The following is a 46,516-nucleotide window of genomic DNA, read 5'->3' as shown; positions in this document are numbered from 1 at the left end:
AAATCATCAAATAATTAAGATTGTTTGATAAAGCGAAAAGCTAAATAAAAACTAGAAAGAGGCATATCGAAAGGTATGCCTCTTTTACTTTTATGTTGATTAAGCTAGCCATATCATTTCATTTGCAAAAATCGGTGAAAAAAGACCGCTTGTAGGCAAGCCCATTGACAAGCGGTCAGATTTTAGGGATTTTTTACAAAACTGTTTATTTGCGAATGAGTTTCTTCTCGACAGTTTCTTGATAGAACGCTACAATAACCGTCTATTTGTATATCTTTTTTATATCCCTAAACCGAGGTTTAAGAATGTCATTTTCAATTGAAACATTAGAAGGCTTAAAACGCCGTGTTACTATTAACGTACCAGCTGATAAAATCGAAGCAGCATACAAAGAACAATTAAAAGGCTATGCGAAAAATGCTCGTGTAGATGGCTTCCGTAAAGGTAAAGTGCCACACTCAATTATCGAACAACGTTTTGGTATTGCAGCCCGTCAAGATGTGTTATCTGATGAAATGCAACGTGCATTCTTTGAAGCCGTCATTGCTGAAAAAATCAACTTGGCAGGTCGCCCTACTTTCACGCCAAACAACTACCAACCAGGTCAAGACTTCAGCTTTACTGCGGAATTTGAAGTATTCCCAGAAGTGGAATTAAAAGGTTTAGAGAATATCGAAGTAGAAAAACCGGTTGTTGAAATCGCAGACGCTGATTTAGACAAAATGGTAGATGTATTACGCAAACAACAAGCGACTTGGTCAGAAAGCCAAGAGGCTGCAAAAGCCGAATCTCGTGTAACTATTGATTTCGTTGGTTCAGTAGATGGTGAAGAATTCGAAGGCGGTAAAGCATCAGACTTCGTGTTATTTATGGGGCAAGGTCGTATGATTCCGGGGTTTGAAGACGGAATCGTAGGTCGTAAAGCGGGTGAGCAATTCGACATTGATGTGACTTTCCCAGAAGAATACCACGCTGAAAACTTAAAAGGCAAAGCAGCGAAATTTGCAATTACCTTGAAAAAAGTAGAAGAGATGGTATTACCGGAATTAACCGAAGAGTTTGTGAAAAAATTCGGTAATGCAAAATCAGTGGAAGAATTACGCGCAGAAATTAAGAAAAATATGCAACGTGAACTTAAAAATGCAGTCACTTCACGTGTGAAAACTCAAGTAATCAACGGCTTAATTGCTCAAAATGATGTTGAAGTGCCGGCTGCTGCGGTTGAAGAAGAAATCAACGTATTACGCCAACAAGCGGTGCAACGTTTTGGTGGTAAGCCTGAAATGGCAGCTCAATTACCGGCTGAATTATTTGAAGCAGAAGCTAAACGCCGTGTTCAAGTGGGCTTATTATTATCTTCAATCATCGGTTCTAACGAATTAAAAGTAGATGAAAAACGTGTTGAAGAGATGATCGCAGATATCGCTTCAGCTTACGAACAACCGGCTGAAGTGGTTGCTCACTATGCGAAAAACCGTCAATTAACTGAAAATATCCGCAATGTGGTATTAGAAGAGCAAGCGGTTGATGCAGTGCTAGCGAAAGCGAAAGTGACTGAAAAAACAATGTCATTTGACGAAGTAATGTCACAACAAGCTCAATAATTTCCTTATAAGGTGGGCTTTTGCTCACCTTTTATTACTTTTACAAGCGGTTAAATTTAGTGATAAATTTGCATCAAAACGACCGCTTATTTTTTGATGTTAAGGAAATTGAATTATGGAACAACTAACTTTTGCTCAACAATTAGAGCAATTTTTTGCCAATCATACCTTGATGGTGTTTGCTTGGGTTGCATTATTGATTGCGGTAATTTTTAGCTTTTATAAAAGTGCAACGCAAAAATATAAAATTGTCGATAACGCACAGGCTACACAGCTGATTAATAAAGAAGAGGCAGTAGTGGTTGATTTACGTTCTGATGAAGAGTTCCGTGCCGGTCATATTATTGATAGCATTCACGTGTTACCGTCAGACATTAAAGCAGCTAAAATCAATCAGATTGATAAATACAAAGCTCGCCCGGTAATTGTAGTAGATACTAATGGCTTCACTTCAGGTGGTGTTGCGGCAGATCTTGCTAAACAAGGCTTTAGCAGAGTTTATGTATTAAAAGAAGGGATTGGCGGCTGGCGTGCAGCAAGCCTACCAACTATTAAAAAACATAAATAATCTATTATTAAGGAAATTTTATGTCAGAAGAAAATCAAGTTGCATCAACAGAAGAAGCTACACAAACCCCTTTTGAGCTTCAAATTCAACGCATTTATGTAAAAGATGTTTCATTTGAAGCACCAAATTTACCGACTATTTTCCAACAAGAGTGGAAACCACAATTAGGCTTTGAGTTAGATACTGAAACCAAAGAAATTGGTGAAGATTTATACGAAGTTACCTTACACATTACGGTGCAAACTACGTTAGAAGACAGCAATGATGTCGCTTTCATTTGTGAAGTAAAACAAGCAGGTGTGTTTACTATTAAAGGTTTAGAAGGCATTCAACTTGCTCACTGCTTAGCTTCACAATGTCCGAATGTGCTTTATCCTTATGCTCGTGAGCTAATCTCAAGCCTTGTGAATCGTGGTACATTCCCGGCATTAAATCTCTCACCGGTAAACTTTGATGCGTTATTTATGGATTATCTCCAACGCCAAGAAGAAAGTGCAGAAGAGCCGGCTTTAGCGAACTAAGCATTTTAGATAGAAAATAGGTATGCAAGGCATACCTATTTTTTTACAAGCGGTTATTTTTTCTACTATTTTTTGCAATTTTCTAAATAAGCCGAACAGAGGAAATATGAGTGAAATCTATTCTGCCCCAATCACGGTATTAGGTGCAGGTTCTTATGGAACAGCTTTAGCCATTGCCCTTTCTCGAAATGGTCACAAAACCTATTTATGGGGGCATAATCCCGACAAAATGGCCGTTTTGGCATCAGAGCGAATGAACCAAGATTTTCTGCCTGATATTGTATTCCCGGAAGCCTTAGAAATTGTCGCAGATCTTGCTACAGCGGTACAAAAATCGAAAGATCTGCTGATTGTGGTGCCAAGTCATGTATTCTCTGAAGTATTGGCTCAAATCAAGCCTTTTTTGTCCCAAGATCACCGTATAATGTGGGCAACCAAAGGGCTGGAGCGAGATACCGGGCGTTTGTTGCAAACGGTAGCTAAGGAAATTTTGGGGGAAATTTACCCGCTTGCGGTGCTTTCCGGTCCGACTTTTGCCAAAGAACTGGCGGCAGGCTTGCCAACAGCGATTTCGCTTGCCTCAACTGATCCTGTTTTTGCCGATCAAATGCAAAAACGGATTCACTGTTCCAAAGCGTTCCGAGTTTACCTCAACAATGATATTATCGGTGTGCAACTCGGTGGGGCTATTAAAAATGTGATTGCAATTGGTGCCGGTATTTCAGACGGAATGGGATTCGGGGCGAATGCTCGTACCGCCTTGATTACTCGAGGGCTGGCGGAGATTAGCCGTTTGGGTGTTTCGCTCGGGGCTGATCCGAAAACCTTTACCGGAATGGCGGGGCTTGGAGATTTAGTGCTGACGTGTACCGATAACCAATCCCGAAACCGCCGATTTGGTTTGGCGTTAGGGCAAGGAAAATCGGCAGAAGTCGCGATAGCGGAAATCGGTCAAGTGGTAGAAGGATTTTATAATACCAAAGAAGCCTATTTGCTCGCTCAAACACAGGGCGTTGAAATGCCGATTGTAGAACAAATTTACCAAATGTTATTTTGTGGCAAACAGGCTTCGGATGTGGTGAAAACCTTGTTGGGGCGTGAACGAAAAGGCGAATAAAGAAAGGAGAATAAAATGCAGCAGAGTGAAATTAATCAGATTTGGCAAGCAATTCGAGATGAAGCCAAAGAGCTGGCGAATTGTGAACCTATGTTAGCAAGTTTTTTCCACGCTACCATTTTAAAACACCATAATCTAGGCGATGCGTTAAGTTATATTTTGGCGAATAAGTTAGAAAACCCGATTATGCCGGCAATCGCCTTAAAAGAAATTATTGAGGAAGCTTATCGAGCAGAGCCACAAATTATTGCTAGTGCAGCTTGTGATATTAATGCGGTCAGAACTAGAGATCCTGCGGTGGACAAATGGAGTACACCTCTGCTGTACTTAAAAGGCTTCCACGCTTTACAAAGCTATCGGGTGACGCATTATCTTTGGAATCAAGGCAGGAAAGCATTAGCGGTTTATTTACAAAATGAAATTTCTGTTGCCTTTGATGTGGATATTCATCCTGCGGCAAAGGTCGGTTGCGGAATTATGTTTGACCACGCCACCGGTATTGTGGTGGGTGAAACCTCTGTGATCGAAAATGATGTCTCGATTTTACAAGGTGTAACACTAGGCGGTACAGGGAAAGAAAATGGCGACCGCCACCCGAAAATCCGTGAAGGCGTGATGATTGGAGCCGGTGCAAAAATTCTCGGTAATATTGAAATCGGACGCTATTCTAAAATCGGGGCAAATTCAGTGGTGCTACAACCTGTGCCTGATCACGCCACAGCAGCAGGTGTACCGGCTCGCATTATCGGCAAATCCTCTGAACAAAAACCGGCTTTTGATATGAATCAATACTTTGAAGATGAGCAAGGTTTGTTTGGTGATGGGATTTAGGTAAGAGTTATTCCTTTAATTTATGATTTAGACATTGCTAAGTACAAGTTGCAATTAACCTTTATTCAAATGTTTTGCCCGCTCTTAAGCGGGCTTACTATTTTCACTATTTGCTATGTATTTCCTATCGTTGTAATTGAATGCTTATTTTGTCATCAATTAATGCTAGAATTCGCCAAATTCTATTTTTTGGATGATAAATATATGAAACCAGCCTCTTTTAAACTCTCTTTAATTTCTGCATTCGTAGGGCTGTCATTGGCACAGCTTAGTTATAGTTCTACGGTTCGTGGTGATATAGATTACCAATATTTCCGAGATCTTGCGGAAAATAAAGGAAAATTTTATGTCGGAGCGAAAAATGTTGAAATATTTAATAAGCAAGGTGACAAGATAGGTATTGCTTTAGAAAATATTCCAATGATTGACTTCTCTGTGATTACACGAGGAGGAGGTTATGCAACCCTGACTAAACCACAATATATTGTGAGTGTAGAGCACAACAGAGGCTATCGAACAGTGCAGTTTGGTGATTCTGGTAGTGAAAACCCAGATAATCACCATTTTAATTATCAATTGGTTTCACGCAATGATTATGATCCAAAAGGGAGTAAAGCCATTCAGGGATTTACGCATAATGACTATCAAACGCCTCGTTTGCATAAACTAGTAACAGAAACAGCACCAGCAGAGCAATCCCAAGAGAAAAATTATGATCTGTATCGTGATGCAAGTATTTTTCCAATGTTTATTCGTGCAGGTTCAGGTACACAATACATTTTAGCTGAAAAGAATGCTGTAAAGGAAAAACTTGCGGATCCGTATGCTTACCTAATTGGTGGAACCACATTAAAGTTAACGAGCAATAATGCTAATACCTTTGTTTTTAAAGGCAATGTATTTGATGATAGTTACAGCCCTCTTAGCTCTCATCCACAGCAAGGTGATAGTGGAAAGACTTTCACTTGGACTGCACTTGGAAATAGTAGCAGGATTACGGGGGCCACGGCTGAATTAGTAGTTGATTTAGCTGATACCTCATTGCCTGACCCAACAACAGGTAAGCCACATAAGCCATCTTTACACCATGGGAAAACGCTTAAAATTTCCGGAGATGGCAATACCCTTAATTTAGCTAATAATATTAATCAGGGAGCCGGAGCGCTATATTTTTCAGGTAATGCGGTTGTAACCGGTGCTAATGAAATGACAACGTGGCTTGGGGCTGGGATATCTGTAGATAAAAATAAGAATGTAGAATGGCAAGTTCATAATCCGGTGGGAGATAGATTATCTAAAATTGGAGAAGGAACGCTAACTGTTTCTGGTAAAGGCAAGAATTTAGGATCAATTAGTGTTGGAGATGGCACAGTGATTCTTAACCAACAAGCGGGCGAAAATGGTGAAAAATCGGCATTTAGTGAAGTTGGGATCGTTAGTGGACGACCAACAGTAATCTTAAATAGCGCTGATCAAGTAGATCCTAACAGTATTTATTTTGGTTATCGTGGCGGTCGTTTAGATTTAAACGGTAACAGCTTAACATTTAATCGGATCCAGAATGTCGATGATGGAGCGAGAATTGTTAATAATAATGCAGGTACTGCTGCGAATATTTCCTTAGTAGGCCAAGTATTTACAGCTAATGATGTTCGTACAATTAATTTTGGAGAAGGCTATAATGCTGATCTGTTTCGTAGCCAAGGCGCCTATTTTGTGCTTGAGAACAATGCGTGGAAGTTTATAAGTTGGAATCATGATGATGCTAAAAAGTATGTCGTTGAAAAGAAAAATAAAGCACTAGAAAATCAACTTTATGCTTACAATGGCTATTTTGGCGAATCTGACTCAAGCAGAGAGAACGGAAAGTTAAACATTCACTTCAAGCCTATTAATGCAGGGGGGAAGCTCCTTTTAACTGGAGGTACCACACTAGATGGGATTTTGTCAGCAGAGAATGATGCTGAAATTATTTTATCCGGTCGCCCGATTCCATATGCACGCCAAGTTCTTGATGAAAATAAAAAAACAATTAATAAGGAAATTATAAAAGAAGGTGAATGGATTAATCGAACCTTTAGCGCAACAACCTTTCAAGCTAAGGATAATGGGAAAATTGAAGTTAGCCGTAATGTAGTTGAAGTAAACGGTAATTTTAATTTGAGTGACAATGCAACAGCTCAAGTTGGTTTCACACAGGGGAAATCTCAATCATGTGTTCGTTAGGATCGTACCGGCATAGCAAGTTGTAATTTATCTGTGTTATCTGATAAGGATTTACATAGTTGGCAACGCACTACAGTCAATAGTGATATTAAATTAACTCAGAATGCACGTTTTGAATTAGGTAGTAAGGCTGATCTTATTGGGACAATTGAAAGCAATGGCGATAGCCAAATAAACTTGCGAAATGGTTCTAGCTGGGTAATGACAGGAAACAGCAATGTCAATAAATTGAATGTAGATAATGCGACAATCACCTTAGACAATAATGTGGGTGAGCCAAATACTTTAAATATTAATAGCCTTAGCGGAAGTGGGGTTATTAACTTTATCACTTACTTTGCTCAAACAATAAGTGATTTGATAAATGTAGAGCATGCAAGCGGTGCTTTTAAGGCAAAAATTTCCCAAATTGGCACACCCACTACGCAAAGGGGCGTTTTATGATCTTCTATAAATACATTAATTTGAAGAAGGCTAGCCACCTCAATTTTAAGGTGGCTAAATATATTGATGAACAAGGGAAATCAAGAAAGATGTATTTAATGACCCAAGACGGCTTTACGCTTTTAGTGATGGGCTTTACCCACAAATGAACCGCACTTTTGCCCTAAATAAAATCGCCGTTGAGCGGTGTAAGCAGGATTTCCCCGACTGCTACCACTTTAAAAAGCTGATGGCGGAGGAATGCACCGAACTCGCCGACCGTTTGAAAATGGGGCTTGTACTGATGGCGGAATTAAAAACAACAAGCACCCTAACAAGCGACCAAAACCGCCATTTTAAAGCGTTCAGAAATGGGGCTAAGTATTTAATCAAACAGCTTGAATAAACGGCTATACACGTTGCCAACGTGGACAAGGGCGAATTTGAGCCGACACCATATAACCCGATTAAACAAGCGGAGGGAAATCCGCCCACACTTGGAGCAGTTTAAAACGTTGCTCTAGGCGTTCGCCTCTATCATAGGCGGCTTTGATTCGGTCGCTGTTTAAATGCGATAAGGCAACCTCGATTAAATCGCTATTGTAGCCTTTCTCATTAAGATAAGTGGAGGCGATGGCCCGCAAGCCGTGAGCCACTAATTTGCCCTTGTAGCCCATTCGTTTGATCGCACCGTTGGCGGTTTGAGTATTGACGTGCGTTTGTGGGTTCTTCACGCTAGGGAATAAATACGTTTTACCGCCACTTAGCTTTTTAATCTCTCGCAAAAGTGCGATTGCTTGGCGTGAGAGTGTGATTTTATGCTCAATGCCTCGCTTCATATTTTCCGCCGGTATCGTCCACAGTTTGGCTTTTTCGTCTATATCCGCCCATTTTGCCTTAGCCGCTTCATTCGGGCGGGTCATTGTGAGTAACTGCCACAGAATTAAATAGCGTGTCTGTAAATGAATTTGGGCGTTTTGTAAGGTGTATAAAAACTCGCCTAAATCTTCCGGCTTAATGGTTTTGAAATGTTCAACCGTTGGGCTATCAAACTCTTTCGCAATATTGGCGGTAGGGTTAAACGGTATCATTTCACGGTGTACGGCAAACATCATAATTTCATTATGTTTTTGAATTGCCCGTTTTAACTTCTCTAGTTTGCCCTCGTCTTGGTATTGCTTGAATGCCTTGATTGCCATTGGTGCGGTTATTTGTGTGATAGGCATTCTTCCAAAGTGCGGCAAGAGGTTATTTTTAATTAAGGCGATTACATCTTTTTGGTAGTTGTCTGAAAAATTCTTCTTGGTCTTGCGGTGTTCCAGCCACGCCCACGCTACATTTTCATAAGTGTTGCTGATTTCGTTGGCCTTTGCCTGTTCCTGTTGTTGGCGGTGGGTTTGAGGGTCGATATTTTGAGCCAATAATGCCCTATATTCTTCTCTAATTTCTCTCGCTTGTGCTAAAGAAATATCAGGGTAAGCCCCAATGCTTAAATCATTCCGCTTTTTTGTGAACGGTCTTTCATACCTAAACCGCCACAATTTAGAATTTGAGGTAATAACAAGTAGTAAGCCGTTACCGTCTCTTAATGGGCTGTCTTCCGGTTTCGCTTTTCTTATTTGGGTATCGTTTAACGGTGTGATTTTTCTAGCCATAGTAAACCTTTAGGAGTATAAAGCCTAAATCTTAGGAGTACGAATTTTTGGGGGTATTTCGGCGTACTCCTAAATATACTCCTAAAATCTTCGGATTTGATTGTATCGTATAGGTACGCAACGGACAATAAAAAAGCCTTGAAACATTGATTTTCAAGGCTTTTTAGGTATCGGTTGAACCGTATAGGATTATAATTTGGTGGAGCTGGGGGGATTTGAACCCCCGTCCGAAATTTCTCTACCTTCAGTACTACATGTTTAGTCTAGTCTTTAATTTCGCTTATTCACAGCGGACAGACACGCAATGAATAAACTAGCTTTATTTAATTTAGTGTTTCGATCCTAAAGCGGCGGCGTCCACACGATCTCGTTTTGGGTGACTTATCTTTGCCCTCGTCTTACGAGCGGAAGCTGAGGAGATAAGGCTTTAAAGCAGGTTATTAAGCTGCTAAAGCGTATTGTTCGTCGTTTGCGACTATTATTTTGCGGTTTGTTTACGAGGCCTACCGCACCTCGACATGCACCTTGGGCTTCGCCAATCCCGTCGAATCCAAAATCAGCCCCAAAAGTAGCGGTATTCTAAAGGAAAGCGGTCGAATTTGCAAAAAGTTTTGCAAGTGGCGGAACTTAGCGGTATTGAATAGCTCGAAATAAAATCATACAAATCCCACACCAGATAGATTTAACGATGTTATAATGTAAACCTTGCTGAGAGTGAAGAGAAATAGAATGAAAAAATTTAACGAGAACGAGATTGAAGATGCTGAAATTATAGATGCCGAGCCGATTGATGTTGATGAGATAGACGAAGAAGAAACATCGGTAGAAGCAATGCATCCGGCTTTGGTTTCCGGCTCAATGCCTGTGCCGCAGGGCAATTTGGATAGCTACATCCGAATGGCAAATCAGTATCCGATTCTCACCGCCGAGCAAGAAAAAGAACTGGCGGAGCGTTATTATTATGATGAAGACGTTGAGGCGGCAAAACAGCTGATCCTTTCCCATATGCGGTTTGTGATCCATATTGCTCGTGGCTATTTGGGCTATGGTTTACCGCTGGCAGATCTGATCCAAGAGGGTAATATCGGCTTGATGAAAGCGGTAAAACGGTTTGACCCGAATGTCGGCGTGCGGTTGGTTTCTTTTGCGGTTCATTGGGTGAAAGCGGAAATTCACGAATATGTGCTGAAAAACTGGCGAATTGTGAAAGTGGCAACCACCAAAGCTCAACGTAAATTATTCTTTAATTTACGCAAAAATAAAAACCGCTTGGCGTGGTTTAATGAAGAAGAGATCAAAAAAGTTGCCGATGATTTAGGGGTTTCAGTGGAAGAAGTACGAGAAATGGAATCTCGAATGACCGGACAAGATTTAGGTTTTGATCTGCCTGCCGGTGATGACGATGAAGACAGCTACGCTCCTTCTATGTATATTGAAGATAGCAGCTCCAATTTCGCCGATGACTTGGAAGACGAACAACATAATGGGCAGGCAACCGCTCAACTTGCCTATGCGTTAGCCACCCTTGATGAACGTAGCCAAGACATCATCAAAACCCGCTGGTTAGATGACAATAAAGCCACACTGCAAGATTTAGCCGATAAATATAACATCTCGGCAGAGCGGGTAAGACAGCTTGAAAATGCCGCATTGAAGAAAATCAAGGAAGCGATTTCATTAGACGGCTAGAAATGCCTACAAGCGGTGATTTTTTTACTCGCTACGCTCGCACTTCGTGCCGTCGGCAGAGCCAACGTTCAAACGCAAGCGTTTGTGCAAAATTTTACGCAAAAAGCACCGCTTGTATTTTGACTAAAAATGAGGATACTATGATTAACATTACCGATAAACAAATTGACCCAACTTTCTACCAGCGAGCAGACGGCTTTATTAACGTTGCCAACGCTCATTTAAAAAACATTGCCCCAAACCAAGTCAGCAATGCGATGTTGTTTGGTTGTGCCAGATTTAACGCCTATGTTGCGGCAAGCAAGGCGGAATATAAACAGCAGTTGGCCGATTCCAGAGAAGAAGTTATTCAATATTTTGTGGAGCAATACAAAGAAATGCTCACTGCAAATTTAGATGAATATATCCAAAACTTCGAGCGATATATTGAAGGGAAAAAGGCGGATTAACCGCCTTTGTTTTGTGGTCAAACTTGTTTTACAAAATCACTTAAAACTTGATTAATTCTACTTTGCCAACCTTTACCTGAAGCTCTAAAGGCTTCAAGAACGCTTTTATCAAGACGTAACGAAACCAATTCTTTCTTTGAACCAGCTGGTCTGCCACGTTTTTTCATTGCAATTGAAAACTCTGATGGCGTAACCGGGCGTTCATCGTCATCTTTTCCGTCCCAAATAAAATCTTGGCTTGCCGGAATAGCTTGAATAGCCATAAGTAGCTGTTTTTTCTCTAAATTTTTATTATTCAAAGTATTGTTGTAAGTATTCATAATATGCCTCTCTTTCTGCTTTAGATGCTCGCCGAAAGCTAATTACTCTGATGTAATCTTCCCTTTCTGTATATGCAAGTGATAATACGAGTAAACGTCCAAATGAATATGCAAAAGATTGTATTCTAAATTCATTGTTACGAATAACTTCAACATCAAATCGATAGGGCGATGAGAGAACTTCATCTGCATCGGCAAAATCTAATCCGTGCTTGGCTAAATTGATTTTGCGTTTAGTTTCGTCCCAAGTATAAATTTTCATAATTATTGTATATACATAAAATAAATCTAACAAGAACTAAATTTAATTTAGCAAACAGTAATTTGAAAATCAGATTAGAAATACATTTTTTCGATGCAGATCGCAAAAATAAAATGAAATTTAACTGCTTGAAGAGTCTACTGAGCCATTTTCCCCGCTACCGTAAAAAAACCATCTGCGGTTTTAAAAATTTCACCGAATCCTTGAGCCTCCAAAATTTGGTCGGAGACTTCACGAAACGCCCCTTCACCACCGGCTTTTTGCAATACCCAATCTGCTTTTTCTTTGATGTAATCGAGGGCGTTACGGGTTGCAATCGCAATGCCACACACTTCAAAAGCCGGTAAATCTAAGGTGTCATCACCAATGTAAGCCGTTTGCTCAGGGGTAACACCGGCTTGCTGCATTAGCTCAAAGCAGGCGGAGCGTTTTTCCATTTTGCCTAACAAAGCGAGATCAATTTTCAGCACCTCTAACCGTTTGCGGAGCAAAGCCGTATCGCCGCCCGAGAGTACTGCCACTTTAATGCCACAACTTTGTAACATCTTAACGCCTAAACCATCGTGAACGTGGAAACGTTTCATTACTTCGCCTTGGTCGGTGTAGTACATTCCGCCATCGGTTAGCACGCCGTCCACATCGGTAATCACTAATTTAATCTTGGTGAGATCTAACATTTTTTTGCCTCAAATATGGTATGATTTTGCCATTATAGCTTTTTTACCTCCGTTTACCAAAGGAACCGAAATGTCGATTGCCGAGAATTTATCGCAAATCCATCAACAAATTCAGCAAATTTCCCAACAACACCAACGTGATGACGTACGGCTACTTGCCGTCTCGAAAACCAAGCCGGTAGAAGCCATTCAAGAGGCGATAGAGGGCGGTCAGCGTGCATTTGGTGAGAATTATGTGCAGGAAGCGATCGAAAAAATCGAATGTTTTGCAAATCGTTCAGACTTGGAATGGCACTTTATTGGTCCGTTACAATCGAATAAAACCAAGTTAGTTGCAGCTCATTTTGATTGGATTCAAACGGTGGATAGGCTCAAAATTGCCGAGCGTTTAAGCGAACAACGCCCGATAGGAAAAGCACCGCTTAATGTATTGATTCAAATTAATATCAGCGATGAAGCCTCAAAATCAGGCATTGAGCCGGACGAAATGTTATCTTTAGCCCAAGCGATTTCTCAATTACCGAATTTGAAATTACGTGGTTTAATGGCAATCCCAAAACCGGAAAGTGAGCCGGAGCAACAAAAAATCGCTTTTTGCAAAATGCAGCAACTTTTTCACCGCTTGCAAGCAGAATTTGAGGGCATTGACACCCTTTCAATGGGAATGTCTGACGATATGCAAGCCGCCATTGAATGTGGTTCTACAATGGTGAGAATAGGCACGGCGATTTTTGGGGCGAGGGATTATCGCTAAAATTTATCGGCATAACAAAGGAATGAATCTGGCAAGTAGTCTTAAATTGTAAAATTTTTGCAAATTTAGACCGCTTGTTTTGTAGCCAAATTCTGAAAAACTCTGTATAATTCGACCTCCAATTTCTAGACTCTCGCCGGTTTTGATGGGCGAGAGTTTTTATTTTCACTCAATAAAAAAAGATATTCCAATGCAAAATGTAGATATTAATAAATTGCGTAACATTGCAATTATTGCTCACGTTGACCACGGTAAAACAACGCTGGTTGATAAACTTTTACAACAATCCGGCACCTTTGGTGACACCCGAGGCGACGTGGACGAGCGTGTGATGGACTCCAACGATTTGGAAAAAGAGCGTGGTATTACCATTCTTGCAAAAAATACGGCAATTAACTGGAATGGTTATCACATCAATATCGTAGATACCCCAGGGCACGCTGACTTCGGTGGTGAGGTTGAGCGTGTACTTTCAATGGTAGATTCGGTGCTTTTAGTGGTAGATGCCTTTGACGGCCCGATGCCACAAACCCGTTTCGTTACCCAAAAAGCCTTTGCTCACGGCTTAAAGCCAATCGTAGTTATTAACAAAGTGGACCGCCCTGGCGCTCGTCCTGACTGGGTGGTTGATCAAGTGTTCGATCTCTTCGTAAATTTAGGTGCAACAGACGAGCAATTAGATTTCCCTATCATTTACGCTTCTGCGTTAAACGGCGTGGCTGGTTTAGAACACGAAGAGTTGGCAGAAGATATGACCCCGCTTTATGAAGCGATTGTGAAGCACGTTCAGCCGCCACAAGTGGAATTAGAGGCTCCGTTCCAAATGCAAATCTCGCAATTAGACTATAACAACTATGTAGGCGTTATCGGTATCGGTCGTATCAAACGTGGTTCGGTAAAACCTAACCAAGCGGTAACGGTAGTAGGCAGCGATGGCAAAACCCGCCAAGGTCGTATCGGTCAAGTATTAGGGCATTTAGGTTTACAACGCTTTGAAGCAACTGAAGCCTTCGCAGGCGATATCGTGGCAATTACAGGTTTAGGTGAATTAAATATTTCAGATACGATTTGTGATATTAATGCGGTGGAAGCGTTACCTGCATTAAGCGTAGATGAGCCAACGGTAACCATGTTCTTCTGTGTAAACACCTCGCCATTCTGTGGTCAAGAAGGTAAATTTGTAACTTCTCGCCAAATTCTTGAGCGTTTAAACAAAGAATTAGTCCACAACGTAGCACTTCGTGTGGAAGAAACACCCAACCCAGACGAATTCCGTGTGTCAGGTCGTGGCGAATTACACTTATCGGTATTAATCGAAAATATGCGTCGTGAAGGTTACGAGTTAGCAGTGTCTCGCCCGAAAGTAATCTACCGTGAAGAAGACGGCAAAAAACAAGAGCCGTTTGAGCAAGTGACGATTGATATCGAAGAGCAACACCAAGGTTCAGTGATGGAAGCACTTGGTATCCGTAAAGGTGAAGTGCGTGATATGATTCCGGACGGCAAAGGACGCACTCGCTTAGAATATGTGATTCCAAGCCGTGGCTTAATCGGCTTCCGTAACGAATTTATGACGATGACCTCAGGTACAGGTTTACTTTACTCAACATTCAGTCATTATGATGACGTAAAACCGGGCGAAATCGGCCAGCGTAAAAACGGTGTGTTAATTTCTAACGCAACGGGTAAGGCATTAGCATACGCATTATTTGGCTTACAAGAGCGTGGAAAATTAATGATCGACCACGGTGTTGATGTATATGAAGGGCAAATTATCGGGATTCACAGCCGTTCAAACGATTTAACCGTAAACTGCTTACAGGGTAAGAAATTAACCAATATGCGTGCATCAGGTAAAGACGATGCCATCGTTTTAACCACACCGGTGCGTTTCACTCTAGAACAAGCGTTAGAGTTTATTGACGATGACGAATTAGTGGAAGTAACACCACAATCAGTGCGTATTCGTAAACGTTTATTAACTGAAAACGACCGGAAACGTGCAAGCCGTACTACAACCAGTACCAGCACGCACTAACTGATAAAAAAGAGCGACTGAGGTCGCTCTTTTGGTTTTAAATTCTCCCTACAAATATAACGCCATTACCACCGCATTTTCTTTGCTACCGTTTGGCGTGGGGTAATAGTTTTTGCGGGTGGTAACTTCATTAAAACCGAGTGAATCGTAGAGTTTTCTGGCAGAATGGTTGGATTCTCGCACTTCCAACCACAGGGTGGTGAGTTTCCGTTGTTGCAGTTGCAAAATTAATTCGGAAAGTAACCGCTTGCCAATGCCTTTGCCTTGAAAATCAGGAGCAACTGCAATGTTAAATAAGGTTGCTTCATCTAGCACGATATGACTAATGGCAAAAGCCACAATTTTGTTTTGCTCTACCACTTTTAAATTCAGGTATTTTTCACCCTGATTATTTAATAACGTCCCCTTTGACCACGGCACTAAATGGGCTTGTTGCTCAATTTCAAATAACTGCTCGAAATCTTCCGCTTGAATTTGCTCAATCACGCTGTTCTCCAAATTGTGCCGAAAAAGTATCAATTTGTTGCCAAAGTTGGCGTTTGGTCGTAGATTTGGCTAAATCTTGCCAAGACTCGTTTTTCCAAGCGGTCTGATTAGTAAAACTTTTTGCCATTTTGACCGCTTGTTCTTCCGCTTGAATCAGCCAAAAGATCGGCGAATGCTCAAACACCAAACGTTGTGATTGTTCGCCAGTCAGCCATTGATATTCGCTGTTTTTTAACTTTAAAGCACGCAGAATATCGGCAAAGAGCCGGCTGTGTTGGTGATCTTCCTCACACACTACCACCAATTTTACCGCATTGTTTAGGCGGATTTGAGCATCGCCTTTTAGCACTTGGGGATTGGTTAGCACCCATTGCGAAATACCCATTTCCTGTAACAGTAAATCACGACGATTCATTTAAAACCTCATCAAATTTTGCAAATAGTATCAAAACTCCGCTTGAACAGAAACTTTTTTCAAAAAATTCAAGATTTCTGTACTTAAATTCGGTATATTCACGCTAATTTTTTAGATAAGGTAAGAAAATGCTCTCTTTAGAAAGCGAAGTACTTGAACGCCATTTGGCGTTATTTGAAAACAAGTCGGTGTTATTATTTGGCGATGTGCGAGATGATTTTGCCCGCCAGCTGCAATCTCGTGCGGAAAAGGTTGCGGTATTCAGTAGCTATTTTGATTACGCACGCCACCATAGTGAGGTTGAATTTGGCTTAGAATGTGGTTTGAGTGCCGAGTTAGCGGTGTTTTATTGGACGAAGAACAAGCAGGAATGCCAATTCCAACTGCTACAATGGCTGTCGCAATGCCAAGCAGGGCAAGAAATGTTGATTATCGGCGAAAACCGAGCTGGTGTTCGTTCGGTAGAAAAATTGCTCGAACCGTTCGGCAGTATTGCCAAAATCGACTCTGCACGCCGTTGTGGTTTATACCATTTTGAGCTACAGACCGTGCCGACATTCGATTGCAAAAAATTCTGGAAATCCTACCGCTTGCAAGACTTAGATGTGTTCGCTCTACCAGCGGTTTTTAGCTCGGCGGAGCTGGATAACGGCACCAAATTATTGCTTTCAACCTTCGACAAAGCAGACAGGCTAAAAGGCAAAGTGTTAGATTTAGGCTGTGGGGCTGGCGTGATTGGGGCAACGCTCAAACAACAATTTCCGAAAATCAAACTGACGATGAGCGATATTCACGCAATGGCGTTGGAATCCGGCAGACGTACTTTGGCGGAAAATCAGTTAGAGGGGGAAGTGGTAGCAAGTGATGTGTTCTCTCACATTAATGAACGGTTTGATTTAATTGTCTCCAACCCACCATTCCACGACGGGGTCGATACCGCCTACCGAGCGGTGGAGGAGTTGATTTTCCAAGCTAAAAATCACCTAACCAAAGGCGGTGAGCTGCGAATTGTCGCAAACGCATTCTTGCCTTACCCAGATTTGCTCGATAAAGCCTTCGGCAAACACGACGTACTGGCAAAATCCACCAAGTTTAAGGTGTATTCCGCAAGAACATAATAGGCAGAACAAACGGTTATAAAAAAGCCGATATTTGCTTAAAAAAGTGCTTGATATTTCTGCCGGCTTGACGTAAATTCTGTTCATACTGTTTTGGAGTAATGCAATGAATTTAAACTACACTTTACATCACCACCACACTTTAACCTGATATCTTTCGGGCATTTGGTGTGTGCGGAAGATAACTCTTCCGAGCAAGTGTAGCAAATCAATAAAGATCTCTCGGAAGGCAACTTTCGAGAGATTTTTTTATAGATAAAATTTGGGAATAATATGAAAAACCCGATTGAAATTTACCAAAGCCAAGACGGCAAAACCCAAGTTTCCGTGCAGTTTGATAAGGAAACGGTGTGGCTAAGTTTACAGCAAATGGCAGATATTTTTGGACGAGACAAGTCTGTTATTTCTCGGCACTTACGAAATATCTACCAAGAAGGTGAACTGGAGCGTGAGGCAACTGTTGCAAAAAATGCAACAGTTCAAATTGAAGGTGCTAGAGAAGTCGTTCGCCAAGTGGAATTTTATAATCTAGATGCGATTATTTCTGTTGGCTATCGGGTGAATTCCAAAGCTGGCACTCAGTTTCGTATCTGGGCAACCGCTCGCCTAAAAGACTATCTGGTAAAAGGCTATGCCCTTAACGAACGCCGTTTGCAGGAACGAGGTATCGAGTTTGAGCAGGTGATTGGTTTGCTCAGTCAATACACTGGTTGCCTTAGCCTTGTTGGTGGCAGAAAGTTTGCCTGAACAAAAAGAACTGATGATTAAACTGATTGAACACTTTATTTTATTAAAAGCATAACAGGAAAAAATATGAGTATTAATATTTCGCCGTTAGCCTCCAAAAATCTCACTGAATGGAAACTATTGTGGCAACAATATTTAGATTTTTATCAAGTGAATTTAGCAGATGATATTATTCAATCAACTTGGCAGAAAGTTTCAGAGAGTGAAAATGTAAAGGGATTTGGGGCTTTTGTTGATAACAGAATGGTTGGTTTTGTTCATATTGTGATTCACCCAAATACTTGGAATTTAACTGAATGCTGTTATTTGGAAGATTTATTTGTTTTAGCTGAATATCGCAACCAAGGCATAGGAAAAGAATTAATTGAATATATTTATCGATATGCACAGGAAAAAGGATATAACCGAGTATATTGGGTAACAGATAAAAACAATCATCAAGCACAACAGCTTTATAATAAATTAGCTAATGATAGCGGTATTATTCAATATCGAAAAAATTTCTAAACTATGTATAAATTATACAGGAACACAATATGACAATTTCACAACTTTCCCGTAAAAACATTCAAGCTCTCACCCCTTACCAATCGGCACGGCGTTTGGGGGGTAGTGGCGATGTGTGGCTGAATGCCAATGAATATGCCCTTTCGCCAAACTTTGATTTAACCGACCGCACTTTTAACCGCTACCCTGAACCTCAACCGCAGGCGGTGATTGAAGGTTACGCCCGATATGCAGGCGTTGCACCTGAAAACGTGCTGGTTTCCCGTGGGGGCGATGAGAGCATTGAGCTGATTATCCGAGCCTTTTGCGAGGCAAACGACAGCATTCTCTACTGCCCACCAACCTACGGAATGTACGCCGTGAGTGCCGACACCTGTGGCATTGCGACCAAAACTGTGCCTTTAACCGCCGATTTCCAGTTGGATTTAGCCCAAATCAAAGCTAACCTCGAGGGCGTGAAAGTGGTGTTTGTGTGCAGCCCGAACAACCCGACAGGCAACTTAATCAAGCGGTCGGATTTGTTCGAACTTTTGCAAATCACCGCAGGCAAAGCGATTGTGGTGGTGGACGAAGCCTACATCGAATTTTGCCCTGAAGCGAGCTTGGTAAGCGAGCTGGCGAATTTCCCACATTTGGCGATTATCCGCACCCTATCCAAAGCCTTTGCCTTGGCGGGTTTGCGTTGTGGCTTTACCTTGGCAAACGCTGAGCTGATCGGCGTGTTACAAAAAGTGATTGCCCCGTATCCGCTACCTGTGCCTGTTTCCGACATCGCCGCCCAAGCCCTCTCCCCACAAGGCATTGAGCAGATGAAAACCCGTGTAGCGGAAGTCATCACCCTGCGTGCCGAATTGCAAAAAAATCTGGAAAACTTACCGCTTGTAGAACAAGTTTTTGACAGCGAAGCCAACTACCTCCTATTCAAATGCCAAGACGGACAAAAAGTCTTCAAAGCACTTTGGGAGCAAGGCATTATTTTGCGTGACCAACACAAAGCGTTAGGATTGCAAAATTGCATTCGGATTACGGTGGGGGCGAGAGAGGAGAATTTGAGGGTGGTTGAGGCGATTACAGCACTGAGCCAATTTCAGAGATAGAATTTAACGAGCAGTATTTTAAGAGACATTTATAGCCTAGCACGGCATAGCCGTACTAGGTTACGCATAAGTCAGTCCCTTTGGGACTGAATACAGAGAGGCAAAGTCTCTCACTAATGCTTAACCCCATACGCCTTGGCGTGTGGGGAGAGTAATGAATAAGATACAGGAGAAACCAATGCAACCCACCCTTTTTATCGACCGTGACGGCACGTTAATTGATGAGCCAAAAACCGATTTTCAAATCGACAGCTTGGAAAAGCTGAAATTCGAGAAAAACGTGATTCCTGCCCTGCTCAAACTCAAGGGCAAATACCGCTTTGTGATGGTTACGAACCAAGACGGCTTAGGCACGAGTTCGTTCCCACAGGCAGATTTCGACAAACCGCACAATGCAATGATGGCGTTGTTCAACTCGCAAGGGATTGAATTTGATGATGTGCTGATTTGTCCACACAAGCCCGAAGACGGTTGCGATTGCCGCAAACCGCACACCAAACTGCTACAAAAATATATCGACCGCCAACTGTTCGACCCAGCCAACAGCTTTGTGATTGGCGACCGTGCTACCGATGTGCAACTGGCGGAAAACCTTGGCATTCGGGCGTTGCAATATCACCCTGAAAAACTGAACTGGGATTTGATTGCTGAAAAACTACTGGGCGAAGCCGTCACCAACATTGGCGAGCGACCAAAGCGCTTTGCCGAAGTTATCCGTAAAACCAAAGAGACCGACATCAAAGTGCAAGTGTGGCTGGACGAAACAGGCAACAACGAAATCAGCACCGGCGTGGGCTTTTTCGACCATATGCTTGACCAAATTGCCACCCACGGCGGTTTTAGAATGAACATCACCACCAAAGGCGACTTGTGGATTGACGAACATCACACGGTGGAAGACACCGCCCTCGCCCTCGGCACCGCATTAAAACAAGCGATTGGCGACAAACGCGGCATCGCCCGTTTCGGCTTCGTGTTGCCGATGGACGAAAGCCGTGCGGAATGTGCGATGGACTTATCAGGCAGACCTTTCATCAAGTTCAAAGCGGATTTCAAACGCGACAAAGTGGGCGATTTCAGCACCGAGCTCACCGAACACTTCTTCCAATCCATCGCCTTCACGATGCTCGCCACCCTGCACATCAAGGCAAAAGGCGACAACGACCACCACAAAATCGAAAGCCTGTTCAAAGTCTTCGGCAGAACACTCAGACAGTGCATTCGTATTGAAGGGAATGAACTACCAAGCAGTAAAGGTGTATTATAATCACCGTAGGGGCGGGTTTTAACCCGCCCGAAAGTGCGGTTGAAATTTGCAAAGTTTTTGGGGATTTTGACCGCTTGTTATAAAGGATATATTGATGATTAGAGAAGTTATTGACTTTATAAAGAATAATAAATGGTATGTTCTGTTAGTTGTATTGTTATTAGGATTATATTTTTATCAGTTTCACGGGGGATTATCCTCAGATAGTGAAAAATGGGATCATTTTGGTAGCTATATTGGTGGTATATTTTCTGCTGTTACTTTATTGAGTGTTTTGCATGGAATGCAGTTGGAACGTAAAAGATTTAAGGAGCAAAAAGAAGAATTTGAAAATGACAAAAGAGTATTAGAAAAGAGAAGAAGAAAAGAAGATTTTGAGCGTACATTTTTTATGATGTTAGAGCAGCATAATCTTAAAATTTCATCAATAGAAGGTAATATTGATAATGTTTATGATATGCTAATTACAGCATATAGATTTGAAAATGCTAGGATTTATTGTGAGGTAGGAAGATTAAATAAAGAATATGCGAATATAAATTCCTACTTTCTTAATTTATATAGAATGCTTAGATTTATTTATAACAATAAAGAGTTAAATGTAAATAATGAATATTCTGGTTTGCTTAGGAGTTTTTTGTCAAAAAAACTTTTGGTTATTTTAGCCTTTCATCTTTGTGATAGAGATAATTCATATGATGATTTTATAGGTTATATAAATGAATTTAGTTTTTTAGAACATATAGATTTAGTCTACTTAGAGTCTTTAATGCTTTCTAAGTCAATAGATAACATTTATAAAAATATTTTAGATCTGATGTTTATGAATGAAGTAAATTTAGATGACTTAATTTCCAAGTTGAATCCTTCTAGGAATGGAGCTGTAATTATATTGCATGAAACAAGAACTCCAGAGTTATTGGAATGTTATAAATCTATTTTAAGTGTAAAACTAAAAGGTGAGCAACTAGATATAGATTTACTAAATAATAATTTTAAATCTGATTTTTTCTTTAATAGTTTATTTTTGGCAATTATCAAAAGATTCGATAAGAAAGCTTTTGAAGGAAACAGATATATTGAGTCAATTTTACTTCACTATAAGAAATACTTAACTCAGGAAACTAAATGACCAACCTCACCATCATCGACACAGGCTGTGCCAACCTGTCTTCGGTCAAATTTGCTTTTGACCGTCTTGGCATTCGGGCTGAGATCTCGCGAGATCTCAACAAAATCCAATCTGCCGATAAATTGCTACTCCCCGGTGTGGGAACAGCAGCGGCGGCGATGGCGATCTTGCACGATCGCCGACTTATCGACACCATTCGCAACGCCACCCAGCCGATGCTTGGCATCTGCTTAGGAATGCAGTTAATGACGGAATTTTCCCACGAAGGCGATGTGGCAACACTGAACTTAATGAGTGGCAAAACCGAACGCTTGCCTGAATGCGGTTTGCCGTTGCCGCATATGGGCTGGAACAAGGTGCAATACCAAGCCGACCATCCGCTATTTCACGACATTGAGCAAGGCAATCATTTCTATTTTGTGCATAGCTACGGTGTGCTACCGAATGAGAACACCATCGCCACCTGCGACTACGGCGTGCCGTTTTCCGCTGCCATTGCCAGCCAAAACTTCTACGGCGTACAGTTCCACCCCGAGCGTTCGGGCGAGGCTGGGGCGAAGTTGCTCAGGAATTTTGTGGAGAATGTCTGATTTTGTGATCTCGATCGAAAAGTTTGAAAATAGGGCTTGATTTCTCGCTTTATTTCGACAAAATTACTGTTAATTTAACCAGTGAAAGAAGGTGAGAAATGAACGAAATTAAACTATTTGAAAACAGCCAAATCCGCTCGGTGTGGGATAGCGAAAAAGAAGAGTGGTTTTTCTCGGTGGTGGACATTATCGAGGTGCTGACGCAAAGTAGCAATCCACGCCGTTATTGGAGTGATTTAAAGCGGAAAATCAAGGACGAAGAGGGCGGAATTGAACTGTACGAAAAAATCGTACAGTTGAAATTAAAAGCCCCAGACGGAAAAATGCGGGAAACCGATGCCACGGATTTACAAGGCATTTTCCGTATTATTCAGTCTGTGCCAAGCCCGAAAGCCGAGCCGTTGAAAATGTGGCTGGCAGAGGTAGGCAAAGAGCGGATTGATGAGATTATCGATCCTGAATTGACCATTGACCGAGCTTTGGCTACTTACTTGAAAAAGGGATATTCCCGTGAGTGGATTAACCAACGCTTGCAAGCCATTCAGGTGCGAAAAGAACTGACGGATACTTGGCAAGATCACGGTGTGCAAGCGGGCAGAGAATTTGCGATTCTCACCAATGAAATCACACAGGCGTGGAGCGGTATGACTACTCGCCAATATAAGGATTTCAAAGGGCTGAAAAAGGAAAGTCTGCGAGACAATATGACGACCACCGAGTTGGTGCTGAATATGCTTGCTGAGGCTGCCACCAAAGACATCGCTCAAATCAGCCACCCACAGGGCTTGGAAGAAAATAAAACCGTTGCCAAACGGGGCGGAAATGTTGCAAAAGTGGCTCGGGAAAGTTTGGAGGCAGAGACCGGCAAACCGGTGATTACGCAACAAAATGCGATTGATTTCGCTGCGGTGATTGAACAAGTGGCGAAACAGGTGAAGAAATAAGTGCGGTCGGTTTTTTGCAAGTTTTTGGAAGAATTTGACCGCTTGTACCCCATACGAGCCGTATGGGGCTAGATAAACCAAGCTACTCCGTAGCTTAGAGAGGCAGTCGCAGCGCGACTGGGATTATTCAGCCTAGCACGGCTCGTGCTAGGCACACAGGAACAATAATATGCAAAAATCCATCATTATCCCCGCCCTCGACCTTATCGATGGGCAAGTAGTTCGCCTGCATCAGGGCGATTATGCGAAACAGACGACTTATGCCGATGACCCGATTGCCCAATTTGCCGACTACTTGGCACAAGGGGCGGAGCAGTTACATTTGGTCGATCTTACAGGGGCGAAAAATCCGGCTCAAAGACAGACCGCACTTATCGGCAAAATTATTCGTGAAACCCACTGCAAAATTCAAGTGGGCGGCGGTATCCGCACCGAGCAGGATGTGGCGGATTTACTTGCTGTTGGAGCAAACCGTGTGGTGATTGGTTCGACTGCGGTGAAAGAGCGTGAAACGGTTAAAGGCTGGTTCAAAAAGTACGGTGCGGAGAAATTTGTGCTGGCACTGGATGTGAACATTGATGCAATCGGTCAAAAAATCATTGCGATTAGCGGCTGGCAAGAGGCAAGTGGTGTGTCGCTCGAGGAGTTGATTGAAGATTATCAAACCGTGGGCTTGCAACACGTTTTATGCACCGATATTTCACGAGACGGCACACTGGCAGGTTCAAATGTGGATCTCTATCGAGAAATCTGTGCCAAATACCCAGATATTCAATTTCAGTCCTCAGGCGGTATCGGCTCACTTGCAGATATTGCTGCTTTAAAAGGCACGGGCGTGGCTGGCGTAATTGTCGGTCGTGCGTTGTTGGAAGGTAAATTTAATGTAGCGGAGGCAATCGAATGTTGGCAAAACGGATAATTCCTTGTTTAGACGTGCGTGACGGGCAAGTTGTGAAAGGCGTGCAGTTCCGCAATCACGAAATCATCGGCGACATTGTGCCACTCGCCCAGCGTTATGCCCAAGAGGGGGCGGATGAGTTGGTGTTTTACGATATTACCGCCTCAAGTGACGGCAGAACGGTGGATAAAAGCTGGGTGGAACGTGTGGCACAGGTGATTGATATTCCGTTCTGTGTGGCAGGCGGAATCAAAACCATTGCCGATGCGGAGCAGATTTTCGCTTTCGGAGCGGACAAAATCTCCATCAATTCCCCAGCCCTTGCCAACCCCGAGCTGATTACCGAACTGGCAAAGCGCTTTGGCGTGCAGGCGGTGGTGGTTGGTATTGATAGCTGGTTTGAGGCAGAAACCGGCAAATATTGGGTCAATCAATATACCGGCGATGAAAAACGCACCCGCCAAACCGAATGGCAATTGTTGGATTGGGTGGAGGAAGTGCAAAAGCGAGGAGCAGGCGAAATCGTGCTGAATATGATGAACCAAGACGGCGTACGCAACGGCTACGATTTGGTGCAACTGAAAAAAGTGCGTGAAGTTTGCCAAGTCCCACTCATCGCCTCAGGCGGTGCAGGCGAAATGGTGCATTTCCGTGATGCTTTTATTGAGGCAAATGTGGATGGTGCGTTGGCAGCGAGTGTGTTTCATAAACAAATTATCAATATTGGGGAGTTGAAGGAATATTTGGCGAAGGAAGGGGTTGAGGTGCGTAGATGATTAAGATTACTGCCTTAGATCATCTGGTTTTAACCGTTGCCGATATGCAAAAAACCATTGATTTTTATACGACCATTTTGGGTATGCAAGAAATCGCCTTTGGCGATAATCGCAAAGCGCTTTTGTTTGGCACACAGAAAATCAACCTCCACCAAAAAGGTGCAGAAATCCTACCCAATGCCCAAAATGCCGATTGTGGCACGGCAGATTTATGCCTCTTAACGGTAACTCCACTTCAGGAGGTTATCTATGTGTTACAGCGACATCAGGTGGAGATTTTGGAAGGTGGGATTGTGCCTCGTACGGGGGCAGTGGGAAAAATTGAGTCGGTTTATTGCCGTGACCCTGATGGTAATTTGATTGAAATAAGCCGATATGTCTAAACAAGCGGTCAAAAAAGGAAGAAAAAATGCAAAATAAAATAGACTGGCAAAAAGTGGACGGCTTACTGCCCGTTATCGTCCAAAACGCCCAAACCTGCGAAGTACTGATGTTAGGATATATGAACCAACAAGCCCTCGAAAAAACGCTGGCTGAAAAGCGAGTGACTTTTTACTCCCGTACTAAACAACGGCTGTGGACGAAAGGCGAAACCTCGGGCAATTTCCTAAACGTGGTGGATATGAGTTTGGATTGTGATAACGACACCCTGTTAATCCTCGCTAACCCTATCGGCGAAACCTGCCATACGGGGGCGGAGAGCTGTTTTCATCAGTTTGAACAAGAACAACCAGATTGGATCTTTTTCAGCAAATTAGAACGAATGATAGCCGAACGTAAAAATGCTGATCCGGAAAGTTCTTATACCGCTAAACTTTACGCCAAAGGCACGCCAAAAATCGTCCAAAAAGTAGGGGAAGAGGCAGTAGAAAGCGTGATTGCGGCAATGAAAAATGATCGGGAAGAGTTGGTCGGTGAAGTGGCTGATCTGATGTATCACTTAACGGTGTTATTGCACAATGCCGATCTCTCGTGGGCAGAGATCAATGCTAAACTAAAAGAACGCCACAAAGGGATTGGGTTACACCCAGAAGGCTCAAATAAGTAAAATGCAAGCGGTCAAATTTCACCGTTTTTTTACAAATTGCAAAAAAGACAAGAAACTTGACCGCTTGTTTAGCTTAATTTAACCCTAACTTACTTAATTTTTCAGTTTCTTCCTTAAAGCCTTCAATCGCCGCTTTGTCAAAGAAATATTGTGTCCCGCAGCATTCACATTGCATATCGATCACGCCTTGTTTTTCCTCCAACATTTCTTCGATTTCTTCTGCCGGCACCAGTAATAATGCGGAGCCTGAACGCTCTCTTGAGCAGCCACATTTAAATTCAGTATCTTGTGGTGGGTAAACTTCTACTTGCTCTTCGTGGTAGAGGCGATAGAGCAATTCTTCTGCCTCTAAACCAAATAACTCTTCATCTTTTACGGTTTCAGTGAGCGTGGCTAAATGCTCAAAATCATCTCTTGAGCCTGTGCCGTCCGGCATAATTTGTAGCAACATACCGCCTGCCACTGCTTTGCCTTCAAATTCGCCTGTGCGGATAACGAGGTGGGTTTGTAATTGCTCGGAGCGGGCGAAGTAATCTTCTAAACATTCACGAATGGTTGGTTTATCGAGAGCAATCACCCCTTGATAACGTTCACCATCGGTTGGGATAATAGAAATCACTAATACACCATTGCCGATCATTTCCGCTAACGAGGCTGTGTCTGCAATATCTGCCTGAACACGGGCTAAAGCACGGAGTTGCTGTTGGTCGTTACCGTTCACAACCGCCAATTTTAACGGGCCGTCACCTTGAATCTGCACAGTAATGTTGCCGTTAAATTTCATTGTTGCAGTCAGCAAACTGGTTGCGACTAACATTTCTCCGAGTAAATTTTGTACTGCTTTAGGGTAGTGATGGGTGTTTAAGGTCTCGGTAAAGGTGTTGTTTAAACGCACCCATTCGCCCCGTACCGCTCGGTCTTTGAATAAATAGCGGTAGAGTTTGTCATTGTCTTTGGTGTAATTCATTTTGATTCCTCGTTGCAAGCGGTCGATTATTACTCACAAAATTATTTCTAATTTTGTTCGCTCCTACGGAGCCGTTGGCAAAGCCAACGTTCAAAATGCAATGCATTTTGTGGCTAAAAATGTGCAAATCGAACGCTGTAGGGGCGAATCAATATTCGCCCGAAATAATTATATAGGGGCGAAAAATTTTTCGCCCCTACATTAGGATATTCAATATAGGGATTATTTTTCTGATTGCAAGGGCTTAGCTAAATTCTTGCTCTTTGAATTTGATTAAATCCCGCCGTTCTTTTTTGTTTGGACGGCGATCAGGGTGTGGCATTGAAAGAGCATTCGCTTTGCGGGCAAATACCATTGCCTCACGGTGTTTAATGCTTTTTTCGGTTTCACTGTAGAGCAGTTGGGCTTCCGGAGCCCCTCGGCGTTGGTCACTGAGGGCTAACACTTCCACCTCTTTTTCTTCATTGCCTTGGCGAAGTTTGATGATGGCACCGATCTCCACCGCTTTGCTAACTTTAGCTCTTTGCCCATTATAATGGACTTTACCCCCTTCAATCATTGCTTTGGCAATCGAACGGGTTTTATAAAAACGAGCCGCCCAAAGCCATTTATCTAGCCGAACTTCGGCGTCGTTTTGTTCTTTTTCGTGTTTATTTTTCATTTTCTGCCTTAAAATCAAAACAATAGTCGAAATATTAGAGCGAAAGTGAGATTTTTCAACTAAAATAACTCAAAAAGGTGAGATAAAATGATAAAACAACTTCCTGAAATTTTGAACATTAAAACAGTAGCGAAATCTCGCATTTTTGAGGTGCAAGCGGTCGATTTACGCTTTTCTAATGGCGAAGAGCGAACTTACGAACGACTTACGCCGAATCGCCGTTCTTCGGTAATGGTGATTCCGATTCAAAACAACGAGCTGATTTTTGTGAAAGAGTATGCGGTCGGCTCGGAGCGTTACGAGCTGGGTTTTCCGAAAGGCATTGTGGATGCAGGTGAAGAGCCGATTGAGAGTGCGAACCGTGAATTACAAGAAGAAATTGGTTTTGGGGCGAAAAAATTAGATTTTCTGCGGTCGCTTTACAGTTCGCCAAGCCATATGTACGGCTTAATGCACCTGTTTTTGGCACAAGATCTGTACCCATCAAAATTGGAAGGCGATGAGCCTGAACCGCTGGAAATTGTGCGTTATCCGTTGGATAAAATTGATCAATTATTGGCAGATCCTGATTTTGCCGAAGCACGGAATTTGTCCGCTCTATTTATGCTACGAGAATACTTAAAAAAATAGGCAAGGAGCTATTATGCAAACGCTAACTCAACCCCTACTCGAGAATATTATCAATATTGCCAAAGCAGCCGGTGAGCAGTTAAAGCAGCTTTATGCCCGCTCGGTGGCAATTAAAATCAAAGCCGATTGCACACCGGTGACGGAAGCGGATCTGATTATCAGCCAATTTTTAACTGAACGCTTGAAGCAACTCACACCAGATATTCCGGTATTATCGGAAGAGTTTTGCGATATTCCGTTTGCCGAACGCCAACAATGGCAAGAATATTGGATTATCGACCCGATTGACGGCACACAACAGTTTATTAACCGCACCGGTCAATTTTCAGTGGTGATTGCGTTAGTGCAAAAACGTGAGGGTAGAAATCAGCCGGTGCTGGGCGTTATTCATGCTCCGATATTAGGAAAAACCTATTTTAGTATGGAAGGTAGCGGTAGCTTTTTGCAAGAAAATGGAGAAATTCGACCGCTTGTCAAACCGAAACGTGCGGAGAATGCCCTTTTGATTGTTACCGTAGGCAGCGATTTACATGCAGAACAAGCTAAAAATGCCATTTCAGCCCCACAAATTGAGTGTGTAAAATATGGTTCGGGCAGTCTAAAAGCCGGTTTAGTGGCAGAAGGGAAAGCCGATTGTTATATCCGTTTTGGTGACACCGGCGAATGGGATACTGCTGTGGCAGAAGTGCTGTTAAGTGAAATGGGCGGCAAAATTTTCGACTTTAATTTTTCGCCGCTGACTTATAATCAGCGAGAAAGTTTGATTAATCCTTATTTTGTGATGGTGGCTGACGGCTCGATAGATTGGGATAAAATATTTTTATTCAAATAGGTAGTTCCGATTAGCAATTTTTATGATAATCTTGCACCCAACAAAATTTTAACAATTAGCAATAGGATAAATAAATGAATGCTGAAAATAGCTGTATCGTCATTTTTGGTGCTTCCGGTGACTTAACTTTTCGTAAATTAATTCCTGCTCTTTATAACTTATATAAGATTGGCAGATTGGGCGAGCATTTTTCCGTCCTAGGTGTTTCTCGTTCAGAATTAACCGACGAATCTTTCCGCCAAAAAATGCGTGATGCGTTAGTCAAATTTGAAAAAGCAAGCGGTGAAGAATTAGATAAATTTTGCGAACATCTTTATTACCAAGCTGTAAATACCTCTGATGCAGTGGATTATGCCAAGTTGCTGCCTCGTCTTGATGAGCTACACGATAAATATCAAACAGCCGGTAACACGCTTTATTACCTCTCCACGCCACCAAGTTTATATGGCGTGATTCCGGAATGTTTAGCCGCTCACGGCTTAACTACCGAAGAGTTTGGCTGGAAACGGATTATTGTTGAAAAACCATTCGGCTACGATATCGAAACCGCCAAAAAATTAGACGTACAAATCCACAAATGCTTTGAAGAGCATCAAATCTACCGTATCGACCACTATTTAGGTAAAGAAACGGTACAAAACTTACTCGTTTTACGTTTTTCTAACGGCTTATTTGAACCGCTTTGGAACCGTAATTTTATTGATTATGTGGAAATTACCGGGGCAGAATCCATCGGCGTTGAAGATCGTGGCGGTTACTATGATGGCTCGGGGGCAATGCGTGATATGTTCCAAAACCACTTATTGCAAGTATTAGCCATGGTTGCAATGGAGCCACCGGCAATTATTAATGCTAATTCAATGCGTGATGAAGTCGCAAAAGTGCTATATTGCTTGCATCCGCTAACTGAAGAAGACGTTAAACACAATGTGGTGTTAGGTCAGTATGCTCGTGGCACGGTAGACGGCAAAGAAGTGCCGGCTTACTTGGAAGAAAAAGGCGTGCCGGCTGATTCCAACACTGAAACCTTTATGGCGGTAAAATGTGAAATCGATAACTGGCGTTGGGCAGGTGTGCCGTTCTATGTGCGAACCGGTAAACGCTTACCAACCCGTGTGACGGAAATCGTAATTCATTTTAAAACTACACCACACCCGGTATTTAGCCAAAATGCTCCGGAAAATAAATTGATTATTCGTGTGCAACCGGACGAAGGCATTTCAATGCGTTTCGGCTTGAAAAAACCGGGAGCAGGCTTTGAAGCGAAAGAAGTCTCAATGGATTTCCGCTATTCTGATTTAAGTTCATCATCAAGCTTACTCACCGCTTATGAACGCTTACTCTTAGACGCACTTAAAGGTGATGCAACCTTATTTGCCCGTACTGATGCTGTACACGCTTGTTGGAAATTTGTGCAACCGATTTTAGGCTACAAAGCTAATCGTGGGCGTGTGTATGAATATGAATCCGGCACTTGGGGGCCAACCGAGGCAGATAAATTAATCGCCAGACACGGCAAAGTATGGCGAAAACCGTCCGGTACAATGAAGAAGAAAGTGTAAATTTCAGTTCCCCTCTTTTCTAAAGAGGGGTGATCTAACGAGGCAAATTATGAATAAAGTTATTTTCCCCACCGCCCAAGCTGCGGTTGAACAAATTGCTAAAGAGTTTATTGAATACAGCCATCAAAACCGCCCGGTGCATATTTCCCTTTCCGGTGGTTCAACCCCCAAATTATTATTCAAAACCTTAGCTCAAGCACCGTTTAATACCGAAATTCAATGGCAAAACCTGCATTTCTGGTGGGGGGATGATCGAATGGTTGCCCCAACCGATCCCGAAAGTAACTACGGCGAAGTGCAGAAATTACTGTTCGATCACATCGACATTCCAAGCGAAAATATTCACCGCATTCGTGGTGAAGAGAATGTAGAACAAGAACTTGCAAGATTTTCGGCAGAATTGACCGCTTGTGTGCCGAACTTGGCGTTTGATTGGATTATTTTAGGAATGGGAACAGACGGGCATACCGCCTCACTGTTCCCACATCAAACAGATTTTAATGATCAGAACGTTGCCGTGATCGCCAAACACCCAGAAACAGGGCAGATCCGCATTTCCAAAACGGCATCTTTAATTGAAAAAGCCAAACGGATCACTTACTTGGTCACAGGAGCAAGCAAAGCGGAAATTTTAAAAGAAATCCAAACCACTCCGGCAGAAAATTTACCTTATCCTGCCGCCAAAATTCAGGCGGAAAATGGGGTAACGGAATGGTATTTGGATAGTGAGGCGGCTAACTTACTCTAGGTCACAATCAGTGACCTTTACAAGCGGTTAAATTTTAGAAAAATGTTGCAAAGTATTTTTGTGATATTCATCGAAAAAGCAGAAAAATCTGCTCGTGGTATAGGCCAAAAATTGGCATAGTCTTTCTTATTTTGAGATCACAAAAGTGATCTTCACTGAAGAATAAGGAAGAAAGATGAATCCAATTCAATTAATTGAACCAAACATTAACTCTAAAATTTTTACTATTCGTGGCGAGCAAGTAATGCTAGATGTTCATTTGGCAGAGCTTTATCAGGTAGATACTCGAACCTTTAACCAAGCAGTAAAACGGAATGAAGAGCGATTTCCTGACATATTTCGTTTTCAATTAACAGAAAACGAATGGCTATCTTTAAGATCACAATTTGTGATCTTAAACGAAAATAGTGGGCGTGGCCAACATAGGAAATATCTTCCTTATGTCTTTACCGAGCAAGGCATTGCAATGCTTTCGGCAGTATTGCGTAGTGAAGTTGCAGTGCAAGTTAGCATTAAGATTATGCAAGCCTTTGTGCAAATGCGTCATCTTTTGCAAACAAATAGTGGTTTGGTACAACGCTTAGAAAGTGTAGAGCGTAAACAGTTGGAGATGTCTGGGTAGTTAGAGCAGGTGTTTCAATCTCTTGAAGGCAATAAGCCTAAAATGCAAGGGGTTTTCTTTGAAGGTGAAACCTTTAACGCTTATCAGTTTGTTACGGAATTAGTGAGAGGTGCAAAATCATCGCTGATTTTAATTGATAACTATGTAGATGATACCGTTTTAACTTTATTTACGAAACGATCGCATAACGTATCAGTTACGATTTATACGAAACAAGTATCTAAGCAACTTGCATTAGATTTGGAAAAATATAACAGCCAATATGCTCACATTAATGTGAAAATATTTGATAAATCTCACGACCGATTTTTGATTATTGATGAAAAAGAGCTTTATCATATCGGTGCATCACTTAAAGATTTAGGTAAGAAATGGTTCGCTTTTTCTAAAATGGATTTATCAATGAGCCGCATTTTAGAAAAGTTAGCGGAAAATCAATAAGGTATATTAATGAAAACACTCGGCATTTTAGGTGGAATGAGTGCGGAAAGCACGGTTTCTTATTATTTAGATATTAATCGCTCGGTGAATAAAGTATTAGGTGGAAATAGCAGTGCCAAGATTTTAATTTCGAGTGTCAATTTTGAAGAGATTGTACAATGCCAAAAGCAGGGAAATTGGCAAGCAGCCGCTGAAATTTTATCTGAACAAGCTAGATTGCTAGAACAAGCCGGAGCAGAAGGCATTTTATTGGCAACCAACACAATGCACAAAATTGCCGATCAAATTAGTAGCCATATCTCTGTGCCGTTTTTGCATATTTTGGACTGTGTGGCTGAGGCGATTTCAGCTCAAGGTCTGCAGAAAGTAGCACTCCTTGGCACAAAATTTACTATGAGTGATAATTTTTACAAAGACGGTTTATTGGAGCGTGGTATCACATCAATAGTACCAGATGAGGAAACGCAACAAGAAATTCATCGCATTATTTTCGAGGAACTCTGTTTAGGCAAGATTACTGAAAGTGCCAAAGCGTTTTATCTTCAGACTATTCAACAACTTAGTGAACAAGGTGCAGAAGGTGTGATTTTAGGTTGTACCGAAATCGGGTTGCTGATTAACCAAAACGACAATCCGTTACCGTTTTTCGATACAGCAGCATTACACAGCCAAATGGCGGTGGAGTTTATTTTAGGTTAATAAATGTTACAAGCGGTCAAATTTGCAAAAAATTTTACCAATTCGACCGCTTGCATAGAATCAAAAACAATAGGAGCAAACAATGTCACAAAAAGGCGATATCGGCGTGATTGGGCTCGCCGTAATGGGTCAAAATTTAATTTTGAATATGAATGACAACGGCTTTAAAGTGGTGGCGTACAACCGCACTACTTCAAAAGTGGATGAGTTCTTAGAAGGTGCGGCGAAAGGCACGAACATTATCGGTGCTTACTCGTTAGAAGATTTAGCGGCGAAGTTGGAAAAACCGCGTAAAGTGATGCTAATGGTGCGTGCCGGTGAGGTGGTGGATCAGTTTATCGAGGCTCTTCTGCCACATTTAGAAGAAGGCGACATCATCATTGATGGCGGTAACTCAAACTATCCGGACACCAACCGCCGTGTGAAAGCGTTAGCGGAAAAAGGCATTCGCTTTATCGGCTCAGGTGTATCGGGCGGCGAAGAGGGTGCTCGTCACGGACCGTCAATTATGCCGGGCGGTGATGAATCTGCGTGGCAATATGTGAAGCCGATTTTCCAAGCAATTTCAGCCAAAACCGACAAAGGTGAGCCTTGTTGTGACTGGGTTGGTCGTGATGGAGCAGGGCATTTTGTGAAAATGGTTCACAACGGTATCGAATATGGCGATATGCAGTTAATTTGTGAAGCCTACCAATTCTTAAAAGATGGTTTAGGTTTAAGCTATGATGAAATGCACGAAATCTTTAAAGAGTGGAAAAACACCGAATTAGACAGCTATTTGGTGGATATTACCACTGATATTCTTGCCTACAAAGACGAAGACGGCGAGCCATTGGTAGAGAAAATTCTCGACACCGCAGGTCAAAAAGGAACGGGTAAATGGACTGGTATTAACGCCCTTGATTTCGGCATTCCATTAACACTGATTACCGAGTCGGTATTCGCCCGTTGCGTATCTGCGTTTAAAGATCAACGTGTTGCGGCTTCAAGATTGTTTAACAAAGAAATTGGTAAAGTTGAAGGCGACAAAAAAGTATGGGTAGAAGCGGTACGCCGTGCGTTACTTGCTTCCAAAATCATCTCTTATGCACAAGGCTTTATGTTGATTCGTGAGGCTTCTGAGCAATTCGGTTGGGACATCAACTACGGCAATACCGCCCTATTATGGCGTGAAGGTTGTATTATCCGCAGCCGTTTCTTAGGCAACATTCGTGATGCGTATGAAGCCAACCCATATTTAGTGTTCTTAGGCTCAGACCCATACTTCAAAGATATTTTGGAAAACTGCTTGGCAGATTGGCGTAAAGTAGTGGCAAAATCGGTGGAAATCGGTTTACCTGTACCTTGTATGGCGTCAGCCATTACCTTCTTAGATGGCTACACCTCGGCACGTTTACCGGCAAACTTACTCCAAGCACAACGTGACTACTTTGGTGCTCATACTTATGAGCGTACAGACAAAGCTCGCGGTGAGTTCTTCCACACCAACTGGACAGGACGTGGCGGTAATACCGCATCGACCACTTATGATGTATAATTAATCTTTTTGAGCCACTTAATTCGATATTAAGTGGCTTTTTTATTGGATTTTTCTTCAAAATATCTTGGAGTGAATGTTTACAAGTTTGTATAATAATGGAGCGATTTTTCATTTATATTTAAGAAGAACCTATGCTTACCGATCAAGATATTTTTAATCGCTACCAAACAAAAAAATCAGAATTTGAAAAACAGGCAGATATTTCCCTTATTGGGCATTCCCTGTTTGATATGTGGGGCGATATGGAAAACGGCACGCCGAATTTAGCAGGAAAAACAGTTGCCAATTTGGGCTTATCAGGCACCAGCACCCGCCAATATTTGGATGTGATTACCCGACAAGAGCGAATTCAACACGTTGGCGATAATGTATTTATTTTTCTAGGCGTTAATGACATTGTAAAAGAGCCGGATTACTCGCCAAAACAAGTGTTAGAGTGGATTGGCGAAATTGTGGATTCTCTTCGCAAAATTAATCCAAATGCCAACTTTTTTCTATTGGAAGCCACACCGGTTAATAATATTACCACCACCAATAATGCTGCAATAAAAGAGCTCAATGCGTATTTTGAGGCAAATATTCCATCTGATTTGACTTATGTAAAAACGTGGGAATATTTTGCTGACAAAGAAGGGAATTTAGATCTAACTTTATGCCACGATGGATTACACTTCACCCAAGCAGGCTATGACCGCCTAGAGGCGATTTTAACCAAACATTTATAATGAAAAGCTTCAATAAGCAAGCGGTCTGAATTAGCAAAAAATTTCCAAATCCTGACCGCTTGTTAGTTAATTACAGTGCTTCAATCTCTTGATACTGCACCTGCAATTTCTCTAATCCACTCAGGTACTCTTGCATTTTTTCACGCTCTTTGGCGATGACTTGCTCTGGGGCTTTGGCGACAAAGGCTTCGTTTGAAAGTTTGCCTTCAATGCGAGCCACTTCACCTTTAAGTTTATCCATCTCTTTGGTGAGGCGAGCCAGCTCAGCTTCTTTGTTGATAAAGCCTGCCATTGGGATCAAGATCTCACCATTTGCGACCAGTTTCGCTACCGATAGCGGTGCATTTTCACCATTTTCCAGCACTTTCACGCTATCAAGTTTTGCCATCGATTTGAGCAACACTTCGTTAGCGTTGAGAATAGAGACTTCGTCCGCAGAGAAATTACGAGCGATTAAATCTAAACCTTTGCTTGGTGCGATGTTGCTTTCCGCACGAATGTTACGCACCGCCACAATCACTTCTTTGATAAAGTTGATTTGACTTTCGGCGGTTTCATCAATGGCAAGCGGGTCAAATTGTGGGAATTTTTGCAACATAATGGTATCGGCTTCAATACCTACAAAGCCTTTCACTTTCTGCCAGATTTCTTCGGTGATGAACGGCATTACTGGGTGGATTAAACGCAGGAGTTTTTCCAATACATTCACCAGCGTGCGACTTGCGCCACGGCGTTGTACATCTGTGCCTTTGAAGAAAATAGGTTTGGTCAGCTCTAAATACCAGTCGCAGAATTGATCCCAAGTAAATTCGTAGATCGCATTTGCCACTAAGTCGAAACGGTATTGGCTGAGTGCGGTGCGGAAAGTTTCCACCGTGCGGTTGAATTGGCTTTCAATCCAACGATCGGCAAGGCTAAATTCCACGTCGCCTTCGCTTAAATCCAACTTGTCATTGGTCAGCACATAACGGCTCGCATTCCACAGTTTGTTGCAGAAGTTGCGGTAGCCTTCTAAACGTTTCATATCCCAGTTGATGTCTCGACCGTTGCTGGCAAGGGCGGTGAGGGTGAAACGCAGAGCGTCTGTGCCGTGTGCCACAATCCCTTCGGCAAATTCTTTGCGGGTTGCCTTAGCGATTTTTTCTGCCAGTTGTGGCTGCATCATATTACCTGTACGTTTTTCGAGCAAATCGTCGAGACTGATGCCGTCAATCATATCAATCGGGTCTAACACGTTCCCTTTCGATTTCGACATTTTCTGCCCTTGCTCGTCACGGATCAAGCCTGTTACATACACGGTTTTGAACGGCACTTGCGGTTTGCCGTTTTCATCTTTGATGAAGTGCATCGTGAACATAATCATACGAGCCACCCAGAAGAAGATGATGTCAAAACCGGTAATCAGCACATCGGTCGGGTGGAACATTTTCAGTTCTTTGGTTTGTTCTGGCCAGCCTAACGTTGAGAACGTCCATAGACCAGACGAGAACCAAGTATCCAGTACGTCTTCATCTTGTTTTAATGGTAAGTCCGCAGGTAAGTTGTGTTTCGCACGCACTTCCGCTTCATCTCGTGCTACATAAACATTGCCCTGCTCGTCATACCACGCTGGAATGCGGTGTCCCCACCATAATTGGCGAGAGATACACCAGTCTTGAATATCACGCATCCAAGAGAAATACAGGTTTTCGTACTGTTTCGGCACGAATTGGATTTCGCCGTCTTCCACCGCTTTGGTCGCGACTTCCGCCAAAGGTTTGACAGACACATACCATTGGTCGGTCAGCATCGGCTCAATCGGCACGCCACCACGGTCGCCATACGGCACTTTTAAGTCGTGTGGTTTGATTTGATCTAACAGCCCAAGAGCTTCAAAATCTGCCACAATTTTCTTACGCGCGGCAAAACGCTCTAAGCTTTGATAGTCGGCAGGAATTGGGGCGGTGTAGTCGGAAAGCGGTTTACCGTCTGTGCCGATAATTTCGGCCTCTGCACGAATATCGGCATTTAAGGTCATCACATTCACCATCGGCAAGCCGTGGCGTTTGCCCACTTCGTAGTCGTTGAAATCGTGGGCAGGGGTGATTTTTACCACGCCCGTACCGAACTCACGATCCACATACTCATCGGCAATAATCGGGATTTCACGGTTGGCAAGCGGTAGGATTACGCTTTTGCCAATCAGAGCTTGATAACGCTCATCTTCAGGGTGAACCGCCACCGCAGTATCGCCCAACATCGTTTCAGGACGGGTCGTTGCCACCACTAAGTAATCCAAGCCGTCTGCGGTTTTTGCACCATTAGCCAGCGGATAGCGGAAATGCCACAGCGAGCCTTTGCTTTCTTTGTTTTCCACTTCCAAGTCAGAAATCGCAGTATGCAGTTTCGGATCCCAGTTTACGAGGCGTTTGCCACGGTAAATCAAGCCTTCTTCGTGCAAGCGAACGAACACCTCTTTTACCGCATTGGATAAGCCTTCGTCCATCGTAAAACGCTCACGATCCCAGTCAATCGAGTTGCCTAAGCGACGCATTTGCTGGCTGATCGTGCCGCCCGAATAGGCTTTCCAATCCCAGATTTTGTTGATAAAGGCTTCACGCCCATAATCGTGGCGGGTTTTACCTTCTTCCGCTGCGATTTTACGCTCCACCACCATCTGAGTGGCAATCCCTGCGTGGTCAGTTCCTGTTTGCCAAAGGGTATTGTTGCCCTCCATACGGTTAAAACGAATCAGCGTATCCATCAAGGTTTGCTGGAAAGCGTGCCCCATATGCAAACTCCCCGTCACATTCGGCGGCGGAATAGCGATACAGTAGCTCGGTGCATTAATATCTTCACTCGGCTTAAAATAGCCTTGCGATTCCCAGTGTTGGTAGAGCGCTTGCTCTACAGCGGAAGGGTTAAAACGGTCTTCCATTGTGAATTGTTTTGTCATTGGTTTTGTTTTCTCTTGTTTAATAATTTTTTCACTAGCTTAATCTTATAAAAAAGATCTTTGCCGTAAATGCTTTTATAGGTAATTAGTTATTTAAATTAAGGTCAACTAGAAGATTAATTGGGAATTTTTTGTTCCTCTTGCATTTTTCTTCGTTTTTCCCATAATTGCTTTCGGCTATTTAAACAGCTTTGCTCAATCTCTTTAATATCATCTTCTATATTGGATGAAAAATTGATTAATTTGATTGTCGGAGGAAATATACCGGTTTTATCTTCTTGCGTAGTTAATGTTAGTGTTCCTAGATTACTGTTAATTTCTTTAATTTTAAATGTTGATAGCTCGGTATATCCCCCACTAACAAGATAACTCAATTTCAACTCTCTATCGAAAATAAGATTTAATAATGTTGGCTTAGGGCTTTCCAATCTAAAACTCCAAGTTAGAGGTATTAACTCACACAGAGCTGTTGAAGTCATTTCCCCTAAAATCGAATTGTCATCTTTATTAACCATAAATTCAATGATAACATTTGGTTGCTCTTCAGGTATGTTCAATAATTTATAGTCGATAATGTAATTTGTATTTGTAGACCATAAACCATCCAGTTTTTTATTATATAGGTAATTCTCCTCGAAATTTTTCCAAATAATAGGCATGTTTGCGATGCGTTCTAAAATATCAGTTGTGAAGATACTCCATATGGCAGATATAAGAATAATAGGAATTTTGTTATTTTTTATGAACTGTTTTAAGCCATTCTCTTTTTTATGAGTACCAATAACTTTTTTAGACTTTTTCCTATTCTGTTTCATCTTTGTGTTTTTGTTCCAATATCCCCGATGGTGATCGTCTTCGACGAGAGCTTATTTATTTAAGAACCTATCAGAGATAGGCATAAGCGGTCTGTTTCGAGAAGTTTTTTGCAAAGTTTTTCTTTAATCCGACAGCTTGTCACCCACACACAAGCCGTGTGGGGTTACGCATAGCTGAGCCACTTTGTGGCTCTAAGTTACAGCTCCAAAGGAGCTGGGATTGTCGAGCCTAGCACGGCTCGTGCTAGGTGGTTTTAAACCCTAATTCCACTAATTCATCACAAAGCTGATTACACCAATTCGGTATTTTGTCTGAAATTTTTATCACTTTCTTATCAGCAATCTGCAAAATCAAATTCGGCTTGGTTTCTGAATTATCATAAATCAGTGTTTCATCATTGATAAAAATCGCTTCAATTAAATTTTCACGGCTAATGTGATAGCGTTTTCTAATGGTTTCTTCATCAATAAAATGTCCGCCGGCTTTCACTCTTGCTTTTACCCGTGCGATGTTAATTTTATAGCTATCGACACCAATATAATTTAATCGAGTTTTGAAATATCCTGCTTTGGCATTTTCCATTCGTTTTAGAATAGATTTACCCGAGAGGGTTGATTCCATTGAAAATGCAACCTGATTTTTTACTGCAAACTGAAATAGTTCGATTGCTTTTCTGCCCGCCTCAATATCGGCCAATCTTGGATTGAGTGGGTTAATCTGCATCGCAATATTATCGGAATCAATCACAATCTCGACTTTATCTTGATTGAAAGAACGTAAAGTAGATTTGCCGGCTCCGTTTGTGCCACAGTAAAAAATTGCTAGGTTATTGTGCATATTCAATCACTTTTTCCGTACCGTCCGGATAATGCTGAATTAAATCCCCATTTTCTCGGCGATACGTCAGCACTTCGTGCTTTTTCTTTTCTTCAAACCATGCTGTAAAGAGAATATCCAGTTCACGTTGTTTTTTCAGTAATTCTTCACGACTTGTCATTTTATGTCCTCTGTTTCAGAATCGCCAAATACCTTTCCAACTCAGCTAATTCATACTGACTAATCAATTCAACCAAACTACTAATATCTTGTTGATTTTTATGGAAATCATCAAAACATTGGTAATATTGGGCTCGATTGGTAAATTTAATATCAATCGGTAAATAGCCCTGTTTTAATAATTCAAAATTAATCAGTAATCGCCCTGTGCGCCCGTTTCCATCAATAAAAGGGTGAATGCTTTCAAAGGCTAAATGCAGCCAACTGATTGCCTCTATGGGATGAAGTGCGGCCAGTTTTTGTTGATATTTTTCAATCAATAATTGCATTTCTTCGGCAATTAAATAAGGGGGGGGTGGTTCATTTTCTGCCCCTAAAATTCGTACTGGAATTTTGCGATAAACCCCTCGGCTTTCCGCATTGCCCATTAATACCAGAGAATGAATATCTTTAATCGCTCGTTCGCTTAATGGTTCTTTATTGGCGACTAATTCATAAATATAGTTGAATGCATCCTTAAAACCGATAATATCTAAATGCTCCCAAATCGGTTTTTCGGCAATGGTCATTCCCTCTTTTAAAATGAGCACCGTTTCACGCAAAGTAATGGTATTGCCTTCAATTGCATTGGAATTATAGCTGCTTTCAATAATAAACTCTTCCCGCAGTCGTTGAACTTCGCTTTCAGATAATGGACGGCGTTGTGAAAGTGCTGTTTTTAATTGTTCGATTTTAGCTAATTTATTCATTCTAACACCATATCCAAATGCGCAATCCCATCTTCCAAATACACTTCTGAAACCGCTTTAAACCCAAAACTTTCATAAAACCCTTGCAGGTAACTTTGGGCTTGGGCGTGAATGGGTTGAGCAGGAAAATGTTCGCCACAATAATCCATCGCTTTTTGTACCAATTCCCTTGCTAAGCCTGAGCCACGATTTTCTTTCACCACCAACACTCTACCTATATGCACACCATCATTGGCTGGAATTAAACGGCAGTAAGCGGTCAGATTTTTTGCATTTTTTGCAAAGAAATGCACCGCTTGCAGGTCTTTATTATCGACTTCTTGGTAAGGGCAGTTTTGCTCAACCACAAACACCGCTGTACGTGCGTGGTAAATCTCAAACAACTCTTGGGTGGATAGTTCATCAAAGCGTTTTGCGTGCCAAGAGAGGTTTTTTAGCATTGTATCGTTTCCAGTTGCCAACCAAGTTGGCGGTATTGTTTATAGCGGTCACGAGCCTGTGCTTTGGCGGTTTCTTCCACCGGCACGAAATCAATAATCTGGGTAAAACTGCCGATAAATTCGGGGAGTTGGGTTTGGAGTGAAATCAACAAATCCCGACGTTGAGCATTGCGTTTACCTTTCCACGAAATTTCGATAGGCGTTGGGTAAGTGGTGATTTCTCCCGATAAATTGTGCGGCACGAACGAATCCGGATCTCTTGCCCAAAGTGCTTCGTCAATATTTAACGCTTGTTGCTCGGTTTCGCATGCAATCAGTACCCGTTTACTTAATCGCCACGCTTGAGCCGCAAGTTCGCAGGCTTGCATTTCAGCAGCGGAAAGCTCGGCTGCATCGGCTTGGCTTAATAGATAAAATTGTACTTGTTTCACAGAATGTTCCCAGAAATTCAATCAGATATTTAAACTTAATATTCTAGCTGAAAATGAGTAAAATATAAAATCTAAGCGTTTGTTTTTGCAAAAAATTGAGAAAAAATGACCACTTGTGTTGCGTTGCCTTGAGGAACTAATTAGCTTTTAGACGTTCTAAGAGAACAATGCACTATTTCAATAGTTGGAAATTGTGTAGAATACCCACTTCATTTAGCTATTTTATAAGGAACTTACTATGGGCTTATTTGATTTTGTTGGCGACATTGGTCGTAAATTATTTAATAAAGAAGAAGATGCTTCAAAAGCGGTTACAGAGCATTTGGCGGAAGACAATCCGGGCGTTGAAAATGTAAACGTAACGGTTGAAAACGGGGTAGCGAAAATTTCAGGCATTGCTTCAACCGCAGCAGCTGTTGAGAAAGCGGTATTGATGGCGGGTAATGTGGCTGGTATCACTGAGGTAAATATTGATGAAGTGACCTTGCCTGATGACGTGCAACTTGCAAGTGATGATGAGCTTTATGTTATCCAAAAAGGGGATACGTTGTGGGAAATCGCCACAAAAGCTTATGGTAACGGTGCAAAATATAAAGCGATTGTAGAAGCAAATAAAGAAGTTATTAAAGACGAAAATAAAATCTTCCCAGGGCAAAAAATTCGTATCCCGAAAGGTTTATAATCAAATTGAAAGAGCTAAGCTGGTCGAAAGTTTAGCTCTTTTTGTAGGTGGTGTTAGACTGAAAATGGATATTGAATGGCAGGGTGGTATTCATAACCTTCAACTTTGAAATCATCTAAGCTCACCCAAGTTTCTAAATCTTCTAAGGATTTTATATCAGGATTAATGATTAATTTAGGTGCATTGAGTGGTTCTCGCTTAAGTTGAACATCACGCATTAATTCTAGTTGATCTTCATAAATATGCGCATTGACAATTTTATGGAACGCTTGTCCTGCCTTATGCCCTGTAATTTGAGCCATTAAAGCTAAAAAGGTATAGCATTGAATCATATTCCAATTTAACCCAAGCGGTACATCTGCCGAACGCTGAGTACTATTCAGGTAAAGCGTGCCATCAAGTAGAGAAAAATGATGGCTGTGTAAACAAGGACGTAAGCAGCCCATATGGAAAGCGCCGGGGTGGTAGAAGGTATAAATTTCACCACGGTTATCAATTCCTTTTTTCAAATCGTCCACAATTTGTCGCAATAAATCGACTGAGCCACCGTCTGGTTTCGGGAAATTACGCCCTACTGCGCCGTAAACCAAGCCCATATCATCTTCCCCTTTTCGATAGGGATTAGCAAGCCATTGTGCATTTTCATTTGCATTAGCGTCCCACGATTTTGTGCCTAATTGACGGAAATCAGCAGCATTACTATAGCCTCGAATATAGCCTAAAAGTTCGGCAATCGCAGCTTTCCAATAACTACGGCGAGTGGTAACTAAAGGAAATTCTCCTTTTTCTACGTCATAAGTTAAGTCAGCATTAATGACTGTGAGGCAGTGTTTGCCTGTACGTTCATTTGCAACCCATTTGCCTTCGCTAACGATGCGGTTACATAAGTCTAAATACTGTTTCATTATTTACCTCATAAAAAATTTTAGGTAATTTTGCCATTTATTCGGTAAAATAGCTAAAACTTTATGACACAACACAATAAGGAGTTATGGATATGAAAGGTATAATGAAATCCATTCTGGGTTTTTCCACCGCTGTTTTTTTAGCAGCTTGTTCATCGAATAAAAGCGGTTGGACACGTTTAAATGATAATGATGTTGATCAGAAATCTTATGCTATTGCTTATGGTGCAACGGCTCAGACTTATGCGGATAGAGTAAATGAAAGCTATGATATCAATTCCTTTATGAATGGGGTAAATGATTGGTACACTAAAAAGGTTACATTGCCAATTGAGCAAATTAGAGCAATAACGATTAATCGAATGTTAGACCATAATGTGTATGCTTATTATAGTGGTGTGATTTATGCCGCAGATTTGCAGGCAAATTTCAATCATTTAGATCCTAATTGTTGGGGGCTTGTTCAACCAGCGAGTATGACCCAGGGCATTCACGATGCGATGTTAGATTTACAGAAGAACAAAGTTCGTGGAGATGAGTATATCAAAAATGGGGTTGAGCAAATATTGCACCTTTGTGTAAAAACGATTGCTGAAGATGAAAATAAATCGCAATCTAAAGGTAAAACCAAAAAGCATAAATAAGTTAAGCTATGACAAGCGGTAAAATTTTTAAAAAATTTTACCGCTTTTTTATAACCGTATGAAATGTTTAATATTTATTCTATGAAACTTAAAAAAACAGCGTTTTGTTTATTCAATAGGCAAACACTCGGGATTTTTCAATTTTCAGGAAAAAGAATTTGACATCTTTTTAAATTCTAGTAATATGGCGCCCACAGACACAGTGAGTGGTGAGATGGCCGAGCAGGCTGAAGGCGCTCCCCTGCTAAGGGAGTATAGGGTTAAAAAGCTCTATCGAGGGTTCGAATCCCTCTCTCACCGCCATTTACTTTATCACGCACCCGTAGCTCAGCTGGATAGAGTACTCGGCTACGAACCGAGCGGTCAGAGGTTCGAATCCTCTCGGGTGCGCCATTTTAATTTTTACTCTATTTAAATTAAAATGGTTGCTGATAAAATTAAATAAACTTACAATTCAAATATACGCACCCGTAGCTCAGCTGGATAGAGTACTCGGCTACGAACCGAGCGGTCAGAGGTTCGAATCCTCTCGGGTGCGCCATTTCTATATTATATCCATTATATTCCCATTTTATTTTTTTAATAAATAATTAAACTATAAAGTATTATTCCGTTAATTTGTAATTTCAGATAGGCTTAATGCTTAGCTTGAAATAATGAGGATTTTAAATTGAAAGGATTAATTGCTCGCCTTTTTATTGCCGTAGCATTGTTACTGTGGGCTTGGGATATGATTTTTCCTTGGCAAAAAATCATTCATTCAGAAGCAAATCATTATACACAAATTCAGCAAAGCAAAACGTTAAAGGTTGGAATGATCAACCATCCACTTTCTTACTTTGTTGGTCCTGAAGGAAAAAGTGGCATTGAATATGATTTAGCAACAGCCTTTGCTCAATATTTAAAGGTCAATCTTGATATTAAAACTTATGATAGTAGCGAGAAATTGTTTGAGGCCTTAAGAAATAATGATGTTGATATTGCTGCCGCTGGGCTGCTTTACCATTCTGAATTAAACGATGAATTTCAGATAGGTCCTTCCTATTATTCGGCTTCTTGGCAGCTTGTTTATAAAAAGGGAAGTGCTAGACCATATCGACTTTCCGATTTGCGGGAAAATGTGATTATTCCAGCCGGTTCTGCGGTAATTCCAATATTAAATCAGCTTAAGGTGGATAATCCGGAACTAAAATGGCAGATCTCGGATAAATTTACACAAGAAGAGCTATTGTTAAAAGTCGCACAAGGTGAAATTTCACATACAATTGCAATGTCGGTTGATATTTCTGCTGCACAGCATATTAATCCTAATTTAGCCGTAGGGTTTGATTTAACTGATGAAAACCCAGTGTTATGGTATTTAGCAAATAGTTCTTATAGTGAACTGCAATCTGTGCTGCTGGATTTTATGTCTTATTCTATGGAAACGGGGCTGATATCAAGAATAGAAGAGAAATATTTTAATCATTTAGCTAAGTTTGATTATGTTGATATTCAGAGCTATTTGAATGCAATTAAAACTATTTTACCTAAATATGAACCCCTTTTTCGGGCACATAAAGGTGAATTAGAATGGCAAATGCTGGCGGCTATCGCCTATCAGGAGTCTCATTGGGATCCTAATGCAACTTCTCCAACCGGAGTGAGGGGAATTATGATGTTGACAAAAGATACGGCAGATAGAATGAAAATTTCTGATAGGACTAACCCTGCACAAAGTATCAAAGCGGGATCTGAATATTTACATATGCTAATGAGACAAATGCCGGAAACTATTCCTCAAGCAGATAGAATTTGGTATAGCCTAGCAGCGTATAATATGGGATTGGGGCACTTGTTGGATCTTCGTCGATTAACAAAACAACTTGGTGGTGATCCGGATAATTGGCTTGATGTTAAAAAGAATCTGCCATTGCTTGCGGAAAAACGTTATTATGCTAATCTAAAATACGGCTATGCTCGAGGATATGAAGCATTACAGTATGTTGAAAATATACGGCGTTATTATGGTAGTATTATTAATTATCAACGAGTTGAAGAGCAAAAGATGCAAGAACAAGAAAATTTACCAGATGGTCAAATAAAACAGGAGAATTCTTCTTATGAGAAAATTGAAGAAAAAGAAATCCCTACCGACAAGGAAATTACGCCTGCGTCAAATTAAGCAAATTAAAGATAGAAAAAGATTAATTTCTGCACGTAGAAAGGCATTTATGCAGATGCAACAGGCCATCTGAATTTATTTGTAGAAGATCAGACTTGATCTGACAATTCACTCTAAAAAGTGAGAGTTTCCCGTTTAGAATATGAGTGTCAAAAATCAATCTAAACA

Annotated in this window: 51 protein-coding genes, 3 tRNA genes, 1 other RNA gene, 2 pseudogenes and 1 other annotated feature; of the genes and pseudogenes, 40 read left to right on the top strand and 17 right to left on the bottom strand. The window is 41.6% G+C overall.

Annotation, left to right across the window (positions count from 1 at the left end; genetic code table 11):
* Positions 1–305: 305 nt before the first annotated feature.
* From tig to EDC41_RS09820, 9 genes and pseudogenes are all read left to right on the top strand, one after another.
* Complete coding sequence (tig, locus tag EDC41_RS09860) at positions 306–1,604, top strand: trigger factor (protein WP_006250884.1); 1,299 nt, start codon at positions 306–308, stop codon at positions 1,602–1,604.
* Between the two features lie 115 nt (positions 1,605–1,719).
* Entirely contained in the window at positions 1,720–2,172 is a 453-nt protein-coding gene (locus EDC41_RS09855; protein ID WP_006250885.1) for a rhodanese-like domain-containing protein, read from the top strand.
* Positions 2,173–2,192: 20 nt separating this feature from the next.
* Positions 2,193–2,693 carry a protein-export chaperone SecB gene (gene secB, locus EDC41_RS09850; protein ID WP_006250294.1) on the top strand — a complete coding sequence of 167 codons (501 nt, stop codon included), beginning with the start codon at positions 2,193–2,195 and terminating at the stop codon, positions 2,691–2,693.
* 106 nt (positions 2,694–2,799) lie between these two features.
* A complete protein-coding gene (gene gpsA / locus EDC41_RS09845; RefSeq protein ID WP_032844688.1) occupies positions 2,800–3,810 on the top strand; it encodes an NAD(P)H-dependent glycerol-3-phosphate dehydrogenase in 1,011 nt (336 codons plus the stop codon).
* Positions 3,811–3,825: 15 nt separating this feature from the next.
* Entirely contained in the window at positions 3,826–4,641 is an 816-nt protein-coding gene (gene cysE, locus EDC41_RS09840) for a serine O-acetyltransferase (protein WP_006250292.1), read from the top strand.
* Between the two features lie 69 nt (positions 4,642–4,710).
* Positions 4,711–7,035: pseudogene (locus EDC41_RS09835) on the top strand (S6 family peptidase); the annotation flags it as partial.
* Between the two features lie 33 nt (positions 7,036–7,068).
* The gene (locus EDC41_RS13910; RefSeq protein ID WP_230269128.1) at positions 7,069–7,311 is read left to right on the top strand and encodes a pertactin-like passenger domain-containing protein; all 243 of its coding nucleotides are present in this window, start codon (positions 7,069–7,071) and stop codon (positions 7,309–7,311) included.
* Positions 7,312–7,349: 38 nt separating this feature from the next.
* Positions 7,350–7,457 (top strand): annotated as a pseudogene (locus EDC41_RS09825) (Rha family transcriptional regulator); the annotation flags it as partial.
* Positions 7,457–7,696: a hypothetical protein gene (locus EDC41_RS09820; RefSeq protein ID WP_006250890.1), complete on the top strand. Its 240-nt coding sequence runs from the start codon at positions 7,457–7,459 to the stop codon at positions 7,694–7,696. The pseudogene EDC41_RS09825 and the gene EDC41_RS09820, both read left to right, overlap by 1 nt.
* 61 nt (positions 7,697–7,757) lie before the next feature.
* Here the strand turns inward: EDC41_RS09820 and EDC41_RS09815 are convergent, their stop codons facing one another.
* Both EDC41_RS09815 and ssrA read right to left on the bottom strand, forming a co-directional pair.
* Positions 7,758–8,945, bottom strand: a complete 1,188-nt coding sequence (locus EDC41_RS09815) for a tyrosine-type recombinase/integrase (protein ID WP_006250891.1) — start codon at positions 8,943–8,945, stop codon at positions 7,758–7,760.
* 197 nt (positions 8,946–9,142) lie between these two features.
* Positions 9,143–9,509: a transfer-messenger RNA gene (gene ssrA, locus EDC41_RS09810) on the bottom strand.
* A gap of 165 nt (positions 9,510–9,674) precedes the next feature.
* Here ssrA and rpoH point away from each other — a divergent pair.
* Entirely contained in the window at positions 9,675–10,634 is a 960-nt protein-coding gene (gene rpoH, locus EDC41_RS09805) for an RNA polymerase sigma factor RpoH (RefSeq protein ID WP_006250280.1), read from the top strand.
* A 140-nt stretch (positions 10,635–10,774) separates the two neighbouring features.
* Entirely contained in the window at positions 10,775–11,083 is a 309-nt protein-coding gene (locus EDC41_RS09800; RefSeq protein ID WP_031200775.1) for a DUF3144 domain-containing protein, read from the top strand.
* A gap of 17 nt (positions 11,084–11,100) precedes the next feature.
* Here EDC41_RS09800 and EDC41_RS09795 read toward each other — a convergent pair whose 3' ends face one another.
* The 3 genes from EDC41_RS09795 to EDC41_RS09785 form a co-directional block, all read right to left on the bottom strand.
* Positions 11,101–11,403, bottom strand: coding sequence for a BrnA antitoxin family protein (locus tag EDC41_RS09795; RefSeq protein ID WP_006250278.1), 303 nt, complete (start codon positions 11,401–11,403; stop codon positions 11,101–11,103).
* A complete protein-coding gene (locus EDC41_RS09790; protein WP_006250894.1) occupies positions 11,375–11,665 on the bottom strand; it encodes a BrnT family toxin in 291 nt (96 codons plus the stop codon). Before EDC41_RS09790 ends, EDC41_RS09795 begins: the two co-directional genes overlap by 29 nt.
* A gap of 137 nt (positions 11,666–11,802) precedes the next feature.
* A complete protein-coding gene (locus tag EDC41_RS09785) occupies positions 11,803–12,342 on the bottom strand; it encodes a KdsC family phosphatase (protein WP_006250895.1) in 540 nt (179 codons plus the stop codon).
* A gap of 70 nt (positions 12,343–12,412) precedes the next feature.
* Between EDC41_RS09785 and EDC41_RS09780 the strand changes: the two genes are divergently transcribed.
* Together EDC41_RS09780 and typA are read left to right on the top strand one after the other, a co-directional pair.
* Positions 12,413–13,096, top strand: a complete 684-nt coding sequence (locus EDC41_RS09780) for a YggS family pyridoxal phosphate-dependent enzyme (protein WP_020824262.1) — start codon at positions 12,413–12,415, stop codon at positions 13,094–13,096.
* Between the two features lie 190 nt (positions 13,097–13,286).
* Positions 13,287–15,134 carry a translational GTPase TypA gene (gene typA / locus EDC41_RS09775; protein ID WP_020824261.1) on the top strand — a complete coding sequence of 616 codons (1,848 nt, stop codon included), beginning with the start codon at positions 13,287–13,289 and terminating at the stop codon, positions 15,132–15,134.
* A 48-nt stretch (positions 15,135–15,182) separates the two neighbouring features.
* On the opposite strand, the gene rimI is transcribed toward typA, so the two are convergent.
* Both rimI and EDC41_RS09765 read right to left on the bottom strand, forming a co-directional pair.
* Complete coding sequence (gene rimI / locus EDC41_RS09770; protein WP_006250273.1) at positions 15,183–15,620, bottom strand: ribosomal protein S18-alanine N-acetyltransferase; 438 nt, start codon at positions 15,618–15,620, stop codon at positions 15,183–15,185.
* Complete coding sequence (locus EDC41_RS09765; RefSeq protein WP_006250272.1) at positions 15,613–16,035, bottom strand: DNA polymerase III subunit psi; 423 nt, start codon at positions 16,033–16,035, stop codon at positions 15,613–15,615. The genes rimI and EDC41_RS09765 overlap by 8 nt, the downstream gene beginning before the upstream one ends.
* Before the next feature lie 128 nt (positions 16,036–16,163).
* Here EDC41_RS09765 and rsmC point away from each other — a divergent pair, with 128 nt between their 5' ends.
* The 12 genes from rsmC (at position 16,164) to hisIE (ending at position 26,159) form a co-directional block, all read left to right on the top strand.
* Positions 16,164–17,153 (top strand): 16S rRNA (guanine(1207)-N(2))-methyltransferase RsmC, encoded by a 990-nt coding sequence (rsmC, locus tag EDC41_RS09760; RefSeq protein WP_006250898.1) that lies wholly within the window; start codon positions 16,164–16,166, stop codon positions 17,151–17,153.
* Positions 17,154–17,282: 129 nt separating this feature from the next.
* Positions 17,283–17,405 (top strand) — a sequence feature (His leader region).
* Between the two features lie 21 nt (positions 17,406–17,426).
* Entirely contained in the window at positions 17,427–17,900 is a 474-nt protein-coding gene (locus EDC41_RS09755) for a virulence RhuM family protein (protein ID WP_006250899.1), read from the top strand.
* A 66-nt stretch (positions 17,901–17,966) separates the two neighbouring features.
* Entirely contained in the window at positions 17,967–18,407 is a 441-nt protein-coding gene (locus EDC41_RS09750) for a GNAT family N-acetyltransferase (RefSeq protein ID WP_006250269.1), read from the top strand.
* Between the two features lie 29 nt (positions 18,408–18,436).
* The gene (gene hisC, locus EDC41_RS09745; RefSeq protein WP_006250900.1) at positions 18,437–19,504 is read left to right on the top strand and encodes a histidinol-phosphate transaminase; all 1,068 of its coding nucleotides are present in this window, start codon (positions 18,437–18,439) and stop codon (positions 19,502–19,504) included.
* A gap of 178 nt (positions 19,505–19,682) precedes the next feature.
* Positions 19,683–20,771 carry a bifunctional histidinol-phosphatase/imidazoleglycerol-phosphate dehydratase HisB gene (hisB, locus tag EDC41_RS09740; RefSeq protein WP_006250267.1) on the top strand — a complete coding sequence of 363 codons (1,089 nt, stop codon included), beginning with the start codon at positions 19,683–19,685 and terminating at the stop codon, positions 20,769–20,771.
* Between the two features lie 94 nt (positions 20,772–20,865).
* Positions 20,866–21,903, top strand: coding sequence for a putative phage abortive infection protein (locus tag EDC41_RS09730; RefSeq protein ID WP_006250901.1), 1,038 nt, complete (start codon positions 20,866–20,868; stop codon positions 21,901–21,903).
* The gene (gene hisH / locus EDC41_RS09725) at positions 21,900–22,493 is read left to right on the top strand and encodes an imidazole glycerol phosphate synthase subunit HisH (protein ID WP_006250902.1); all 594 of its coding nucleotides are present in this window, start codon (positions 21,900–21,902) and stop codon (positions 22,491–22,493) included. Before EDC41_RS09730 ends, hisH begins: the two co-directional genes overlap by 4 nt.
* Positions 22,494–22,591: 98 nt before the next feature.
* On the top strand, positions 22,592–23,437 hold the full coding sequence (locus EDC41_RS09720) for a BRO family protein (protein ID WP_006250903.1): 846 nt from the start codon (positions 22,592–22,594) through the stop codon (positions 23,435–23,437).
* A gap of 169 nt (positions 23,438–23,606) precedes the next feature.
* Positions 23,607–24,356: a 1-(5-phosphoribosyl)-5-[(5-phosphoribosylamino)methylideneamino]imidazole-4-carboxamide isomerase gene (gene hisA, locus EDC41_RS09715; RefSeq protein WP_006250904.1), complete on the top strand. Its 750-nt coding sequence runs from the start codon at positions 23,607–23,609 to the stop codon at positions 24,354–24,356.
* Positions 24,338–25,111 carry an imidazole glycerol phosphate synthase subunit HisF gene (gene hisF / locus EDC41_RS09710; RefSeq protein WP_006250905.1) on the top strand — a complete coding sequence of 258 codons (774 nt, stop codon included), beginning with the start codon at positions 24,338–24,340 and terminating at the stop codon, positions 25,109–25,111. Before hisA ends, hisF begins: the two co-directional genes overlap by 19 nt.
* Positions 25,108–25,494 (top strand): VOC family protein, encoded by a 387-nt coding sequence (locus tag EDC41_RS09705; RefSeq protein ID WP_006250906.1) that lies wholly within the window; start codon positions 25,108–25,110, stop codon positions 25,492–25,494. The genes hisF and EDC41_RS09705 overlap by 4 nt, the downstream gene beginning before the upstream one ends.
* Positions 25,485–26,159, top strand: a complete 675-nt coding sequence (gene hisIE / locus EDC41_RS09700) for a bifunctional phosphoribosyl-AMP cyclohydrolase/phosphoribosyl-ATP diphosphatase HisIE (protein WP_256710722.1) — start codon at positions 25,485–25,487, stop codon at positions 26,157–26,159. The genes EDC41_RS09705 and hisIE overlap by 10 nt, the downstream gene beginning before the upstream one ends.
* A 73-nt stretch (positions 26,160–26,232) precedes the next feature.
* Here hisIE and hslO read toward each other — a convergent pair whose 3' ends face one another.
* Together hslO and hslR are read right to left on the bottom strand one after the other, a co-directional pair.
* On the bottom strand, positions 26,233–27,126 hold the full coding sequence (gene hslO, locus EDC41_RS09695) for an Hsp33 family molecular chaperone HslO (RefSeq protein WP_006250907.1): 894 nt from the start codon (positions 27,124–27,126) through the stop codon (positions 26,233–26,235).
* Between the two features lie 244 nt (positions 27,127–27,370).
* The gene (hslR, locus tag EDC41_RS09690; protein WP_006250909.1) at positions 27,371–27,787 is read right to left on the bottom strand and encodes a ribosome-associated heat shock protein Hsp15; all 417 of its coding nucleotides are present in this window, start codon (positions 27,785–27,787) and stop codon (positions 27,371–27,373) included.
* Between the two features lie 87 nt (positions 27,788–27,874).
* On the opposite strand from hslR, the gene nudE reads away from it, so the two are divergent.
* From nudE to EDC41_RS09650, 9 genes are all read left to right on the top strand, one after another.
* The gene (nudE, locus tag EDC41_RS09685) at positions 27,875–28,417 is read left to right on the top strand and encodes an ADP compounds hydrolase NudE (protein WP_006249550.1); all 543 of its coding nucleotides are present in this window, start codon (positions 27,875–27,877) and stop codon (positions 28,415–28,417) included.
* Positions 28,418–28,430: 13 nt separating this feature from the next.
* Entirely contained in the window at positions 28,431–29,249 is an 819-nt protein-coding gene (gene cysQ, locus EDC41_RS09680; protein ID WP_006249551.1) for a 3'(2'),5'-bisphosphate nucleotidase CysQ, read from the top strand.
* Between the two features lie 74 nt (positions 29,250–29,323).
* Complete coding sequence (gene zwf, locus EDC41_RS09675; RefSeq protein WP_006250910.1) at positions 29,324–30,811, top strand: glucose-6-phosphate dehydrogenase; 1,488 nt, start codon at positions 29,324–29,326, stop codon at positions 30,809–30,811.
* A gap of 49 nt (positions 30,812–30,860) precedes the next feature.
* Positions 30,861–31,559 (top strand): 6-phosphogluconolactonase, encoded by a 699-nt coding sequence (gene pgl / locus EDC41_RS09670; protein WP_006250911.1) that lies wholly within the window; start codon positions 30,861–30,863, stop codon positions 31,557–31,559.
* A gap of 175 nt (positions 31,560–31,734) precedes the next feature.
* On the top strand, positions 31,735–32,181 hold the full coding sequence (locus EDC41_RS13905; RefSeq protein WP_006252876.1) for an ORF6N domain-containing protein: 447 nt from the start codon (positions 31,735–31,737) through the stop codon (positions 32,179–32,181).
* A 9-nt stretch (positions 32,182–32,190) separates the two neighbouring features.
* A complete protein-coding gene (locus EDC41_RS13900) occupies positions 32,191–32,622 on the top strand; it encodes a DNA-binding protein (protein ID WP_006252875.1) in 432 nt (143 codons plus the stop codon).
* A 9-nt stretch (positions 32,623–32,631) separates the two neighbouring features.
* Positions 32,632–33,321 carry an aspartate/glutamate racemase family protein gene (locus tag EDC41_RS09660; RefSeq protein WP_006249555.1) on the top strand — a complete coding sequence of 230 codons (690 nt, stop codon included), beginning with the start codon at positions 32,632–32,634 and terminating at the stop codon, positions 33,319–33,321.
* Positions 33,322–33,403: 82 nt separating this feature from the next.
* Positions 33,404–34,858, top strand: a complete 1,455-nt coding sequence (gene gnd / locus EDC41_RS09655; RefSeq protein WP_006249556.1) for a decarboxylating NADP(+)-dependent phosphogluconate dehydrogenase — start codon at positions 33,404–33,406, stop codon at positions 34,856–34,858.
* A 134-nt stretch (positions 34,859–34,992) separates the two neighbouring features.
* The gene (locus EDC41_RS09650; RefSeq protein ID WP_006249557.1) at positions 34,993–35,586 is read left to right on the top strand and encodes an SGNH/GDSL hydrolase family protein; all 594 of its coding nucleotides are present in this window, start codon (positions 34,993–34,995) and stop codon (positions 35,584–35,586) included.
* Positions 35,587–35,656: 70 nt separating this feature from the next.
* On the opposite strand, the gene EDC41_RS09645 is transcribed toward EDC41_RS09650, so the two are convergent.
* The 7 genes from EDC41_RS09645 to EDC41_RS09620 form a co-directional block, all read right to left on the bottom strand.
* Entirely contained in the window at positions 35,657–38,521 is a 2,865-nt protein-coding gene (locus EDC41_RS09645; protein WP_020824259.1) for a valine--tRNA ligase, read from the bottom strand.
* 116 nt (positions 38,522–38,637) lie between these two features.
* On the bottom strand, positions 38,638–39,336 hold the full coding sequence (locus EDC41_RS09640; protein ID WP_006249559.1) for a hypothetical protein: 699 nt from the start codon (positions 39,334–39,336) through the stop codon (positions 38,638–38,640).
* Positions 39,337–39,580: 244 nt separating this feature from the next.
* Positions 39,581–40,174: an ATPase gene (locus EDC41_RS09635; protein ID WP_006249560.1), complete on the bottom strand. Its 594-nt coding sequence runs from the start codon at positions 40,172–40,174 to the stop codon at positions 39,581–39,583.
* Complete coding sequence (locus tag EDC41_RS13555; protein ID WP_006249561.1) at positions 40,164–40,334, bottom strand: hypothetical protein; 171 nt, start codon at positions 40,332–40,334, stop codon at positions 40,164–40,166. The genes EDC41_RS09635 and EDC41_RS13555 overlap by 11 nt, the downstream gene beginning before the upstream one ends.
* Position 40,335: 1 nt before the next feature.
* On the bottom strand, positions 40,336–41,082 hold the full coding sequence (locus tag EDC41_RS09630) for a Fic family protein (RefSeq protein ID WP_006250915.1): 747 nt from the start codon (positions 41,080–41,082) through the stop codon (positions 40,336–40,338).
* Positions 41,079–41,522 (bottom strand): GNAT family N-acetyltransferase, encoded by a 444-nt coding sequence (locus EDC41_RS09625; protein WP_006250916.1) that lies wholly within the window; start codon positions 41,520–41,522, stop codon positions 41,079–41,081. The genes EDC41_RS09630 and EDC41_RS09625 overlap by 4 nt, the downstream gene beginning before the upstream one ends.
* The gene (locus EDC41_RS09620) at positions 41,516–41,953 is read right to left on the bottom strand and encodes a DNA polymerase III subunit chi (RefSeq protein WP_006250917.1); all 438 of its coding nucleotides are present in this window, start codon (positions 41,951–41,953) and stop codon (positions 41,516–41,518) included. Before EDC41_RS09620 ends, EDC41_RS09625 begins: the two co-directional genes overlap by 7 nt.
* Before the next feature lie 238 nt (positions 41,954–42,191).
* Here EDC41_RS09620 and lysM point away from each other — a divergent pair, with 238 nt between their 5' ends.
* The gene (lysM, locus tag EDC41_RS09615) at positions 42,192–42,635 is read left to right on the top strand and encodes a peptidoglycan-binding protein LysM (protein WP_006249564.1); all 444 of its coding nucleotides are present in this window, start codon (positions 42,192–42,194) and stop codon (positions 42,633–42,635) included.
* Between the two features lie 53 nt (positions 42,636–42,688).
* On the opposite strand, the gene EDC41_RS09610 is transcribed toward lysM, so the two are convergent.
* Positions 42,689–43,540, bottom strand: a complete 852-nt coding sequence (locus EDC41_RS09610; protein ID WP_006249565.1) for a thymidylate synthase — start codon at positions 43,538–43,540, stop codon at positions 42,689–42,691.
* A 92-nt stretch (positions 43,541–43,632) separates the two neighbouring features.
* On the opposite strand from EDC41_RS09610, the gene EDC41_RS09605 reads away from it, so the two are divergent.
* The 5 genes from EDC41_RS09605 (at position 43,633) to mltF (ending at position 46,348) form a co-directional block, all read left to right on the top strand.
* Entirely contained in the window at positions 43,633–44,184 is a 552-nt protein-coding gene (locus EDC41_RS09605; protein WP_020824258.1) for a hypothetical protein, read from the top strand.
* 208 nt (positions 44,185–44,392) lie between these two features.
* Positions 44,393–44,487 (top strand) — tRNA-Ser (locus EDC41_RS09600).
* Between the two features lie 13 nt (positions 44,488–44,500).
* Positions 44,501–44,577: transfer RNA gene (locus EDC41_RS09595), tRNA-Arg, on the top strand.
* Between the two features lie 71 nt (positions 44,578–44,648).
* Positions 44,649–44,725: transfer RNA gene (locus EDC41_RS09590), tRNA-Arg, on the top strand.
* Positions 44,726–44,854: 129 nt separating this feature from the next.
* A complete protein-coding gene (gene mltF / locus EDC41_RS09585; protein ID WP_006250142.1) occupies positions 44,855–46,348 on the top strand; it encodes a membrane-bound lytic murein transglycosylase MltF in 1,494 nt (497 codons plus the stop codon).
* Positions 46,349–46,516: the final 168 nt, after the last annotated feature.

Source organism: Mannheimia haemolytica (assembly GCF_004342115.1).
GTDB classification, from domain to species: domain Bacteria; phylum Pseudomonadota; class Gammaproteobacteria; order Enterobacterales; family Pasteurellaceae; genus Mannheimia; species Mannheimia haemolytica.
The sequence above is the reverse complement of the archived record's forward strand: the minus strand, read 5'-3'. Positions and strand labels throughout refer to the sequence as shown.

Excerpts from the sequence above, each read along its gene's own strand:
- EDC41_RS09790 (WP_006250894.1), bottom strand. The coding sequence starts at position 11,665 with ATGAAAATTTATACTTGGGACGAAACTAAACGCAAAATCAATTTAGCC.
- hisH (WP_006250902.1), top strand. The coding sequence starts at position 21,900 with ATGACCAACCTCACCATCATCGACACAGGCTGTGCCAACCTGTCTTCG.
- EDC41_RS09795 (WP_006250278.1), bottom strand. The coding sequence starts at position 11,403 with ATGAATACTTACAACAATACTTTGAATAATAAAAATTTAGAGAAAAAA.
- EDC41_RS09720 (WP_006250903.1), top strand. The coding sequence starts at position 22,592 with ATGAACGAAATTAAACTATTTGAAAACAGCCAAATCCGCTCGGTGTGG.
- EDC41_RS13555 (WP_006249561.1), bottom strand. The coding sequence starts at position 40,334 with ATGACAAGTCGTGAAGAATTACTGAAAAAACAACGTGAACTGGATATT.
- EDC41_RS09635 (WP_006249560.1), bottom strand. The coding sequence starts at position 40,174 with ATGCACAATAACCTAGCAATTTTTTACTGTGGCACAAACGGAGCCGGC.
- zwf (WP_006250910.1), top strand. The coding sequence starts at position 29,324 with ATGAATGCTGAAAATAGCTGTATCGTCATTTTTGGTGCTTCCGGTGAC.
- EDC41_RS09625 (WP_006250916.1), bottom strand. The coding sequence starts at position 41,522 with ATGCTAAAAAACCTCTCTTGGCACGCAAAACGCTTTGATGAACTATCC.
- EDC41_RS09630 (WP_006250915.1), bottom strand. The coding sequence starts at position 41,082 with ATGAATAAATTAGCTAAAATCGAACAATTAAAAACAGCACTTTCACAA.
- EDC41_RS09650 (WP_006249557.1), top strand. The coding sequence starts at position 34,993 with ATGCTTACCGATCAAGATATTTTTAATCGCTACCAAACAAAAAAATCA.
- EDC41_RS13905 (WP_006252876.1), top strand. The coding sequence starts at position 31,735 with ATGAATCCAATTCAATTAATTGAACCAAACATTAACTCTAAAATTTTT.
- EDC41_RS09605 (WP_020824258.1), top strand. The coding sequence starts at position 43,633 with ATGAAAGGTATAATGAAATCCATTCTGGGTTTTTCCACCGCTGTTTTT.
- rsmC (WP_006250898.1), top strand. The coding sequence starts at position 16,164 with ATGCTCTCTTTAGAAAGCGAAGTACTTGAACGCCATTTGGCGTTATTT.
- EDC41_RS09765 (WP_006250272.1), bottom strand. The coding sequence starts at position 16,035 with ATGAATCGTCGTGATTTACTGTTACAGGAAATGGGTATTTCGCAATGG.
- gpsA (WP_032844688.1), top strand. The coding sequence starts at position 2,800 with ATGAGTGAAATCTATTCTGCCCCAATCACGGTATTAGGTGCAGGTTCT.
- EDC41_RS09755 (WP_006250899.1), top strand. The coding sequence starts at position 17,427 with ATGAAAAACCCGATTGAAATTTACCAAAGCCAAGACGGCAAAACCCAA.
- secB (WP_006250294.1), top strand. The coding sequence starts at position 2,193 with ATGTCAGAAGAAAATCAAGTTGCATCAACAGAAGAAGCTACACAAACC.
- typA (WP_020824261.1), top strand. The coding sequence starts at position 13,287 with ATGCAAAATGTAGATATTAATAAATTGCGTAACATTGCAATTATTGCT.
- EDC41_RS09820 (WP_006250890.1), top strand. The coding sequence starts at position 7,457 with ATGAACCGCACTTTTGCCCTAAATAAAATCGCCGTTGAGCGGTGTAAG.
- EDC41_RS09750 (WP_006250269.1), top strand. The coding sequence starts at position 17,967 with ATGAGTATTAATATTTCGCCGTTAGCCTCCAAAAATCTCACTGAATGG.
- lysM (WP_006249564.1), top strand. The coding sequence starts at position 42,192 with ATGGGCTTATTTGATTTTGTTGGCGACATTGGTCGTAAATTATTTAAT.
- cysQ (WP_006249551.1), top strand. The coding sequence starts at position 28,431 with ATGCAAACGCTAACTCAACCCCTACTCGAGAATATTATCAATATTGCC.
- EDC41_RS09785 (WP_006250895.1), bottom strand. The coding sequence starts at position 12,342 with ATGTTAGATCTCACCAAGATTAAATTAGTGATTACCGATGTGGACGGC.
- EDC41_RS13910 (WP_230269128.1), top strand. The coding sequence starts at position 7,069 with ATGACAGGAAACAGCAATGTCAATAAATTGAATGTAGATAATGCGACA.
- gnd (WP_006249556.1), top strand. The coding sequence starts at position 33,404 with ATGTCACAAAAAGGCGATATCGGCGTGATTGGGCTCGCCGTAATGGGT.
- cysE (WP_006250292.1), top strand. The coding sequence starts at position 3,826 with ATGCAGCAGAGTGAAATTAATCAGATTTGGCAAGCAATTCGAGATGAA.
- hisB (WP_006250267.1), top strand. The coding sequence starts at position 19,683 with ATGCAACCCACCCTTTTTATCGACCGTGACGGCACGTTAATTGATGAG.
- EDC41_RS09855 (WP_006250885.1), top strand. The coding sequence starts at position 1,720 with ATGGAACAACTAACTTTTGCTCAACAATTAGAGCAATTTTTTGCCAAT.
- hisC (WP_006250900.1), top strand. The coding sequence starts at position 18,437 with ATGACAATTTCACAACTTTCCCGTAAAAACATTCAAGCTCTCACCCCT.
- EDC41_RS09705 (WP_006250906.1), top strand. The coding sequence starts at position 25,108 with ATGATTAAGATTACTGCCTTAGATCATCTGGTTTTAACCGTTGCCGAT.
- pgl (WP_006250911.1), top strand. The coding sequence starts at position 30,861 with ATGAATAAAGTTATTTTCCCCACCGCCCAAGCTGCGGTTGAACAAATT.
- hslR (WP_006250909.1), bottom strand. The coding sequence starts at position 27,787 with ATGAAAAATAAACACGAAAAAGAACAAAACGACGCCGAAGTTCGGCTA.
- hisF (WP_006250905.1), top strand. The coding sequence starts at position 24,338 with ATGTTGGCAAAACGGATAATTCCTTGTTTAGACGTGCGTGACGGGCAA.
- EDC41_RS09800 (WP_031200775.1), top strand. The coding sequence starts at position 10,775 with ATGATTAACATTACCGATAAACAAATTGACCCAACTTTCTACCAGCGA.
- nudE (WP_006249550.1), top strand. The coding sequence starts at position 27,875 with ATGATAAAACAACTTCCTGAAATTTTGAACATTAAAACAGTAGCGAAA.
- EDC41_RS09660 (WP_006249555.1), top strand. The coding sequence starts at position 32,632 with ATGAAAACACTCGGCATTTTAGGTGGAATGAGTGCGGAAAGCACGGTT.
- EDC41_RS09640 (WP_006249559.1), bottom strand. The coding sequence starts at position 39,336 with ATGAAACAGAATAGGAAAAAGTCTAAAAAAGTTATTGGTACTCATAAA.
- EDC41_RS09730 (WP_006250901.1), top strand. The coding sequence starts at position 20,866 with ATGATTAGAGAAGTTATTGACTTTATAAAGAATAATAAATGGTATGTT.
- EDC41_RS09645 (WP_020824259.1), bottom strand. The coding sequence starts at position 38,521 with ATGACAAAACAATTCACAATGGAAGACCGTTTTAACCCTTCCGCTGTA.
- EDC41_RS09610 (WP_006249565.1), bottom strand. The coding sequence starts at position 43,540 with ATGAAACAGTATTTAGACTTATGTAACCGCATCGTTAGCGAAGGCAAA.
- EDC41_RS09815 (WP_006250891.1), bottom strand. The coding sequence starts at position 8,945 with ATGGCTAGAAAAATCACACCGTTAAACGATACCCAAATAAGAAAAGCG.
- hisA (WP_006250904.1), top strand. The coding sequence starts at position 23,607 with ATGCAAAAATCCATCATTATCCCCGCCCTCGACCTTATCGATGGGCAA.
- tig (WP_006250884.1), top strand. The coding sequence starts at position 306 with ATGTCATTTTCAATTGAAACATTAGAAGGCTTAAAACGCCGTGTTACT.
- EDC41_RS09780 (WP_020824262.1), top strand. The coding sequence starts at position 12,413 with ATGTCGATTGCCGAGAATTTATCGCAAATCCATCAACAAATTCAGCAA.
- hslO (WP_006250907.1), bottom strand. The coding sequence starts at position 27,126 with ATGAATTACACCAAAGACAATGACAAACTCTACCGCTATTTATTCAAA.
- rpoH (WP_006250280.1), top strand. The coding sequence starts at position 9,675 with ATGAAAAAATTTAACGAGAACGAGATTGAAGATGCTGAAATTATAGAT.